Here is a 55,557-nt window from a genome sequence, read left to right as displayed (position 1 = left end):
CCAAAGGCTTGATGCGCTGGGTGCTGACCACCAACCACAAGGACATTGGCACGCTGTACCTGTGGTTTGCATTCTCCATGTTCCTGCTCGGCGGCTCGTTCGCGATGGTGATTCGTGCCGAGCTGTTCCAGCCGGGGCTGCAAATCGTCCAGCCGGAATTCTTCAACCAGATGACCACCATGCACGGCTTGGTAATGGTCTTCGGTGCGGTGATGCCGGCCTTCGTCGGCCTCGCCAACTGGATGATCCCGCTGATGATTGGCGCGCCGGACATGGCCTTGCCGCGGATGAACAACTTCAGCTTCTGGCTGTTGCCGGCAGCGTTCCTGCTGCTGGTATCGACCCTGTTCACCTCCGGCGGCGGGCCGAACTTCGGCTGGACCTTCTATGCACCGCTGTCGACGACCTATGCGCCGGAAAGCGTGACCTTCTTCATCTTCGCCATTCACTTGATGGGGATCAGTTCGATCATGGGGGCGATCAACGTGATCGCCACCATCCTCAACCTGCGCGCCCCCGGCATGACGTTGATGAAAATGCCGTTGTTCGTCTGGACCTGGCTGATCACCGCGTTCCTGCTGATCGCGGTGATGCCGGTACTGGCGGGCTGCGTGACCATGATGCTGATGGACATCCACTTCGGCACCAGCTTCTTCAGTGCCGCCGGTGGCGGTGACCCGGTGCTGTTCCAGCATGTGTTCTGGTTCTTCGGCCACCCCGAGGTGTACATCATGATCCTGCCGGCGTTCGGTGCCGTCAGCTCGATCATTCCGGCCTTTTCGCGCAAGCCATTGTTCGGCTACACGTCGATGGTCTACGCCACGGCGAGTATCGCGTTCCTGTCGTTCATCGTCTGGGCGCACCACATGTTCGTGGTCGGCATTCCGCTGGTGGGCGAGCTGTTCTTCATGTACGCCACGCTGCTGATCGCGGTGCCAACGGGCGTGAAGGTGTTCAACTGGGCCAGCACCATGTGGCAAGGCTCGCTGACCTTCGAGACGCCGATGCTGTTCGCCGTGGCGTTCGTGATCCTGTTCTCCATCGGCGGGTTCTCCGGGTTGATGCTGGCCATCGCCCCGGCGGATTTCCAGTACCAGGACACCTACTTCGTGGTCGCGCACTTCCACTATGTACTGGTGCCGGGGGCGATCTTCGGGATCTTCGCCTCGGCCTACTACTGGCTGCCGAAATGGACCGGCCACATGTACGACGAAACCCTCGGCAAGCTGCATTTCTGGCTGTCGTTCATTGGCATGAACATGGCCTTCTTCCCGATGCACTTCGTGGGACTGGCGGGCATGCCGCGGCGAATTCCGGATTACAACCTGCAATTCGCCGATTTCAACATGGTGTCGTCGATTGGCGCATTCATGTTCGGCTCCACGCAGATCTTCTTCCTGTTCATCGTGATCAAGACCATTCGCGGTGGTCCGCCAGCACCGGCCAAACCGTGGGACGGGGCTGAAGGCCTGGAGTGGAGTATTCCGTCGCCGGCGCCGTATCACACCTTCACCACGCCGCCGGAAGTGAAATGAACACCTGCCCTTCTGTGGGAGCGAGCTTGCTCGCGATAGGGCCAAATCGGTGTGTCAGACACACCGCTATCGCGAGCAAGCTCGCTCCCACAGGGATTGGTGTGGAGGTTTGCAATCATGGCTGACTCGATTTCGTTGAAGAAACTGGTCACCCGCCTGTTGCTGGTGGTGGTAGCGATGTTTGTGTTCGGGTTTGCGCTGGTGCCGATCTACGACGTGATGTGCAAGGCCTTCGGCATAAATGGCAAGACCGCCGGGCAGTACGAGGGTGAGCAGACGGTCGACACCTCGCGGCAGGTGCGCGTGCAGTTTCTTTCAACCAATTCCGCCGACATGCCCTGGGATTTCTATCCCAAGGGTGAGGAATTGACGGCCAACCCTGGGGCAGTGAACGAGATGATCTTCATTGCGCATAACCCCACCGACCGCCCTATGAGCGCCCAGGCAGTGCCGAGCATCGCGCCCAGCGCGGCGGCGGCGTACTTCCACAAGACCGAATGTTTCTGCTTTACCCAGCAAGTGCTGCAGCCCGGTCAACGGATCGAGATGCCGGTACGTTTCATCGTTGACCGTGACATGCCCAAGGATGTGAAGCACCTGACGCTGTCTTACACGCTGTTCGATATCACCGCCCGACATCCACCGGTAGCTGTAAACACTGGCGGCTGAGCGTGCCCGATAAGGAGAACAATAAATGGCAACTCATGAACATTATTACGTTCCCGCCCAGAGCAAATGGCCGATCATCGCCACGCTCGGCATGGTCACCACCGTGTACGGCCTGGCTACCTGGTTCAACGATCTGAAAGCGGCGCGCCCGGAATCCCACGGGCCGCTGATCTTTTTCGTCGGCGGGCTGCTGCTGGCCTACATGCTGTTCGGCTGGTTCGGCACTGTGATCAAGGAAAGTCGCGGCGGTTTGTACAGCCCGCAAATGGATCGCTCGTTCCGCTGGGGCATGAGCTGGTTCATTTTCTCGGAGGTGATGTTCTTCATCGCCTTCTTCGGTGCACTGTTTTATGTGCGTAACATTTCCGGCCCGGCCCTCGGCGGTGACGGCGCAAAAGGTATCGCGCACATGCTGTGGCCGAACTTCCAGTTCACCTGGCCGCTGCTGAACAACCCCGATTCGAAACTGTTCCCGCCACCCAAGGAGGTCATCAGCCCCTGGGGTCTGCCGCTGCTCAACACCGTGTTGCTGGTGAGCTCCAGCGTGACTGTGACCATCGCCCACCATGCCTTGAAAAAGGGCCATCGCGGCGCACTGAAATTGTGGTTGGCGATCACCGTGTTGCTGGGCTGCGGGTTCCTCACTTTCCAGGCTGAAGAGTACATGCACGCCTACCGCGAACTGGGCCTGACCCTGGGTTCGGGCATCTACGGCGCGACGTTCTTCATGCTCACCGGGTTCCACGGTGCCCACGTGACCATCGGCACCATCATCCTGTTCGTAATGCTGATGCGGATCATGCGCGGGCACTTCGACGGTGATCACCAGTTCGGCTTCGAAGCTGCGAGCTGGTACTGGCACTTCGTGGATGTGGTGTGGATCGGACTGTTCGTTTTCGTCTATGTGCTCTAAAGCAGCTTGTAGGAGCGAGCTTGCTCGCGAAGGTGTGTCAGACACTTTGATTTCGACTGATACACCTTCGCGAGCAAGCTCGCTCCTACAGTTACCACGGGGCGTGCGACACCAACTGGCCGCTGAAAAAGCCCCAGGTGATCAAACCGAGGGTAATGGCGGCCAAGGTCACACGAACACTCAAGGCAATGACGAGGCGGTTTGAGCGGCTGTCGTCCTTGACCAGAAAAAACAGGCCGCTGAACAGGCTGACAACCGTGGCAATCAGCATCAGGACGATGGCTGCTTTGAGCATGGTGAGACTCCGGGGGGACAAGCGATGCTCTTAAGTATAGCTATCGCGATGACCGACTTTCTGGCGATGCCATGAAGCGCTTTCGGCCGGGAATCGTGCCAACGCTGATGGTGGCGCTGTTGCTGCCGCTGCTGGTGTCCCTGGGGTTCTGGCAATTGAGCCGGGGCGCGGAGAAAAGCGCGCTACTGCAAACCTACGCCGAACGCCGCGCCGCCGAGCCGATGGCCAGCTCCGAGCTGCAACATACTCAGGACCCGGCCTTCCGCCGGGTTCGCCTGCATGGCGAGTTCGATGCCGCCCACAGCCTGTTGCTGGACAACAGTCAACGCAACGGCAAGGTTGGCGTCGAGCTGTTGCAACCGTTTCACGATCAGGCCACCGGGCTTTGGCTGCTGGTCAATCGCGGCTGGTTGCCCTGGCCGGACCGCCGCACACCACCGCAATTCAAGACGCCTGCCGAAGCAGTCAGCCTCGACGCGTGGGTCTACGTCTCCCCCGGTGCGACGTTCCAATTGCACGCAGATCCCACAACGTTGACATGGCCGAAGCTGATTACGGCCGTTGAGCCAACCAGGCTCTGGACGGCACTGAACCGCGAAGGCTTTGCCTACGAACTACGCGCCGAAACCGGCCCCGTCACCTATCAAGCCGACTGGCCGGTGGTCGCCACGGGCCCGGAAAAACACATCGCTTATGCCGTGCAGTGGTTCGCCATGGCGATTGCCCTGTTCGGTCTTTATCTCTATCTCGGCTGGCACAACGCAAAGGAGAAACACCATGGGAGCGGCCATGAATCCACCCAGCATGTCTGAGGCGAAACCGTCGGTGAACCGGCGCAAGGGCCGCTTGCAACTGCTGCTGATACTTTTCGGGGTAATCGGTCCGATGATCCTCGCCACCGGCATGTACAAGCTGAATTTCTGGGTGCCCGAGGGCCGCATTTATCACGGCGAACTGATCGGCAACGGCCAGACCCGCGCCGATATTGGCGTGCCGGCGCAGGACGATCGCTGGCAGATGCTGGTGACGGCGCCCAAGGATTGCGCGGTGGACTGCCAGCAACTGGTGTATCTGGCGCGGCAGATCCAGATCGGCCTCGGTCGCGATGCGTCCCGCGCCAGCCATGCATTGGCCGCCGCGCAGACGCTGAACAGCGATTACGAGACTAAACTTCAACGCGAGTACCCGCAGTTGCAACGCTATTCACTGGACTTGCCGACCTACACTAAAGGCGCTCAGACCAATGACGCGCCGCACCTTTGGATCATCGACCCTCATGGCAATCTGGTGCTGCGCTACGACCCGTCGGTGAAGGGCAAGGACCTGCTCAACGACCTGCGTCACCTGCTGAAACTGTCGAACATCGGATAAGGGCATCGTCATGGCCAAACCTGGATTTCGCCTCGCGCTGTTTGCCACCTTGCTGGCACTGATTGTGGTGTTGCTCGGCGCCTACACCCGCCTGACCCACGCCGGCCTCGGCTGCCCGGACTGGCCTGGCTGTTACGGCTTCATCAGCGTGCCGAAAAGCGAAGTCCAGCTGGCCCATGCCGAATTGCATTTCCCGGACGCCCCGGTCGAGGCCCACAAGGGCTGGAACGAGATGATCCACCGCTACTTCGCCGGTACGTTGGGGATGTTGATCGCGGTGTTGGCCGGTCGTGCGTGGGTGCATCGCCGCCATCCGGGGCAACCGGTGAAGCTGCCGTTGTTCCTGCTGGCGGTGGTCCTTGGCCAAGCCGCGTTCGGCATGTGGACGGTAACGCTCAAGCTCTGGCCGCAGGTGGTCACCGGGCATTTGCTTGGCGGCTTCGCGACCTTGAGCCTGTTGTTTCTGCTGACCTTGCGCCTGTCCGGCGTACTGCCAGCGCTGACCGTGCCACGACGCTTGCAGTACTGGGCGACTGCGGGGCTGCTGCTGGTGATCGGGCAAATCGCCCTCGGTGGCTGGGTCAGTTCCAACTACGCCGCCGTGGCCTGCATCGACTTTCCGACCTGTCACGGCCAGTGGATGCCGCCCGCCGACTTCGCCAATGGTTTTCACCTGACCCAACACATCGGCCCGAATTACCTCGGCGGGCAACTGGACAGCGACGCCCGCACGGCCATTCATCTGACCCATCGCATCGGCGCGTTGCTGGTCACCCTGGTATTGCTCGGTCTGGCCTGGCAATTGAAGGTGGTCGGCATGACGCGCCTGGCAGGCCTGGTGCTGATCGCCCTTGGCGCACAAATCACTTTGGGCATCAGCAACGTGCTGTTTCATCTGCCGCTGCCGGTGGCCGTCGCACATAACGCGGGCGGCGCGGCGCTGTTGTTGACCATGGTGCTGGTTAATTATCACGCCCGAACCAGTCTGGTCCGGGTCAAGCAAGCGCGCTGGCACTTCAGCCCGCGTAAACACTCAGCCGGGCCCATAACAATAAAAGGAGAGATGCCATGGCGATTCTGATCGGCGAACGTCCCAGTCAGGCGATCTGGCGTGACTACCTGGAACTGACCAAACCCAAAGTCGTGGTGCTGATGCTCATCACTTCACTGGTGGGGATGTTCCTCGCAACCCGCGCCGGGGTGCCGTGGACGGTGCTGATCTTCGGCAATCTGGGCATCGCCCTGTGTGCCGGTGGCGCGGCGGCGGTCAATCATGTGGTGGACCGGCGCATCGACGCGATCATGGCGCGCACCCACAAACGGCCGCTCGCCGAAGGCCGGGTTTCGCCGACCGCCGCGTTGACGTTCGCGCTGGTATTGGCCGCCCTCGGGCAAGCCATGCTGCTGGCGTTTACCAACCCGCTGACCGCGTGGCTGACCCTCGCCTCGTTGCTCGGCTATGCGGTGATCTACACCGGATTCCTCAAGCGCGCGACTCCGCAGAACATCGTCATCGGTGGTCTGGCCGGTGCCGCGCCGCCATTGCTCGGCTGGACCGCTGCCACCGGTCACGTCAGCGCCGAGCCGCTGCTGCTGGTGCTGATCATCTTCGCCTGGACCCCGCCACACTTCTGGGCGCTGGCGATCCATCGCAAGGAGGAATATGCCAAGGCCGACATCCCGATGCTGCCGGTCACCCATGGCGAGCACTACACCAAGGTTCATATCCTGCTTTATACCTTCGCGTTGCTCGCCGTCAGCCTGATGCCTTATGTGATCCACATGAGCGGCACGCTCTACCTGGTCTGCGCGCTCGGGCTGGGCGCGCGGTTTCTGCATTGGGCCGTGGTGCTGTACCGTGGCACTCGGCCGCACGCGGCGATCAACACGTTCAAGTACTCTATTTACTACTTGTTCCTGCTGTTTATCGCCCTGCTCGTAGACCACTACTTACTGTTGAACCTATGACTCGAACCCAGAAAACCGTCTTCATACTCGTCGCCCTGATCGCGCTGATCCTGGGCCTGACCGTCAACAAGGTACTGTCCGGGAAAAACCAGGGCGATCCGACGGCGCTGATCGACGCCGGCATCATTTTGCTGCCGCAGAGCCGTAATCTGCCGGACGTGACGATGACCAATCAGGACGGCCAGCCGATCACGATCAATGAGTTGAAGGGCAAGTGGAGCCTGCTGTTCTTCGGCTACACCTTCTGCCCGGACATCTGCCCGACCACCCTCGCCCAACTGCGACAGATCAAAAGCGAGTTGCCGCCAGAGGCCGTGGATAAACTGCAAATCGTGCTGGTCAGCATCGACCCCAATCGCGATACACCCAAGCAGCTCAAGCAGTACCTGGGCTACTTCGACCCGCAGTTCATCGGCCTGACCCCGGCGTCGACCGAAGAGCTGCAAAAGGTCGCCAACGCGGTGAGCATTCCGTACATTCCGGCGGACACCAGCAAGCCGAACTACACCGTTGACCACAGCGGCAACCTCGCGGTGATCGGGCCGGATGGCACCCAGCGCGGGTTTATTCGGGCGCCGTTGAATAATGCGAAGCTGGTGGCGCAGTTGCCGGTGATGCTCAAACGCAACTAAAGACACCGCTAAACCTGTGGGAGCGAGCTTGCTCGCGATGAGGCCGTAACATTCAACATCTACATTGACTGATACACCGCCATCGCGAGCAAGCTCGCTCCCACAGGGGGACGATGTTTCTGGCACAAAAAAGGGGCGCATTCGATGCGCCCCTTTTTTGTTGCTTTCAGTCGGTCAGAACGCCGGCACCACCGCGCCTTTGTACTTCTCGAGGATGAAGGCTTTCACTTCCGGGCTGTGCAGGGCAGTAACCAGTTTCTTCATCGCTTCGCTGTCCTTGTCGTCCGAACGGGCAACCAGGATGTTCACGTACGGCGAGTCGCTGCCTTCGATCACCAGCGCATCTTTGGCCGGATCGAGCTTGGCTTCCAGCGCGTAGTTGGTGTTGATCAGCGCCAGGTCGACCTGGGTCAGCACGCGCGGGATGGTCGCGGCTTCCAGCTCACGGATTTTCAGGTCCTTGGTGTTCTCGGTGATGTCCTTCACGGTCGACAGGATGTTGTTCGAATCCTTCAACTTGATCAGGCCGGCCTTGGCCATCAGCAACAGTGCGCGGCCGCCGTTGGTGGCATCGTTCGGGATGACCACGTTGGCACCGCCAGGCAGCTCGGCGAGGGTCTTGTACTTGCTGGAGTAAGCGCCCAGGGGTTCCAGATGCACGCCAGCCACGGAAACCAGGTGGGTACCCTTGGCCTTGTTGAACTCATCCAGGTACGGCTGGTGCTGGAAGAAGTTGGCGTCCAGGCGCTTTTCCGCGACCTGTACGTTCGGCTGGATGTAGTCGGTGAAGACTTTGACCTTCAGGTCCACACCTTCTTTGGCCAGGGCTGGCTTCACGAATTCGAGGATCTCGGCGTGTGGCACCGGGGTGGCCGCGACGGTCAGGGTTTCAGCGTGGGCAGAGAACGCGGCAACGGCCGCGAAGGCCACGAGTAGTTTTTTCATTCAGCTAACTCCTTGTGCGGCGCCTACTTGCGGCGCCTGCCAGCGAATGGCCGGCTCATGTCTTATTTACGGGAGAAATGCACAACCAGTTTGTCGCCAACGGTTTGCAGTACCTGGACCAGTACCAGCAGCAACACCACTGTCACCACCATCACATCGGTCTGGAAACGCTGGTAACCGAAGCGGATCGCCAGGTCACCCAGACCACCGGCGCCCACGACACCGGCCATCGCCGTGTAGGACACCAGTGTAATGGCTGTCACCGTAATCGCCGCGAAGATGCCCGGACGAGCCTCCGGCAGCAAGGCATTGGTGATGATCTGCCGTGTGGTTGCACCCATGGCCTGGGTCGCTTCGATGATGCCGCGATCCACTTCACGCAGGGCGGTTTCCACCAGACGGGCGAAGAACGGCGTGGCACCCACCACCAGCGGCGGGATCGCCCCCGCGACACCGAGGGATGTGCCGGTGATCAACACGGTGAACGGAATCATCACGATCAACAGGATGATGAACGGCAGCGAACGCAGAATGTTCACCACCAGCGACAACATCGCGTAGACGCCTTTGGCTTCCAGCAACTGGCGCGGGCTGCACAAGAACAGCAGCACGCCCAGCGGCAAGCCGAGCAGCACGGTGAACAACAGCGAACCGCCAAGCATCAGCAAGGTGTCGCCAGTGGCCAGCCAGATTTCGAACCAGTCGATATTGGCGAAGAAACTTGTCAGGGCTTCCATTAGCGCAGCACCTCCATGTGAACGTCGGCTGCGGTGAAGCGGGCGAACGCTGCTTCCATGTCACCGCCAGTGACGGCCAGGGTCAGTTGCCCGTAAGGGATGTCTTTGATGCGGTCGATGCGACCGGCCAGGATGCTGTAGTCCACACCGGTTTCCCGGGCGACGGTGCCCAGCAACGGCGCGTAGGTCGCTTCGCCCTGGAAGGTCAGGCGCACGATGCGCCCCGGCACGTGAGCGAAGTCGTCACGCTGTTCGTTTTCGTCGATCTGCTCGTCTTCCTGCACGAAGCGCTTGGTGGTCGGGTGCTTCGGATGCAGGAACACCTCGGCCACCGAGCCTTGCTCGACGATCACGCCGGCGTCCATCACCGCGACCTGGTCGCAGACCCGGCGGATCACGTCCATCTCGTGGGTGATCAACACGATGGTCAGTTTCAGCTCGCGGTTGATCTCGGCCAGCAATTGCAACACAGATGCCGTGGTTTGCGGGTCGAGGGCGCTGGTGGCTTCATCGCACAGCAAAATTTTCGGCTTGGTCGCCAGGGCGCGGGCAATGCCGACACGCTGCTTCTGCCCGCCGGACAATTGCGCCGGGTACTTTTTCGCGTGGTCGGACAAGCCGACCCGTGCCAGCAACTCGGCCACGCGGGAGTCGATCTCGCTGCGCGACAGCTCGCCGGCCAGGGTCAGTGGCAGCGCGACGTTGTCGGCGACGGTCTTGGAGGCCAGCAGGTTGAAGTGCTGGAAAATCATCCCGACCTGCTGACGGAAACGTCGCAGGCCGTTGGCGTCGAGAGCGGTGACTTCTTCACCGTCGACGGTGATCTTGCCGCCACTGGCGTTTTCCAGGCGATTGATCAGACGCAGCAGGGTACTTTTTCCTGCACCGGAATGACCGATCAAGCCAAAAACCTGCCCGTTCTCAATCGTCAGACTGGTCGGATGCAGGGCGGGGATTTCCTTACCGGCGACGCGGTAGGTTTTGTGGACGTTTTGAAACTCGATCACGTAGCGAACCTTGTGGGGCGCGTTAGAAAAGGATCAGCGGTTAGCCGGGCGCGCATTTTAGCCTGTCCGTATAGAGGTTCTTAGCATTTATTTCGCATTTGTCCTGTCATTTGGCAATAACGCGATCAAAGGTCAGAAAAAAGGAATGGCTAAATTTGGGGGCGGGAGGCGAAGGCCAAGGCGATTCAGGTCTGAGAGCTTTACTGCCAGACAGGACGCCTTCGCGGGCAAGCCCGCTCCCACAGGGTTCCGGGTTGGTCACTTACTTGGCGGCTAACTCGGACATTGTGGGAGCGGGCTTGCTCCGGGCGGCGTTCCGACGATGCCTTTAAGATTTGCGAGGCGTCAGGACCATCTGCGCCGGAACACTGCGCAAAATCTGCCGCTCCAGCTTCAGATCAAACTCAGGATCGAGCTTGTTCACCCGTTTGGTCAGCAAATTAGCCAGCCAAGGGTAATCGTTGGTGCGCGGCGCCTGAATGCTCACGTCGCACTGAAAGTTCACCACATCGGCGGCGATCGCATCCAGTTGGCGGCGCAGTTTGCCCATGTCGTTGATGTTCAGCGCGACTGTGGTGCTTTCAGCCGTCAGATCGATCACCTTGGCTTTGGGCTTGGCTTCGGCAGCCTTGAGGGCGGCTTCGGCCTTTTCCAGCTCGGCCTTGCGCGCCTCGGCAATCGAGCCGTTGACTCCGCCGGTCAATGCCGGAGCCTTGGGCATCAAGGCGCGGGCACGGCTCAGGGCGGTCGCGGCGGCATCCACGTCACCCTTTTGCAGCACGATCTGGCTGCGGCGCAGGTAGGCTTCGGCCAGTTGCCGCTGGTATTGCTCAAGGGACGCATCGTTGGGCGATTCGGCCTGCAAGGCTGCCAACTGGTCTTCGGCAGTGGCCAGTTCATCGCTGGCGATGTGTTGTTCCAGCTGTACGATGGCCGCGGCCCGTGCATCGGCGGCCTCGGTGGCCGCCGGTGGCGTGCTTTGGCAGGCGCCCAGCAGCAAAGAAAATGCGACAAGGAGCAGATAACGGGAGGCGAACGACTTCATTCCTGCGACTCTCTATTTGCGCAAAAAACGAGCAAGTCTACACCCCTCGACGGGGCAGAACAAAACTCAGCAGAAACAGCACGGCGGCCGTGACTACAATTGACGGGCCGGCCGGGGTGTCCTTGAACCAGGACAGCGCCAGCCCGCCACACACGGCGAGTATGCCCAGCAAGCTCGCGCCCAGTGCCATCTGTTCCGGCGAGCGGGCGTGACGTTGTGCCGCAGCGGCCGGGATGATCAGCAATGAAGTGATCAGCAATACGCCGACGATTTTCATCGCCACGGCAATCACCACGGCGATCAACAGCATCAGCGCCAGGCGCAATCCCGCCACGGGCAAACCTTCGACCCTGGCCAGTTCTTCATGCACGGTGATCGCCAGCAATGGGCGCCACAACGCAACCAGCAAGACCAGTACCGCAGCGCTACCGCCCAGGATCCAGGCCAGATCGGTCGGACTGATCGCCAGCAGGTCGCCGAACAGATAGGCCATCAGGTCGATCCGCACTTCGTGCATGAAGCTTAGTACCACCAGGCCCAGGGAGAGCGTGCTGGGTGCAAGAATTCCCAGAAGTGTGTCAGATGCCAGTGGCTGGCGTTGTTGCAAAGTCACCAGCAACACCGCCAACAGCAAGCAGCCAACGGTCACGGCAACGGTCGGGCTGACATCCAGCAGGAAGCCCAGGGCCACGCCGAGCAATGCGGCGTGGGACAGGGTGTCGCCGAAATAGGCCATGCGCCGCCAGACCACGAAAGACCCCAACGGGCCTGCGACGACGGCCAGGGCCAAGCCTGCAAGCAGGGCGTAGAGCAGAAAATCAGCCATGCTTGCAGCTATCTCCGTGTACATGGGGTTGGCCCGACGCGGGCGCCTTGACCACCGAGCCATGCAGGTCGTGGGCGTGGTCGTGATGGTGGTGATAAATCGCCAGGCTTTGTGCGTTCTTTCCGAACAGCTCGACGAAAGCCGGATCGCCGCTGACCTGCTCGGGATGGCCGGAACAGCAGACGTGACGATTGAGGCAAACCACCTGATCCGTGGTGCTCATCACCAGATGCAAATCGTGGGAGACCATCAGCACGCCACAACCGTGACGGTCACGCAGGCGGGTGATCAGGCTGTACAGCTCAGCCTGGCCGGCCACGTCGACACCCTGTACCGGTTCGTCGAGTACCAGCAGTTCCGGTTCGCGCAACAAGGCCCGGGCCAGCAACACGCGTTGCATTTCTCCACCGGAAACGCTTTGCACCGGGCTGTCGATTACCTGTTCGGCACCGACTTCCTTGAGTGCCGCCAAGGCCATCGCCCGGTCCACGCCCGGCACCAGGCGCAAGAAGCGCAGGACCGACAGCGGGAGGGTCGGATCGACGTGAAGTTTTTGCGGCATGTAACCAACCCGCAGTTTCGGCTTGCGCCAGACGCTGCCGCTGTCCGGTTTCAACAGGCCGAGCACGGCGCGCACCAGTGTGGTTTTGCCGGCGCCGTTGGGGCCGATCAGGGTCACGATCTGCCCCGGCTCGACGCTCAGCTCGATGTTGTCCAGCACCGGTTGCCCGGCGAACGTGACCGCAACCTGCTCAAGACGAATCAGCGCGTTGCTCATCAAGCCCCCTGGCAACCCGAGCAGAGACCGATCACTTCGACGGTCTGGCCTTCGACGATAAACCCGACATCCCTGGCACTGGCGATGATCGCGTCGCTGATGGATTTTTGCTCAAGTTCGATCGCGGCGTGGCACACGCGGCAGATCAGGAACTGACCCTGGTGAGCATGTTCCGGGTGATTGCAGCCGATGAAGGCGTTGAGCGAGGAAATCCGATGGACCAGGCCGTTTTCCAGCAGGAAATCCAGCGCGCGATACACCGTCGGCGGCGCGGCGCGGCGGCCGTCCTGCTCGCTGAGGACCGCGAGAATGTCGTAGGCGCCCAGGGGCTTGTGGCTTTGCCACACCAGTTCCAGCACCCGCCGGCGCAATGCGGTCAGGCGCAGGCCTTGACGTGCGCACAGGGCATCGGCCTCGGACAAAGCGCTGTGAACGCAATGTGAGTGGTCGTGGGGACGGCTGGCGATCGGTGTTTTTAGCATGAGCGGCGACGAGTTTTGTGAGAGACGTTATTATGTTACCCGTTCTCGCCTCTTCGAGTGGTCATCGTGTCCCGACTTTTTTCTATCTTTGTCGCATTTATCGCAAGTTTTCTGCTGATCGGTTCGGCGCAGGCCGAGGTCAAGGTCCTTACCAGCATCAAGCCTCTGCAGTTGATCGCCGCAGCGGTGCAGGACGGTGTGGCGATTCCTGAAGTTTTGCTGCCACCGGGTGCCTCGCCGCATAACTATGCGTTGCGCCCTTCCGACGTACGCAAGGTGCAATCGGTGGACCTGCTGTACTGGATCGGCCCGGACATGGAAGGTTTCCTGCCACGCGTGCTCAATGGTCGTACGCTGCCCAGCGTCGCCGTGCAGGATTTGCCAGGTATGAAACTGCGCCGCTTTGCCGAAGATAGCCACTCCCACGCCGAAGAAGCCGACGAACATGACCACGATCACCGTCCTGGCAGCCTGGATGCGCACCTGTGGTTGTCGCCGGTTAACGCCCGGGTCATCGCCACGAAAATGGCCGCTGACCTGAGTGCCGCCGATCCGGACAATGCCGCACGCTATCAAAGCAATCTGAAAGCCTTCGACGAGCGCCTCGATGCGTTGGATGCGCGCCTGAAGAAACGCCTGGCCGATGTTCAGGGCAAACCCTACTTCGTGTTCCACGAAGCTTTCGACTACTTCGAAGATGCCTACGGCCTCAAGCACGTGGGGGTGTTCAGCGTCGCGGCCGAAGTGCAGCCCGGTGCCCAGCATGTCGCGGCGATGCGCGCGCGTTTGCAGGAAGTCGGCAAGACCTGCGTGTTTAGCGAACCTCCGCTGCGTCCGCGCCTGGCGGAAACCCTGGTGGCGGGTTTGCCGGTGAAGCTGGCTGAACTGGATGCGCTGGGCGGGTACACGCCGGCGACTGCCCAAGGCTATGAGCAGGTGCTGGAGAAATTGGGGAATGATCTGGCGGGGTGCCTGGAGTCGTTGTAACCGACACCAAACCCTGTGGGAGCAAGCTCGCTCCCACAGGTCAAAGCCTTTAAAGGGCGAAAGGCAACGGCGTATTGACCGTCTGCCGCTGCGCCAGGCGCAACTGGAACTCCATCGGATCGTGAATCAGCACATCCTGCCCGGCGAAAGCCTGCGCCGCGATCAAGCGTGACAACCAGAACCGTACGCAAGCCACCCGCAGCATGGTCGGCCATAACTCGGCTTCGGCAGCGGTGAACGGTCGCAAGGCCGCGTAAGCGCCCAGCAAGGCCCGCGCTCGCGGTCCATCGATCACGCCATCGTCGTCCGAGCACCAGTCGTTCAAGGCAATCGCCACGTCGTAGAGCATCGGCCCGGAGCAGGCGTTGTAGAAATCGATCAGCCCGGTCAGGTGCGTGCCTTCGAACATCGCGTTGTCGCGGAACAGGTCGGCGTGAATGTTCGCCCGCGGCAGTGCCAGGATTTTTTCTTTCTGCCGGGTGATTTCTTCCAGTGCCCGCTGCAGCAGGTCTTTCTGCTCGGCACCGAGGTGCGACAAAAACTGCGTACCCTCTTCCAGCATCCAGTCCAGACCGCGATCGGTTTTGCGCATGATCATGTTGGCCTGGGTCGCCAGGTGCAGATGGCCGAGCAACCCACCGACCTGCGCGCAATGTTGCGCGTTGGCTTGCTTGATGTGCTTGCCGGCCAGGCGCGGTTGCAGTAACGCAGGTTTGCCCGCCAGTTCGCGCAAGGCCACGCCGTCGGTGGTGCGCAGGGCGTAAGGCACCGGCAGGTCGGCGCCGTGCAGCACGTCGAGCAACTCGATGAAGAACGGCATTTCCTGAACCGGACCGCGCTCGACCAGGGTCAGGACAAATTCGCCCTGCTCCAGGCTGATAAAGAAATTGGTGTTTTCGCTACCGGCGGCAATCCCCTGGAAATCAAGCAGGCGGCCGAGGCCATAAGGGGCGAGAAAAGCTTCCAGCTCGGGCCGAGCCAGGGGGGTGAACACAGACATGTTTAAACTGCCAGTACGGGCGCTGCTGTTGAGCCAGCGCCGATTAAAGTTAAGGACGACTTACCACTTAAAAATTTCCCACGCCGGAATCAGCATATCCGGGTAATCAGAGCGGATGAAGTTACCTTCTGATCCGTCGGCGCGTACCAGGAAATACGGCTTGCCGCCTTTGGGCGTGACTTTGATCGCATACAGAAAGCCGTTTTGGCGGTATTCCTGGATGAGCTTGTCCCCTTCCGTGCGGATCGTGACATCTGGCTCCGGTGTCGGCGCATCGTCCGCCGCCATGACGGCCAATGGGGCGATTGCAAACAAGCCAGCCAGCAACAGGCGATTTGGTGTGCGCATGATAACCTTGTCCCTTTGTCGTCAACGGTCCCGCTATTCTAGCGCCGGACCCGCCGAAAAGGTTGATCCTGCTCATGAGCCAAGCCCCCCTCGTCCTGGTGGACGGTTCTTCTTACCTGTACCGCGCCTTTCACGCGCTGCCGCCGCTGACCACGTCCAAAGGCCTGCCGACCGGCGCGGTCAAGGGCGTATTGAACATGCTCAAGAGCCTGCGCAAGCAGTATCCGGACAGTCCGTTCGCCGTGGTGTTCGACGCCAAGGGTGGGACTTTTCGCGATGACATGTACGCCGAATACAAGGCCAACCGTCCGAGCATGCCTGACGACATGCGCGTGCAGATCGAGCCGCTGCACCAGAGCGTGATCGCCCTGGGCTTCCCGCTGCTATGCGTCGAAGGCGTCGAGGCCGATGACGTGATCGGTACCCTGGCCCGCAGCAGCGCGGCGGCGGACCGTCCGGTGATCATCTCCACCGGTGACAAGGACATGGCGCAACTGGTCGACGGCCACATTACCTTGGTCAACACCATGACCGGTAGCAGCATGGACGTGGAGGGCGTGAAGGAGAAATTCGGCGTCGCTCCCGAACAGATCATCGATTATCTGGCGCTCATGGGCGATTCTTCCGACAACATTCCGGGCGTTCCGGGTATCGGCCCGAAGACGGCTTCAGGCCTGCTGGTCGGTGTGAACGGCGGCCTGACCGAGCTCTATGCAAAGCTCGACATCGTGCCGACCCTGCCAATTCGCGGCGCAAAGACCCTGCCGGCCAAGCTCGAAGAGCACAAGGAGATGGCCTTCCTTTCGTATCAACTGGCGACCATCAAGGTTGACGTGCCGCTGGATATTGGCCTCGACGACTTGCAAATGGGTGCGGAAGATCCGGCGAAACTCTACGAGTTGTACAGCCTGCTGGAGTTCAAGAGCTGGCTGAACGACCTTGATCGCGACGCCAAACGCCTGGAGCTGAGCGCTGCCGCCGAGCCTGCGCCGGCCGCCGATCTGTTCAGCGAACCAGAGGCCGAAGCACCGGCCGCCCCTGCTGAAGCCGCCTATGAAACCATCCTCGATCAGGCGCGGTTCAATGCCTGGCTGGAAAAACTGAACAACGCCAAGCTGTTTGCCTTCGACACCGAAACCACCGGCATCGACGCGCAGCAGGCACAACTGGTGGGCCTGTCGTTCGCGGTTCAGGCTAACGAAGCGGCCTACATCCCGTTGACCCATTCCTACATCGGCGTGCCGCAGCAGCTGGATCGTGACACGGTCCTGCGCGCGCTCAAGCCGATTCTGGAAGACCCGAACAAGCTCAAGGTCGGCCAGCACGCCAAGTTCGACATGAACATCCTGGCCAACTGCGCCGTCGGCGGTGATCAGGACAACGGCATCACCGTGCGCGGCATCGCCTTCGACACCATGCTTGAGTCCTACGTGCTCAATTCCACGGCCACGCGCCATGACATGGACAGCCTCGCGCAGAAGTATCTGGACCACACCACGGTGAGCTTCCAGGACATCGCCGGCAAAGGCGTGAAACAGCTGACGTTCGATCAGATCGCCCTGGAGCAGGCCGGGCCTTACGCCGCCGAAGATGCGGATATCACCTTGCGTCTGCACCAGACCCTGTTTGAAAAGCTCTCGGCCATTCCGAGCTTGGCCAGCGTACTGACTGACATTGAAATTCCGTTGGTGCCGGTGCTGGCGCGTATCGAGCGCCAAGGCGCATTCGTCGACGCCGCCTTGCTGGGCGTGCAAAGCATCGAACTGGGCGACAAGATGGTGGCGCTGGAGCGTGAGGCCTTCGAGATTGCCGGCGAGGAATTCAACCTCGGCTCGCCCAAGCAACTTGGCGTGATCCTTTACGAGAAGCTCGGCCTGCCGGTATTGAAGAAAACCGCTAAGGGCCAGCCATCCACCGCCGAAGAAGTGCTGGCCAAACTGGCTGAAGACGACTATCGGTTGCCGAAAGTGCTCATGGAATACCGTTCCATGAGCAAGCTGAAAAGCACCTACACCGACCGTCTGCCGGAGCAGATCAACCCGCGTACCGGGCGGATCCATACCTCGTATCACCAGGCGGTAGCGTCCACCGGGCGGCTGTCCTCCAGCGATCCGAACCTGCAGAACATTCCGGTGCGCACCGCCGAAGGGCGTCGCATCCGCCAGGCCTTCGTGGCCCCGACTGGTTACAAGCTGCTGGCGGCGGACTACTCGCAGATCGAGTTACGGATCATGGCGCATCTGTCCCGGGATGAAGGGCTGATGAACGCCTTCCGCCACAATCTGGACGTACACACCGCGACCGCCGCCGAAGTGTTCAAGGTCGAACTGGCCGACGTGACCTCCGACCAGCGCCGTAGCGCCAAGGCGATCAACTTCGGCCTGATCTACGGCATGGGTGCGCAGAAGCTCGGCAAGGACATCGGCGTCGACACCAAGACCGCCAAGGCCTACATCGATACCTACTTCGCCCGATACCCCGGCGTTCGCCAGTACATGGACCGCACGCGCGCCCAGGCCGCCGAGCAAGGTTATGTCGAGACGTTCTTCGGCCGTCGCCTGTACCTGCCGGATATCAATTCCAACAAGCCGCAAGAACGTGCCGCCGCCGAACGCACGGCAATCAACGCCCCGATGCAAGGCACCGCTGCGGACATCATCAAGAAAGCCATGGTCGCGGTGGATAACTGGCTGACCGCGTCTGGCCTTGACGCCAAAGTCATTTTGCAGGTGCACGATGAACTGGTGCTTGAGGTGCGAGAAGATCTGGTCGACCAGGTTCGCGATGAAATTCGCGTGCACATGAGCGAAGCCGCGAAACTGGATGTGCCGTTGCTGGTCGAAGTGGGTGTTGGAAATAACTGGGATGAGGCTCACTGAGCCTTCCTGTAGGAGCGAGCTTGCTCCTACAGAAAAATGTCGTGTTCTGCTGCGGCATAGTGCCGCGGCAGAAGGGCGCAAATCGCTTGGTCCGGAAAATTATCAGAGTTATTCCAAAGCCATTTGAAAAAAATCTGAACTAATCTTGTGAACCACCACTCAGAGTTACTGAATGGCTGGTGAAGCCCTTCGATGCTCCTATGTTGTGTTAAGTGTTGGCAGATATCTGGACCCCGCCCTAGCGGTCTAGAGCTTGAACCCMGGAACTTCCTCMTCCCCATAGAAGTCCGGGGTTTTTTTTGCCCGCAGAAAACTGCCTGGGGGACGTCCCAGGCAGTTTTCGTGGCTTACTGGGCTTCTACCTCGGCACCCTTGTCCGCCAGCTCCATCCAGCCTGCCAGCACTGTGTAGGCGTCTTCCAGGCCCATACGTTTTGGGGCCGAGAACAGCTGAATTGTCACGAGATCGCCCCAGCCCTTGCGGATTTCCGCCTGTACCTTGAGCAGCGTGTTCTTGGCCGCGCCATAGGTCAGCTTGTCCGCTTTGGTCAGCAGAATGTGCATCGGCATGCCGGCAGCCACGGCCCAGTCGAGCATCAGCAGGTCGAAATCGGTCATCGGATGGCGGATGTCCATCATCAGGATCAGACCTTTCAAACTCTCGCGCCCACCCAGATAAGCCTCCAGGTGACGCTGCCAGTGTTGCTTGAGCGGGATCGGTACTTTTGCATAACCGTAGCCCGGCAGGTCGACCAGACGGCGTTCATCGTCTAGCTTGAAGAAGTTCAACAGCTGTGTGCGCCCCGGGGTTTTCGAGGTGCGCGCCAGGCTGGCATGAGTCAGGGTGTTCAAGGCACTCGACTTGCCGGCGTTGGAACGCCCGGCGAAGGCGACTTCGAAGCCCTCGTCATCCGGACATTGGTCGACTTTGGCGGCGCTGAGCATGAAGGTGGACTGTTGGCACAGACCGAGGATGGGATTCTTGAGTTGCATGGGATTTCCGATGTGGGCGGCGCCAGGAATGGGCGCGGCAAGCAGTGTCGCTTCCGTTTCAGTGACGCCAGTATATAATGCCGCAGATTTTGTGTGCGCTTTGTCCCAGCGTAGGATGAAGTTCACGAGAGCGACAGACCTTGATTGCGCACTAGAACGCAGCTCGCTCTCAACCCTGAAAAGGTCGTTTTATGACGAAATGGCTGCTAGCTGCCGGTGTCTTGATGCCGCTTTACAGCGCTCAGGCTACACAGGATCCGGAAGCTGTGTACAACCGTGTTTGTGGTGCCTGTCATTCCGGCCAACTCCCCATGGCGCCGAAAAAAGGCGATCAGGAAGCTTGGACGCCGAGGTTGGCGAAAGGTATGGAGACGCTGGTGCAACACGTGACCCAGGGTTTCAAGGCGATGCCGCCGCGTGGTTTGTGCATGGACTGCAGTGCCGAGGATTACCAAGCCATCATCCTTTGGATGAGCGAGTAAGCCCGGTCCATAACTCTTAACCCTTAGCCGTAGTTGGATTAGCTGATGAAGAAATTGATCGTGAGTCTGCTGTTGACCGTGGGCATCTCCGGCATGGCCCATGCTGCAGGTGAGGCAGTAAAACCTGGTGACAAAGCAGCTGGCCAGGCAAAAGCCGCCGTATGTGGCGCCTGCCACGGTCCGGATGGCAACAGCATGGCGCCAAATTTTCCGAAACTGGCGGGTCAGGGTGAACGCTACCTGAACAAGCAATTGCTCGACATCAAGTCGGGCAAGCGCACCGTACTGGAAATGACCGGCCTGCTGACCAACCTGAGCGATCAGGACCTGGCGGACATCGCCGCCTACTTCGCCAGCCAGAAAGGCAGCGTCGGTGCCGCCGACGAGAAGCTGGTCAAGCGCGGCGAGAATTTGTTCCGTGGCGGTGACATGGCCAAGGGCCTGCCAGCCTGCACCGGCTGCCACTCGCCAAATGGCGCAGGTAACGCGGCTGCCGGTTTCCCGCACCTGGGTGGCCAGCACGCTCAATACGTCGCCAAGCAACTGACCGACTTCCGCAAGGAAGACGGTGGCCGCACCAACGATGGCGATGCCAAAACCATGCAGACCATCGCCAAGCGGCTGAGCGACGAAGACATCGCCGCGGTCTCCAGCTACATTCAAGGCCTGCACTAAGGCCGGCGGTTCTGGCGTTGAACGGGGTGCTTATCGCCTGCAATGTTAACGCTCGATTAATCCGTTGCAACGAGTATAAAAAGGGTGGCTTTGGCCGCCCTTTTTTGTGGCCGCTGCCGTTACACTACAGAACTCAAGCCCGCCAGGATCTGTCTGAAAACAAGTCGCGCGAGGCGATAAAATTTGTCCAGGAGTAAAGCATGCGTAATCTGATCATCAGCGCCGTTTTTGCCGCTGCCAGCCTGTTCGGCATGTCTGCCCAGGCCGCTGAAGCCCCTGCCGCACCTTATGTCGAACTGAGCAATCCGGTTCCGGTCGCCGTGCCTGGCAAGATMGAAGTGGTTGAGCTGTTCTGGTACGGCTGCCCGCATTGCTACGCCTTCGAGCCGGTGATCAATCCTTGGGTCGAGAAGCTGCCTACGGACGTGAACTTCGTGCGCATCCCAGCCATGTTCGGTGGCGCGTGGGATGCTCACGGCCAGATGTTCCTGACCCTTGAAGCCATGGGTGTCGAGCACAACGTTCACGCCGCGGTATTCAACGCGATTCAGAAAGAACACAAGAAACTGATCGACAAGGATGACATGGCCGACTTCCTCGCTACCCAAGGCGTGGACAAGGACAAGTTCATCGCGACGTTCGACTCTTTCGCTATCAAGGGTCAGATCGTCAAGGCTCGTGAACTGGCCAAGAAGTATGAAATCTCCGGCGTTCCAACCATGATCGTCAACGGCAAGTACCGCTTTGACGTGGGCTCCGCCGGCGGTGCCGAACAGGCCCTGCAACTGGCCGACAAACTGATCGACAAAGAGCGAGCGGCTAACAAGGCTGCCGCCAACTAAGGGCAGTCACTGCCATGCGCCGATGGGGTACTGAACGCATCGTTGGCCTGCATGATCCGCGGGTCAACGAGCATCATCTGGAGTCCACGGGCCTGCCCGCAGACAGTCGTCTGCGCTTGCTCAGTTTCAATATCCAGGTCGGCATCAGTACCGAGCGCTATCGGCATTACCTGACCCGGGGCTGGCAACATCTGTTGCCGCACACCGGGCGTGCCGACAATCTGCAGAAAATCGGCAATCTGCTGGGCGACTTCGATCTGGTCGCCTTGCAGGAAGCCGATGGCGGCAGCCTGCGATCAGGCTACGTCAATCAAGTCGAACACCTGGCCCAGCTCGGCGCCTTTCCCTACTGGTATCAACAACTCAACCGCAATCTCGGTCGCCTGGCCCAGCACAGCAATGGCGTGCTCAGCCGATTGCGCCCGTGGGCTATTGAAGATCATCCGTTGCCGGGGCCAAAGGGGCGCGGAGCCATTCTGGTAAGGTTCGGCGAAGGCCCGGAAGCGCTGGTAGTGGTCATGATGCACCTGGCATTGGGCGCCCGGGCGCGCAGCCTGCAACTGGCCTACATCCGCGAGTTGATTGGCGAATACAAACACCAGGTACTGATGGGCGACATGAACACCCATGCCAGTGACCTTCTGCAAAACTCCGCGTTGCGTGACCTCGGTCTGCTTGCGCCGCAACTGGAAGCGACGTTTCCCAGCTGGCGCCCACAGCGCTGCCTGGACCATATCCTGCTGAGCCCGAGCCTGACCCTGGAAAAGGTCGAGGTGTTGGCACAGCCCATTTCCGATCACCTGCCGGTCGCGGTAGAGATTCGTCTGCCGGGTTCGCTCACGGCCGATGCATTGCCCGCGTTGAGTCCTGCCCTTCGCGGATCCCATGAATGAGCGACGAAGCACAGCGCTGGAAAGAGAAATACCTCAAAAGCATCGAACAACAGGAAAAGCTCGAACGTCGCTGGGACGCGCGGCTCGACTTGCTGCGCCGTGGGTTGGTGCGCAGTACCCTGGCGGCGGAAGGGACTGACCGCGCCGTTGACCAATGCATGAAGGAAATGCGTGAGGTCGTGCGCACCGATGACATGGACGCCGGCCTGGCCGCCCTGATTCCACGCCTGGAAAAAGCCGTGCTCGACTCCGAGCAGCGTCGGGAAACCCGGATCAACCAGACCAGTGCCGCCCTGACTGCACTGGTCACTCAACTGCAAACATTGCCGCTGCCACGGGATGTGAGCCGGCCACTCAAGAGTTTCGCCAGGCAACTGGATGCGCGGGTCAGTCAGGCGCGTGAGATACCGTTGTTGCTCAGCGAGCTGAGTGGTTTGCAAGGCAAGGCCTTGAACCAACTGGAGACCCCGACGGAGCACGGTCGGCCAGGCTTGCTGCAGCGGTTGTTCGGCGGTCGTGAAGCGGAGGAGATGGTGGCCACAACGGCTACTTCTCCTGTCCAGGCCTCAGCCTCGCAGTCGGTAGCAGCGCCGGCTGCCCCTGTAGCTGAGAACCCTGCGGCGATTATCGAGTCGGCCCCGGTCGTGGTAGAGCCGGCAATCTGCGAGGTACGCGCTGCTGAGCGAGCTGAAGACGCCTGCGCGCCGACCGAGCCAGCCGTGGCTGCGCCTGCTCAGGCAGTCGTGGCTTTTGCACCTCCGGTTGCGGAGCCTGAAACAGCCAGTGCAGCTGTGGCAGAAATCGAATCGGCCGAGCAACCGACCCCGGAAACCGTCGCGGCGTCTCCTGAGTGGGAAACAAACCCTGACGAGCTGACCGCGCAAGCATCGCCAGATAACGTGCCCTTACCTCCGACTCCGACTCCGACAGTGGATGTGGCCGTCGTCGATCAGGCGCCATCCGAACACGACATTCTCTACGCGCTCCCGGACTCCCCCGAGCCCTCCTACAGCTCGGTGGCCAGTCACATCGAAGACACGCTGCTGGGGCTGCTCGACGACCTGACATTGCCCGAACGTCATCGCCCACAAGCCGAATCCATGCGCGATCGTCTGAAAAACGGTCTGAACTGGTACGAACTGCTGCCGATCCTCGACGATTTCGCCACATTGATGCTGGCCATTACCGACAGCGGCCAGCATGAGTTCGAAGCCTATCTGCAACGACTGAACGAGCGCCTCGAATCGTTCCAGAGCAACTTGCAGGCCGCCACCGCAGGACACGCCGACAATCGGTCGGCCGCGCGGCAGATGGACACGCAGATCCGCGAACAGGTCGATGGCTTGCAAAGCAGCATGCAGGAAGCCGCGGACCTGGAAGATCTCAAGCACGTCCTGGAAAACCATCTCGAAGGCTTGCTGGGCACCATGGACCAGCACCAGAAACAGCGCGATGAGCGCGAGCAAGAGGTCGGCGCGCGCCTGCACAGCCTGGCCGAGCGGGTCGCCCATATGGAGCAGGAGGCCCAGGGTTACCGCGAGCACCTTGAAGAGCAACGTCAGAAGGCATTGGTCGACCCGTTGACCGGGCTGCCCAACCGCGCGGCCTGGAGCGAGCGCCTGGATCATGAAGTCAAACAATGGCAGCAACATGGCAACACGCTGCTGCTGGCCATGCTCGACCTCGATCATTTCAAGCGCATCAACGATAACTACGGGCACCTGGCCGGTGACAAAGTGCTGAAAATCATCGCCAGCGTGTTGCGCAAGCGTCTGCGCGGGACGGATTTCATCGCCCGGTTTGGCGGCGAAGAGTTTGTGCTGTTGATGCCAGCCACGGTGCCGGCGGCGGGACTGAAGTTGCTGGAAAACTTGCGTGCCTCCATTGAGGCCTGTCCGTTCCACTTCAAGGGAGAGCCGGTGACCATCACCGTGTCTATCGGAATGACGGCGTTCAGGCCGGGTGAGCACGGCGATCAAGCGCTTAAAAGAGCCGATCAGGCACTGTATCGCGCAAAAAATGCAGGCCGCAACCGGGTGGAACCGGGCTGAGTATCATTTGTTCCATTTTGTTTAATTCGATGCGATTGCCGTCAGTCCGCAAGGCATTACGTTACACTGTTGCATTACTGTCTTGTGTGTACTGCATTTCGCCATGAAATATTTTGCTCTGATCGTGTCACTGATTCTGCTGGCCGGCTGTACCAGCGGTCCCCGTTATGACACTAGCCACCCATCGGCCAATTACGATAGCCGCGTGCAATTTGTGGTGGTGCATTACACCAATGCCTCGCTGGAGCGTTCGTTGCAATTGCTGACCCACGGTGAAGTCAGCAGCCATTACCTGATCGGCGACGACAAGGGCGCCACCATCTATAAGCTGATGGATGAAAATGTGCGGGCCTGGCACGCCGGGGAGAGCGAGTGGAATGGCCGGACCTGGCTGAATTCCAGTTCCATCGGTATCGAAATCGTCAATCCAGGGTTCAAGGACACCCCGACTGGACGCGTGTGGTATCCCTACACCGAGGATCAGGTCCAGTCGTTGATCGTGTTGCTCAAGGACATCAGCAAGCGTCATGGCATAAGGCCGCGCGACATCGTTGGCCATAGCGATATTGCACCGTTTCGCAAGCTGGACCCGGGGCCGCTGTTCCCCTGGAAGCGTCTGGCCGCCGAAGGCTTGGGCATTTGGCCGAACGAACAGTCGGTGGCGCGCCAGCAAATGCAGTTCGCCGAACAGTTGCCGAGCATCAGCTGGTTTCAGGCGCAATTGGCCCACCTGGGTTATGCCTCGCCACAAACCGGCGAGCTCGATGTCGCGACACGACATGTGATAGCGGCATTCCAGATGCATTTTCGCCCGGCGCGCTTCGATGGCACTCCGGATGCGCAAACTGCAGCGCTTCTTTTGGTGTTGAATCAGACAAAATAATGACGCCCGCCCGACGGTCCGGGCGTTTTCCCAATCAGCAGCTATAACTCATTGGTAATCCATCGGATATTCCACAATGACTGCTGCTCGAGAGACCTTCCGTAGTTGGTTCCATCGCCCCTGGTTCCTGGGGCTGATGTCTACTGCCCTGAGCGCAACGTTATTGATGGCCGGCAGCCTGTTCGTCGCCATACACCAGGTCGAGCAAAACGAAAGCGAAGAAATGAATGCCCAAGGTGAACGCTTTCTCGCCCGCCTGGAACAGCTCTTCGGGCAACTGCGTGAAAGCCTTGACGATCTTGAAGCGCAACCGTTGCGCGGTTGCGATGCTGAAATGATCGCAACCCTGCAACAGGTTTCGTTCAATTATCGCTTCGTCTACGAAGCCGCCTACATGGACTCCTCGCGAATCTGCTCCAATCGCCCTCGCCAGGAAGGGCTGTCGCTGAGTCGGTCACCAGACATCAAAGGCCCGACTTACAGCTATTGGCTCAACACCACCACCGAACCCGATGAAAACCGCGCCGCACTGATGCTCGGGCGCGGGAATTTCCGGGTCGCGACCTCTCGCGGGCATTTGACCGATATGGTCGACCTGTCGCCGGGCAGCAGCCTGCTGGTAGTCCTGGACCATGGCGCCCGGGCGATTCCGGTGCTGGGCGCTTCTCAGATCTGGCCGCCGGCCGAGGCCTGGCCACCGAGAAACCGTGATGCTTTGCAGATCACCCAGACACGCCTGATTTACCGCATGCCCACCGACAACCCGGAGTATCAATTGGTGTTGATCAGCCCGCGCAGCGGCATGCATATCCCGACGGTCTGGTGGTGGTTGCTGCCGGCCAGCATCGTGCTGGGCACGTGCGTTGGGTTCCTGGTGTTTCTGCTGGTGCGCCAGCGGCAGTCGCTGGACGCCGAACTGGCCGGCGCGATTCGCCGTGGCGAGTTGCAGGTGCTGTATCAACCGATCTTCGACCTCGATAGCCGCAACTGTGTCGGGGCTGAAGCGCTGCTGCGCTGGCGCAGACCGGACGGCACCCTGACCAGTCCCGACCTGTTCATTCCGATGGCGGAGAACACCGGGCAAATTCGCCAGATGACGGACTTCGTCCTGCAACGCCTGCTCGAGCAGCTCGGACAGTTGCTGCGTGCCAATCCGCAACTGTACATCTCGGTCAATCTCGCGGCGTGTGACGTGATGGTTCCGCGGATCGGCCAGGTGATGGCGCGGCTGCTGACCCTGCACCGCGTCGCTGCGCGGCAAATTGCCTTTGAGGTCACCGAGCGCGGGCTGGTCGATGTGGTGGTAGCCCGGGAAAACCTGCAATCGCTGAGGGATGTCGGGCACCAGGTGTTGATCGATGACTTTGGTACCGGCTATTGCAGTCTCGCTTATTTGCAAACCCTGCCGGTGGATTGCCTGAAAATCGACAAGGCGTTCATTGATGCGTTGGGTCATGACGCCGCCAGCAGCGGTGTGGCCCCGCACATCATTCACATGGCCCAGTCGCTGCACCTGAAGGTGATTGCCGAAGGCATTGAACATGAGGCCCAGGCGGAGTTCCTGAGCAGTGAAGGCGTGAAGTTCGGCCAGGGCTGGCTGTTCGCCCGCGCGCTAAGCGCAGTGCAGTTCATTGAACTGATTACCCGGGGGCGGCGTCTGGCCGGCCGGCGCCTGGATGACGAAGCGTGACGGTGACCTAAACGGTCAGTGCCATGTAGAACTGAGTACCCTGCCCCGGCCGTGAATAGACGCCCATCCGCCCGCCATGCAATTGCACGATTTCCTTGCACAGTGCCAGGCCGAGCCCGGCCCCGCCCTTCTTGCGTCCAACCTGCACGAACGGCTCGAAGATCCGCCCCTGCTGACCGTAGGCAATGCCTTCGCCATTGTCCTCGACACTGATAATGACCCGGTCGCCATGGCGCCGGGCCTGCAAGCGTATCCGCCCGCCGGATCCGGTGTGACGCAAGGCGTTGTCGAGCAGGTTGTCGAGTACCCGGTCCAGTTGTGGCTGGTCGGCCTGCAACCGCGGTAATGGCCCCTGCACTTCCACCAGCAGATTGATTTCCTTCTCTTGGGCCGATGTGGCAAAGCGTGCCTGAGCCTGTTCCAGCAAAGCCTCGATGGAACACGGTGCCAGGCTGAGTTTCTGCAAGCCGTTCTGGTAGCGGGAGAAGTTCAGCAGGTCATTGATCAACTGCATCAGCCGCTGCATCTCTTCATTCACGGTATCGAGCAGGTCGGCTTCCCGGGAATCCGGGGCAAAGTGTGCGCGCTCACGGAACAATCCGAATGCCATGTGCATGCCGGTGACCGGTGTGCGTAATTCATGGGAGGCGCGCAATACAAATTCGCTGCGCACCCGTTCGAAGGCCCGCTGCTCCGTGACGTCATGCAGCACCATCACGGCACCGAGAATATGGCCCTGGGTATGGCTGACCGGGGTCAGGCTATAGGTCAGCAGTCGCGACTCGCCGTCGACTTCGATACTCAGGTCTTCCGGCGCCCGTTCCAGCGTGCCGCCGCGCAGCACCAGATGCAGCTGCTCATCGAGTTCGGGGCGCTCCAGCGCCGCACCCAACCCTTGACCCAGGCGATCGGACTCCCAGCCCAATTGGCGCTGGGCCACGGGATTAAGGTGTTCCAGATGGCCCTGACGGTCGATCATCAGCAGTCCGTCGTCGATGCTGTCGAGTACGGCCTGCAAACGCTGCTGCCCGGCCAGCAGTTCATCAACGTTGGTGGCCTGATGTTCACGCAGCGCTTGGGCCATGATCCCGAAACGCCGGGTCAGCTGGTTCATCTCCACCGCCGAAGAGATCGGCAGGGTGACATCGAAATTGCCTTGGCCGATATTGTCCGCCGCCTTGGCCAATGCCTCGATGGGCTCCCCGAAGCGCCGGGCGATGGCTTGCGCGGTCACGAAGCCGATGATCAGCACCGCCAGCCCCACCAGGCCAAGCAACCCGGCAATCAGCAGTGCCCGCTCTCGGGCCCTGCGCTCGGTATCGTTAATGTTATCCAGTGCGCGCTTGTGCTCGGCGATCAGGCCATTGCGCAGGGCGTTGAATTTTTCCGTCAGGTTGTCGTGGCTGCTGAGCACATTCGACGGGTCCGGGGACGTTTCATAAGCCTGGATAAAGCGCTCGTAGTCGGCCTTGGCTTTTCTGAAGCCGTACTCGCTTCCAGTCTCCGCCGGTTCCTGGGCGATGCCTTCCTCCAGCAGTTCGAAGTAATGCTGCTTCGAGGCGGCGAAAGCAGCGGAGTCAGGTTTCTCGCTGAGGATGATGATCAGTTGATCACCCAGGGTCTGACGCAGCTTGAGCCCCAGGTCCAGAGTGACGAAGTTGTTGCGGATGAGCACTTCCTGGCTGCCGGCCATCTGCATCACGCTGACCAGCCCGAGCAAGAGCCCAAGCAACGCGACGGTGATCAGTGCGGAGATGCTCAGGAAAAGCCGGGTCCGCAATTTCATCGCCAGTTTCATCGGTTATTGCTCACAAGTTGTACTGCTTGCGTTTGCGGTACAGCGTCGAGGCGTCGATGCCCAGGATTTTGGCCGCTTGATCCAGCGTGTCGGCGGTGGCAAGGACCGCGCCGATGTGGGCCTTTTCCAGCTCATCAAGGCTCAGTGCCGCGCCGATGCGCGGTGCATTGTTGACCGGGATTTCGGCCATGCCCAGATGACTGATCTCGACCCGCTCCTGCGGACAGATGATGCTCGCCCGCTCGATCACGTTGCGCAGCTCACGGATGTTGCCGGGCCAGCGATAGCTCAGCAGCGCTTCCCGGGCCTCGTCGCTGAAGGCGCGCGCGGGACGGGCGTATTCCTTGACGAAGCGCGCCAGGAAACGATCGGCGAGGTTGAGAATATCTTCGCGGCGTTCGCGTAGTGGCGGCAGGTGCAAGGTAATGACATTCAGGCGATAGAGCAGGTCTTCACGGAAACGACCGTCGCGGGCCATGTCCTCAAGGTTGCGGTTGGTGGCCGCAAGGATGCGCACATCGGCGCGGCGGGTCACCGGATCACCGACGCGCTCATATTCCTTGTCCTGAATAAAACGCAGCAACTTCGGCTGCAATGTCAGAGGAAAGTCGCCGATCTCGTCGAGAAACAGCGTCCCGCCGTCAGCCTGGTTGACTCGGCCCAAGGTGCTTTCGCTGGCACCGGTGAAAGCGCCGCGACTGTGGCCGAAGAGTTCGCTTTCCATGAGGTCGGCGGTCAGCGACGGGCAGTTGATCGTGACGCAGGATTTCTTCGCGCGTTTGCTCCAGCCGTGAATGGCTTGGGACAGTTCGCCCTTGCCGGTACCGGATTCACCAAGAATCAGAATATTGGCATCGGTCGTGGCAACCTGGCGGGCGGTTTCGAGTATCACTTTCATGGCCGGGCTGTGGGAGTCCAGACCATCCATGGGCTTGCGCACTTCACCTTCCAGGGCTTCCAGTCGCGCCGACAATTGCCGCACTTCCAGTTGCTTGGCGGTTGCCAGCCGCAATTGATCCGGGCTGCACGGTTTGACCAGATAGTCGGCGGCACCGGCCTGAATTGCATCCACCGCCGTGTCGACGGCTGAGTGCGCGGTGACAATCACCACCCGCATCCAGGGTGCCTGGATACGCATCTGGGCCAGCACATCGAGGCCGTTGTCTTCACCCAGACGCAAATCGAGGAAGCACAGGTCGAAGACCTGTCGCTGCAACAAGGCTTCTGCCTGCGCGGCACTGGTAGCGGTGGCCACGCTGTAGCCTTCGTCTTCGAGGCAGTAACGGAAAGTACGCAGGATGGCGGACTCATCATCCACTAGCAGAATGCGGCCTTGATGCTCAGTGGCTGATTCCATTTTCCTACGCTCCTTAATGAATGATCTTGGTTTGGTCCTGGAGAAATCGGGCAAGTTGCATGATTGATTCTGAGCCATTCCCGTCATGGCAGGGTAGCTTTCATACCATGTATCGGTTAGCCGGCTGATTTTGTGGGTCTTGAATAGGTGCCCGGCTTCTGACAACGGCCAGTGTGTATTTTTGACAGCCGCGCCTTCCTCTCAATTCAAAAAATTTACCTCTTCCCTCAAACGAATCGTGCAATACGCACGGCCGTACGAGAGGCATCGTGCAGGATGCGTGCGAAGTGATTTCTCTGTAGATCATAAGATATTGATATTGAAGGAAATTAATTCAAATCAAGGCTGGCATGCAGGCTGCAATTGTCTGGTTGACCAGGGCATTCAAAAACAAACGCCCGCTATCGAATACCGACCCGATCGGTAGGAGCTTCAGGATGAACCGTCAACGTGCCGCCCACCTGTACCTCTCGCCTGTGCATATCCAGCAAGGGGTGTTTGCTGTTCTGGCGCTGTTGATCACCCTGATCGGCGGCCAGCAGTTTCTGTGCAGGGAGCAGAGCCAGCAGCCGGAAGCTCCACACCTGTCGATTCAGCATCCGACCCAAACCCATTTCAGTGCTGTCAGCAGCGGTCAGGCCGATAGCACCCCGATGCGCATGATGGATGTCGACCAGGCCGGGCCTGTGGGTGAGATGCGTCATCAAGAGCGTTGGGTGTTCTAGGCAAAACTTCCGCCGCACCCCATGCGCCGGGAAACGCAGCACCTCTAAACAGAAACGTAAGGAGAATCACCATGTTGAGCTGGGCAATCACATTTCTGATCATCGCCATCATCGCCGCCGTACTAGGCTTCGGTGGTATCGCGGGCACCGCCACGGGTATCGCCAAGATTCTGTTCGTCGTATTCCTGGTGATGTTCGTTGCCTCCTTTTTCTTTGGCCGTCGCGGTCGAGGCTGATATGAGAGGGTTGTTGAATACACTGGCAGCCGCCCTGCAGGGCGGTAGTGCCAGACATGCCGGTTAGCGTTTCCCTGACAAGCTTGATCACCGTATGCAGGACTTGTTGATCGGACATTTGAATTTGTACACGAAGGAGGCAACAGCGCCTCTTTCCACCTGCGCCACCTGAGGAAGGCCGGCGCATGACCAAGGGGTCGGGACGTTCTGCCTGTTTCAGGGGCGGAGTGACCTACGGGTACAGGGAGTACCTGCGCAAGGGCCGGGTCTGGAAAAGCTGCTGCGCAAGTTCGCCGGACCGTCATGGCTCGACGGGCTTGCGAAGGGCTTGATCACGCAACACATTGAAATAGAGCGCTCGTCCCGGTTTCATCACTGTTATCGCTTCCTCGTCCTTGTTACGTCGGAAATTACTTTTCCCGGCGTTTCAGCAGCGACCGTATATCGAGAAAAATCACCTTTCTTTGGCCGCGATTTTTCGCTTCGTTCGGCGGGATTTTGCTGGAAAATCAACGCTCGGCCACTGCTCAAAAAACATTCAATCTGCTCTGTGATGGCCGGTTCACGGCACTTATGCCTGCCGAAATGTCGTATTCGAACCGGTTGGGACGCGAGTTTCACTAAAAAAACCTCATGCCGATTCGGCATGGGGTAGGCGTTTACGGCATTAGACGGCGCTCCCTTGCATCGGAATAGTTGCGCCTTTTTTCGCCTGCCAGAGAGCCGTAAACACGCGGTCCGGGGCACCTTATACGGGGGGCAGATGCACTAGACTTTTTCGCCATAAGCGTTCCAGTTCGTGCATCTCCCTGAGTCAAACAACAAGTAAGGGTAAAGATATGAAGAAGGCAAAGCTTAGCCTCGCCTGGCAGATCCTCATCGGTCTGGTATTGGGGATTGCAATCGGTGCGCTGCTCAACCATTTCAGTGCCGAAAAAGCCTGGTGGATCAGCAACGTCCTGCAACCGGCAGGCGATATCTTTATCCGTCTGATCAAGATGATCGTGATTCCGATCGTCATTTCCTCCCTGATCGTCGGTATTGCAGGCGTCGGTGACGCCAAGAAGCTGGGGCGCATCGGCTTCAAGACCATCATCTACTTCGAGATCGTCACCACCATCGCTATCGTGGTCGGTCTGCTGCTGGCCAACCTGTTCCATCCGGGTGCCGGCATCGACATGAGCACCCTGGGCACTGTGGACATTTCCAAGTACCAGGCCACGGCGGCCGAGGTTCAGCATGAACACGCGTTCATCGAAACCATCCTCAACCTGATCCCGTCGAACATCTTTGCAGCCATGGTTCGCGGCGAAATGCTGCCGATCATCTTCTTCTCTGTATTGTTCGGTCTCGGTTTGTCGAGCCTGCAGGCGGACCTGCGCGAACCGCTGGTGAAGATGTTTCAGGGCGTATCGGAAAGCATGTTCAAGGTCACTCACATGATCATGAACTACGCCCCGATCGGCGTGTTCGCACTGATTGCGGTGACCGTTGCCAACTTCGGCTTCGCCTCGCTGATACCGCTGGCCAAACTGGTGATCCTGGTTTACTTCGCCATCGCCTTTTTCGCTTTCGTGATCCTGGGCCTGATCGCTCGCCTGTTCGGGTTCTCGGTGATCAAGCTGATGCGCATCTTCAAGGATGAGCTGGTACTGGCCTACTCCACCGCCAGCTCCGAAACCGTGCTGCCACGCGTGATCGAGAAAATGGAAGCCTACGGCGCGCCGAAAGCCATTTGCAGCTTCGTTGTGCCGACCGGTTACTCGTTCAACCTCGACGGTTCGACCCTGTACCAAAGCATCGCGGCGATCTTCATTGCCCAGCTGTATGGCATCGACCTGTCGATCAGCCAGCAACTGTTGCTGGTGCTGACCTTGATGGTCACCTCCAAAGGTATCGCTGGGGTTCCGGGCGTGTCCTTCGTGGTACTGCTGGCCACACTCGGCAGCGTCGGTATTCCACTGGAAGGCCTGGCGTTCATCGCCGGTGTCGACCGCGTCATGGACATGGCCCGTACCGCACTGAACGTGATCGGCAACGCCCTGGCGGTTCTGGTTATCGCTCGTTGGGAAGGCATGTACGACGACGCCAAGGGCCAGCGCTACTGGAACTCCCTGCCGCACTGGCGCAGCAAGGAAAAACTGCCGGCGGGTGAAATTTCCAAGGGCTGATGCAATACCCCTTGTGGGAGCGGGCCTGCTCGCGATGACGGATTGACCGTCACCGTTGATGTCGACTGATACACCGCTATCGCGAGCAGGCTCGCTCCCACAATGGTCTGCGACAGCAGAACTAACAAACCCCGGAGAAATCCGGGGTTTGTCGTTTCTGGCCACCCCGCTATCATTCGCGCATCTTTTGGGGGATTTGACTGATGCTCAATGGCCTGTGGCTTGGCTTCTTCATCGTGGCAGCCGTCTCGGCGCTGGCTCAGTGGCTGATTGGCGGCAACGCCGGGATATTCGCGGCGATGGTGGAAAGCATTTTCGCCATGGCCAAGTTGTCGGTCGAGGTCATGGTGCTGCTGTTTGGCACCCTCACTCTCTGGCTGGGCTTTTTGCGCATTGCCGAGAAAGCCGGGATCGTCGAATGGCTGGCCAAGGCCCTGGGGCCACTGTTTTTGCGCCTGATGCCTGAGGTCCCGCCTGGTCATCCGGCCATCGGCCTGATCACCCTGAACTTCGCCGCCAATGGGCTGGGCCTGGACAACGCCGCCACACCGATCGGCCTCAAGGCCATGAAAGCGCTGCAAGAGCTCAATCCCAGCGATACCGTCGCCAGCAACGCACAGATACTGTTCCTGGTGCTCAACGCTTCCTCGCTGACCCTGCTGCCGGTGACGATCTTCATGTATCGCGCCCAGCAAGGCGCGCCTGACCCGACGCTGGTGTTCCTGCCGATCCTGCTGGCGACCAGTTGCTCGACCATTGTTGGCTTCCTGTCAGTGGCGTTCATGCAGCGCCTGCGCATCTGGGACCCCGTGGTGCTGGCCTACCTCATCCCTGGCTCCCTTGCCCTCGGCGGTTTCATGGCGTTGCTGGCGACCCTTTCGGCTACCGCGCTGGCTGGCCTGTCGTCGATCCTCGGCAACCTGACGCTGTTTGGCCTGATCATGCTGTTTTTGCTGATCGGCGCGCTGCGCAAAGTGAAGGTCTACGAGGCCTTCGWCGAAGGCGCCAAAGAGGGTTTCGACGTCGCCAAGAACTTGCTGCCCTACCTGGTGGCAATGCTCTGCGCGGTAGGTGTTCTGCGGGCATCCGGGGCGCTGGACTTCGGTCTGGACGGGATTCGTCAYCTGGTGGCGTGGGCCGGTTGGGACACGCGTTTCGTCGATGCGCTGCCGACGGCGATGGTCAAACCTTTCTCGGGTAGCGCCGCCCGGGCGATGCTGATTGAAACCATGAAGACCTCGGGCGTGGACAGCTTCCCGGCGCTGGTGGCGGCAACGATCCAGGGCAGTACCGAGACGACCTTCTATGTACTGGCGGTGTACTTTGGCGCCGTGGGTATCCAGCGCGCACGACATGCAGTCGGTTGTGCATTGCTGGCGGAGCTTGCCGGGGTGTTGGGTGCGATCGGGGTTTGTTACTGGTTCTTTGGTTGATCGGCCCCGCCAGCCAACACCTTCAACGCTGCCTTGCGCTCGCCCGTCGGCAAGGCACCGAGCTTCTCCACGGCAGCATAGAACTTGAGCCAATCGCCATCCACCTGATGGAACAACGCGGCAAATGCCGGTACCCATTGATCGTACAAACCAAACGGCAATAGCCGGGCATTGTTCATGGGGGCATAGATCCAGGCGTCGTAGCGTTTGTCTGCGGCCCACTGACTGTCGCGCAATTGCCGGTACTCGCTGCGCAAGCGCTCGAACTCGGCAGCCTTGCGCTGGCGCATTTGTTCGGTTGGCAACGACAAGGTGTAGAGCTTTTCCAGCCGGGTGCGGGTCTTGAGCACCAACTCAGTGAACTGGTCGCGCCGACGCACCTGCGCATCGTTATCCGGTGGCAGGTGGCGGTAGGTGCGCCATTGGCGAGTACCTTCCTGCTCGACGAAGGTGGCAAAGGATTCATTGAACTCCGTGTCGTCCTTTATATAGAAACGCTGATGGGCCAGCTCGTGAAAGATCAGCGTGGCCAGTCGCTCATCCCCCCAACCCATCATCGAACTGATGATCGGGTCGTTGAACCAGCCGAGTGTCGAATAGGCCTCGACGCCGCCAATTGACACGTCCATACCCTGCAAGCGTTGCAATGCCGCTTCGCCGCGGGCTGCACTCTGGCTGTAGTAACCGCGATAGGCCACGCAGCCGGCGACGGGGAAGCAGTGACTTACGGGCTTGAGGGAAAATTCCAGCGTGACGAAGACATTCCAGACGACGAATGGACGGCCAATGTCAGCGTACAGGCGGTAACTCTGGTTATCCGGCAGGTGCAATTGCTGGCTGGCAAACGTTCGGGCCTTTTGCGATTGCTCCAGGTGTGAGCGCAGTTTTTGATCGCGCGCCGGGTCGGCAATCACGCTGGAAACCGGCTCTCTTGCCCGTAGCAACTGCAGTTGGCCGCTGGCCAATTGGCTGTAATAGCTGGCGCTGGTGCAACCGTTGAGCAACAAAAACAACACGCCCGGAAACAAAACGCGAAAAACGCGATCAAGTAACCCAAGGCTAGGAAGCGGCCTGATCACAATAATTCTTCCTTGGAGAGTCTTTCCACAAGACTATCCCGCCTGACTGGAGCTCCGCTATGCGCATGTTGATACTGACAGGAGGCCTGCTGATGCTGGCCGGCTGTGCTTTTTTCGGACTACCCCGCCCTGATCCTGCGCAAGCCTGGATCGACCTGGAGTCGAAGCAAGCAGATACGAAGCTGCAAGCGCTGGAGGTCGATGACAAGGCCACCGACGATAAACGCTATTTCCAGGTCCAGCCCGGTAGCCATGAGCTGACTGTCCGCTACCAATTCTCGGTCCAGCCCACCAACATCGGCCCTGACGCCGAGCCGTTGTGGCGCGATTGCCAGTTGAACGTGAAATTCAACGACTTCAATGCGGGCGAGCGTTATCAGCTACAGGCGGGGAACATCGGCTTTCGGCCTTGGGCGAAACTCTACGATCAACAGCGCAAAGTGGTTGGCCAAGGCACGCCAGCGGGCTGTCAACACACCTGATCGGCGTTATGCTGAATGTATAGCCCCTTGGGACATTCATCATGTACAGGTTGATGCTGTTACTCGCCGTCAGTGTTGTTGCTGGTTGTCAGACCCCGATGCCGGCGGCTAATCCAAAGATGGCCTGGGTCGATTTTTCCACGCCCTTCCCTAACGATAAATTGCTGATGGCCGAGCGTCTGGATAAACAGCGCTTGGCCGACGGGCGTTATTTTGAGGTTATGCCCGGCAGCCATGAACTGATCGTCCGCTTCGACTTCGAAGTACCTGGTGGCGGGGGCTTGAACATGATGGGTGGCCCTTCTGAACGCATATGTTACTTGACCATCAACTTCGATCATTTCGAAGCCGGCCAACGTTATGTGCTTGAAGGCCGCTCGATTGCCTTCATTCCTGAAGCCAGGCTATACAACGCCAATCGGGAGATCGTTGCAGAAGATCGGGAGTCTTACTGCTTGATGTGACATGTCAGCGGTCGTTCTTCTGGTAGATGATTTTCCTGGTGCCGTTTTCGCATGAGCCAACGACCATGTTCTGGTCGTGTACCTCGTCGTTGGTGACGATTTCAAGCGTGTAGGCGGTGACGCCACTGGCCTGGATCTTGGCTTCGATCTCGGCCTTGAGTTCTTCGCAGGGTTTCGGCGCTGCGAGGGCCGAAGTGGCCAGTGCGCAACAGATAATCACCAGGGCAAAACGTTTCATGGTTGAAGCTCCTTTGAGGCAGCACCACAGTCATGGGGTTTCGCTGCTGTCATTTATTCGACCACAGTTTTAGCGGGCAAGTCTGTCACGACGCAAAAAAGATCGCAGCCTTGGGCAATCTGCCGAGTGATCCCGGTGGTTGCCCAAGGCTGCGATCTTTCGTTTCAACGAAAATCCAGCCGACCAATGTTGCCTCCAGGCTGATTTCGCCTTGAGGATCAACTTCACCTCGTCCGATCAATCAGCTTTTTTCGCGGGATTTTTTACCGGGCTATTGAAACTCGGGTATATGCCCACATTGCATGAAACACGCTTTTGGATTCGGCAGGTTTTCGTTCGCAAGATCGAACCTGCGCCCTCAATTGGAGAAGCAGGTTTATGAAACGACTGTCCGATATCAAGTTCTCGACCCTCGATCTGGTGCCGGTGCGCGAGAACGGCAGCGCGGCCCAGTCGCTGCGCAATTCGCTGGACCTGGCGCAACACGTCGAGAAGTTCGGTTACAACCGCTTCTGGGTGGCTGAGCACCACAACATGGATGGCATCGCCAGTTCCGCGACTTCGGTGCTGCTCGGCTACCTGGCCGGTGGCACGTCGACCATTCGTGTCGGCTCGGGTGGGGTGATGTTGCCTAACCACGCACCGTTGGTGATTGCCGAGCAGTTCGGCACCCTGGAAAGTCTTTATCCGGGCCGGATCGATCTGGGCCTGGGGCGTGCCCCGGGCTCCGACCAGATGACCGCACGTGCGTTGCGCCGTGAACGCTCCGGCAGCGCCGACGACTTCCCGGAAGATGTGGCGGAACTGGTGCGCTACCTGGGGCCACGCACTCCGGACCAACGCATCATCGCCATGCCGGGAACCGGGACCAATGTGCCGGTCTGGTTGTTGGGGTCGAGCCTGTTCAGCGCACAGTTGGCAGGTGAACGTGGTTTGCCCTACGCCTTCGCATCGCATTTCGCACCGCGCTACATGCATGAAGCGATTCGGGTCTATCGCAATCACTTCAAACCGTCAGCCGTTCTGGACAAACCTTACGTAATGCTCGGCGTGCCATTGGTGGCAGCCGATACCGACGAGCAGGCCGATTACCTGGCCACTTCGGTGTTCCAGCGGATTCTCGCCCTGATGCGTGGGCAAAGCCTGGTGCAACGTCCGCCGGTGAAGACCATGGACGGCCTGTGGCTGCCCCATGAGAAAGAGGCCGTGCACGATTTCCTTGGGCTGGCCATGATCGGCAGCCCGCAGAAAATCCGCGCCAAACTCGAGGTCCTGATCGAACAGACCCAGGCCGACGAGCTGATTTTCACCTGTGACCTGTACGAGCATTCGGATCGTGTGCATTCCTACGAGCTGCTGGCACAGGTCATGCGAGGCTGATACTCAAACGGCAGGCATGAAAAAGCCGGCGCCAGGGCGTCGGCTTTTTAGTTCAGGCGAGGATCGGCCTACTTTTTGTAGACGATCACTTTGGCGCCCTTTTCGCATTTGCCAACAACTTTTCCGCCGGCAGCGGTACCTTTTTCGACGATCTCCAGCGAATAACCGGAAACGCCCTTGGCATCAAGTTTCGCTGCGATTTCGGCTTTCAGCTCTTCGCATGGCTTGCCATCACCCGCCAATGCGGTCCCCGCAAGGCTCAACAAACCTACCGCCAACATAAACTTCTTCATCGGTTGCATTCCCTGGTCGGATCATAGGGGTAACCAGCCGTCAGCCGGACGCGCTCATGGAGCGCTTTGCCATTCCCTATGGCATTCGGCCGGCGTGCAAGTTCAGAAGACTAGCCCAAAGTCAGCTGCTGGCAATGCGGAATCCGACTTTCAAGGTCACCTGAAAGTGCGCAGCCTTACCGTCCCTGATGTGCCCACGGGTCTCGGTCACTTCAAACCATTCCATGTACTTGATGCTTTTGCTGGCTTCGGCCAGCGCGTTGTTGATCGCATCTTCGATGCTGCTGGTGGACGAGCCGACCAGCTCGACTTTCTTGTAGGTGTGATGGTCAGACATGGCGTTCTCCTCGGCGTGTGAATTACAGCCTAGCAGTGATTTTTCCTATTTCTTCTGTTGGCCGTTCTCAGAGTGAAGTTCAGATTTTCTGCACTTTCTCGAACCCCTGAAGTCCCAACCAACACACGCCACTCATCACCAATGCAGGAGAGCCACCATGGCCAGCACCTCGTTACGCAAAGCCTCATTGCAAAGCATGGAAGCCGAGATCGAGAGTCTGCTCAAGTCTTTGGAAAACCTGAAGGACGACGCCTCGGACGAGTCGCGTAAAACCCTCAAGACCCTGAAAAGCAACGCCGAGAATGCCTTGAAGCACTCGCGCCATCTGCTGGCCGACGCCTATGAAGAGGTCAAGGTCAAAACCCGCGAAACCGGGATTGCCACCCGGGACTACGCTCAGGAACACCCCTGGACAGCAGCCGGTGTCGCCGTGGGCGCATTGGGCCTGCTGGCCRCTTATCTGTTGTGCAAGCGTGATTAATCCGCTCGACGCAGCTCGTTCCTGAGCCACTGCGCCAGTTGCCGGGCGCGCCCGTCCGCGGCGCGCTTGGGTAGCCACAACGCCAGTTGTGCCGGGGTTTCACTGAAGCCCCATGGCGCAACCAGGCGGCCGGCCTTCAAGTCCTCCGTCACCAAGGGCTCGGGGGCAATCGCCACGCCCAGACCCGCGACGGCGGCTTCCAGCAAGTAATACAAATGTTCAAATCCCTGACCGTACTTCAACGCCCTGGCGTCGAGGCCGCGTGGTTGCGCCCAGCTCGGCCAGGCTTGCGGGCGTGAGGTGGTGTGCAGCAAGGGTTCGCTCAGCAGTGCTGTGGCCGGCGCTTCCTTGAGCCGTTCATAGCCGGTGAACCGCGGGCTCATGACCGGACCGATGCGTTCGCTGGCCAGCTCAAAAACCTGCATGTCCGCCGGCCAGGGGGGCTCGGCAAAGACCAGCAAGGCATCCAGCCCCGGTCTTCGCGGATCGAGATCGCCTTCTCCGGCCGACAGGTGCAGGCGCAAGTCCGGCAGGTCGGCATTGAGCCTCCCCAGCCGCGGGATAAACCAGCGCGCCAGCAGGCTTCCCGAGCAACCGAGCACGAAGGGGGCATCGGCTGTGCTTTGTGTGAGTTCGGCGCAAACGCTGCGCAGGCGTTCGAAGGCTTCGCTGCTGGCGTCACGCAGACGCAACCCGGCATCTGTGAGTTTCAGGCCGCGACCGTCCTTGATGAACAGGCTTACGCCGAGGTGTTCTTCAAGCACCTTGAGTTGCCGGCTGACCGCACCGTGGGTGACGTGCAGATGTTCGGCCGCCTGGCTGACGCTGTTCAGGCGGGCAGTGGCTTCAAAGGCGCGAAGCGCGTTCAGCGGAGGAAGGCCATGGCTCATGGAATCTGTGAGTTTTCCTGACAGGTTGTGGCGATCTTATCGGTTTTCAGGCCGGGGCGTCAGGGGTAGAGTGAAGCCCACTATCTCTTTATGCATCACTTCACGCATTCAACTGGAGCGCCCCATGACCCAGACTAATCTGCGCAACGGCCCTGATGCCAACGGCCTGTTTGGCGCGTTCGGCGGCCGCTACGTTGCCGAAACCCTGATGCCGTTGATCCTCGACCTGGCCCGCGAATATGAGTTGGCCAAGGAAGATCCTGCATTCAAGGAAGAACTGGCCTACTTCCAGCGCGACTATGTCGGACGTCCAAGCCCACTGTACTTTGCCGAGCGTCTGACCGAGTTCTGTGGCGGTGCGAAGATCTACCTCAAGCGTGAAGAGCTGAACCACACCGGCGCGCATAAGATCAACAACTGCATTGGCCAGATCCTGCTGGCGCGGCGCATGGGCAAGAAGCGCATCATCGCCGAGACCGGCGCCGGCATGCACGGTGTGGCCACGGCCACCGTCGCTGCACGCTTCGGTCTGGATTGCGTGATCTACATGGGCACCACTGACATCGAGCGTCAGCAGGCCAACGTGTTCCGCATGAAGCTGCTGGGCGCCGAGGTGATCCCGGTGGTGGCCGGCACCGGCACGCTGAAGGATGCGATGAACGAAGCCCTGCGTGACTGGGTGACCAACGTTGACAACACCTTCTACCTGATCGGCACCGTGGCCGGTCCGCACCCTTACCCGGCGATGGTCCGCGACTTCCAGGCCGTGATCGGCAAGGAAACCCGCGAGCAACTGCAAGCCCAGGAAGGTCGCCTGCCGGACAGCCTGGTGGCGTGCATTGGCGGTGGTTCCAACGCCATGGGCCTGTTCCACCCGTTCCTCGACGACAAGAGCGTCGAGATCATCGGCGTTGAAGCCGCCGGTTACGGCATCGAGACCGGCAAGCACGCGGCCAGCCTGAATGGCGGCGTTCCTGGCGTCCTGCACGGCAACCGCACCTTCCTGCTGCAGGATGACGATGGCCAGATCATCGATGCCCACTCGATCTCTGCCGGCCTCGACTACCCGGGCATCGGTCCGGAACACGCCTGGTTGCACGACATCGGCCGCGTTCAATACACCTCGGTGACCGACGACGAAGCCCTCGCCGCGTTTCACCAGTGCTGCCGCCTGGAAGGGATCATCCCTGCCCTGGAAAGCGCCCATGCCCTGGCCGAAGTGTTCAAGCGCGCACCGACCCTGCCAAAAGATCACCTGATGGTGGTCAACCTGTCCGGCCGTGGCGACAAAGACATGCAGACCGTGATGCACCACATGGAACACTCTCAACAAGAGCAATCGAAGCAGGAGAAACACTGATGAGCCGCCTGCAAACGCGTTTTGCCGAACTCAAGGAACAGAACCGCGCCGCCCTGGTGACCTTCGTGACCGCTGGCGACCCGAGCTACGACACCTCCCTGGCGATCCTCAAAGGCTTGCCGGCGGCCGGTGCTGACGTGATCGAGCTGGGCATGCCCTTCACCGACCCGATGGCTGACGGCCCGGCCATCCAGCTCGCCAACATCCGTGCGTTGGGTGCCAGGCAGAATCTGGCGAAAACCCTGCAAATGGTTCGCGAGTTCCGCCAGGACAACAACGAAACGCCGCTGGTGCTGATGGGGTACTTCAACCCGATCCACATGTACGGTGTACCGCGCTTCATTGCCGAAGCCAAAGAGGCCGGCGTTGACGGCCTGATCGTGGTCGACCTGCCGCCGGAGCATAACGGCGAGCTGTGCGACCCGGCGCAGGCCGCGGGCCTGGACTTCATTCGCCTGACCACGCCGACCACCGACGATGTGCGCCTGCCGACTGTTCTCAACGGCAGCTCCGGTTTCGTCTACTACGTGTCGGTGGCCGGTGTGACCGGCGCCGGTGCCGCCACGCTGGAACACGTCGAAGAAGCGGTCGCCCGTCTGCGCCGCCATACCGACCTGCCGATCAGCGTCGGTTTCGGTATCCGGACTCCGGAACAGGCGGCGTCCATCGCGCGTCTGGCTGATGGTGTGGTGGTGGGCTCGGCGCTGATCGACCAGATCGCCAATGCGGCAACTGCGGACCAGGCCGTCGACGGCGTATTGAGCCTTTGCTCGGCACTGGCGGACGGCGTGCGTAAAGCCCGCGTCAGTTGAGCTGAACACTGACCCCCTGTAGGAGCGAGCTTGCTCGCGATGGCGGTGTATCAGTCAACAAGGATGTTGAAACTGATGGCCTTTTCGCGAGCAAGCTCGCTCCTGCAAGTTACGGATCAAGGCAACTCTATCCCGCCTGATGCCTTGTGCAGTTTGCGCAAGTGCTCACCAATCTGCTTCACGTTGGCCTCGTTGGCGGCCATTTCGGCGGCACGGTCAGGTTCAAGCAACGCTCTCACTTCCTTGTCCAGATCCCCGGACAGCGCCAGGAGCTGCTTCTGGCGCTGGCTGCTTTCTGACTCCAGATGTTCCCACTCGCTTGGTTGCGGTAAGCCATAACCGTTGGTGCCCAGCAACTCAGCCGGACGACTGAGGAAGCCACTGTTGGCAAGAATGTCCTTGAGTGTCGCGTTGGCCTTGTCCATCCCGCCATTCTTCAGCTCTCGGGCGCCCAGATAGCGTTGCTTCACTTCATCCTGGGCCAATAGCAACTGCCGACGGAAACTCGCTTGCTCCAGCAGAAGCAACGCCGCACTGGTGCGCAAATCGGCTTGTTCAAACCATTGCCGCCGCTCATCGGCTTTCAAGTCGAGCCAGTCTTCGACGGTTTCCTGTTTGACCGGCAAGTGCTTTTTCAGTACTTCGAACATGGCCTGATAGCGATCGCGGAAAGAATCGAAACGATAACCCAGACGCAAGGCTTCTCGCGGATCGTCCAGCACACTGGTGTCCGCCAGTCCGCGGCCCTTGAGCACCTCCAGCAAACCGTTGGGCATGATGTTGTCGAGTCCCACCAGTTGCGGGTTGTTGGTGCCGCCGCGCAGCAGTTTCAGTTCTTCCACCGCGCAGTTGTTCGACAGGAAGAAGTAGTTGCCGTCGTAGCTCCAGTGCATCTCGGCGGCACGTCCAACCACGTCTTCAATCTCTCTGCGCGACAGGTTCAGGGGCACGGAGGCCAGGCTGCGCAGTTCGGTCTTGGTGTATTCGTCGATGACTTGGGACAGCGGCAGGATAAACAGCCGCGACGGGTATTTACCGACCAGGCCATCCCAGCTCGACAGCTGCACGTCACCGACGAAGGCGCGGTACGACAGCACCAGATGCTGGTCCAGGTCCAGTCGACAATCCGGTCCGCGTGGCCGGCCCGGTGCGCAGATCACCAGGCGCAACATGCTGTGGCCCCAGCGGCTGAACAAGTTCTGGTTAGCCTCGGCCAGCAGATAGTCAACGGCGTAGACCCGTTCCGGATCGACCTGGCCCAAAGGTGTCTTGGCGAAGTCGTTGCCGGCATTGAGGAAGGCGAAGGTTTTGCTGCAACTGTCTTTGGCGGCGGGCGCCCAGCCGAAATGTTCCTCGTAGTAGCGATACAGCGCGGGACGGCGGCAGGCGTAGGTGGGATCAAGGAGGAAATACTCCATGTTGACCGCGACGAATTCCTTTGGACTGCTGGTCTCGTAGATGTCCGGACTGCGGGCAATCTGGCGGTTGTGCTGTTCGCGTTCGCCGCGACGGCCGACGTATTGCTGCCAACCGGCGAGGTCGAGCAGGCGCGGATCGTCACTGAGGGTAAAACGCCGGCCGGACTGGCCCCGACATTGGTCGGGAATGCCAACCAGCCCTGAGCTGTTGTTGCGCTGGGTGCAGCGCTGAATCAGCTTGCGTTCGGCATCCGGCCACAGGCGCGAGCGATCGTAGATGTGAGTCAGCTCGTGCAGCACCGTGGCCAGCATTTCCTGGCGCACGGTGCCATGGGGGCGATGGGTTTTCCTGGTCGCAGCGCTGCCATCGGTGAGGCCGGCCAGCAGGTTGCGGTTCAGATCAAGCTCGGACACCAGTGACGCCTGGCCATAGGCGTTGCTTGGCATGTCATCGGTCCAGACGACGTCGATGCGTCGATCGAGTTGCTCGATAAAGCGTGGCGGCAGTGCCTGCATGGCTTCATCGAGCAACGTCTGGCTGGCTTGCTGTTGTGCGGGAGTCAGACCTTCGGTCTTGAGCTGTAACTGAAGGCCTGCGTGGGCCGTGTTGCCCAGCAGCAACAGGACCCCGGCCAGCAGCCAGACGCCTGGACGCTTCACAGTGCGAGGATGGCTTCAGCGAGATCCTGGTCACTGGCGTCACGGGCTTCCGGCACGCGGGTGCGCAGCAAGTCGAAAGCGGATTCCAGGTGAGCGCCCCGGATGTCGCCATTGCTGGCAACGAAACTGGCGGCATCGTCCTGGGCTTCGCGCACGATCTTCGAATCGCGGATGGACGTGGTGGTATCGGAAGTGAAATCGAGGGTGCGCTGGGTAGCACGGATCAGCATGTTACTGGTGGCAACCAGAGTATGTGCCTGGGCCACGTCGGCCAACAGCAGCAGGCCTAAGGTGGCAGCAATCAGCGGGTTACGCATGGAACGACTCCAGAAAAACAGGGATAACTATTGGACGAGAATTGCTTGTGCCAGTTCAAGGTCGCTGGCATGAAGTTTTGCCTGGGTTCGGCGCAGATACCGCAAGGCCGACTCCAGTCGTGCACCTCTCAGTTGGCCGTCACTGGCGATGAATGCCGCAGCGTCATCCTGGGCGGCGAGCAGCAGTTTATGGTCGAAGGGGGCGCAGGTCACCAAACTTGTGGCGTAACCGCTGGCGACGATGCCTTGGGTGGACAGGTTGAAGGCGTCATAAGCGTGGGCTGATGCGCAGTAACCAAGGGTAAGAAAGACTGTAGCTATCAAGAGGCTGGAAGGAAAACGCATGAGACTCGAAAGTTGAAAGTGAGTCCAAAGGCTAGCGCAAGGCCCGCTCTAGAGCCAGCGCCGAAACATTGGGACACGTCGGACGTGCCCCATGTCTGTGCAGTCGTTTAGATGGTCAGGATTGCTTGCGCCAGTTGTGCATCGGTGGCACTCAACTGTGGCGCCTGGTGGCGAATGTGGTCGAGTGCGCTTTCCAGTTTTACGCCGCGGATGGAACCTTCGCTGGCGACAAAGCTGGCAGCGTCGTCACGGGCCGCAAGAACGATCTTGTCATCCTTGAACGACGAAGAGACGACGTCGGTGGTCGCATCGGATGTGGCTTTGAGTGCATTGACAACAGCATCCGTGGTCACGATGAAACTGCTGGCTTGTGCACTGGCAGCCACGGCAAACAGGGCCGCAGCGCTAAGCAGGCGAAGACGGGACATAGGTAACTCCTTTGGGTAAACCAGTTGAAAAATGGCGCAGTGTCTGCAAGGTCAGACGCCAGGCGCTTGGCGCTCGCCACGTTCTGAATTGATATTAGGCCTGAGTGTGTCGGTTCGAATAGCCCGTCATGCAAACAGGCAGTCAGCGCCAGAACGGTTTATCCAATTCATTGATGCGGTCGGCGTGGCTGATGCCAAGGTCTGATAGCTGACGATCATCGAGTTGAGTCAGTAAACGTCGTGTTCTCGCCCTTTCCAAGCTAGCGAAGAGCCCTGTCAGCAGATCTCTGACCCAGTGCAAGCAAGGTCTCGATTGAACTGAGGGGGTGGAAACATCCTGTAAAGAATTCATGGCGCGGTCCCTGTCCTGATAAGTAGAGGGCTCCATGCTGACACCGGGCGAATGTCCACTACAGACACACTGCGGCAATATTGTACTCGTTCAGTTTGTGGTTTTTGTAAACTGTACTGGTTCTCAGGATTCTCGACTGTAAGACCAGGTTTGATCGGCCAAAACGACAAAACCCGTCGTGGTTTCCCACGACGGGTTTTGTTTTTTCAATTCGGGTTGCTGGCGGTGGACCTTCAGGTCAGAGCCAGCGACGCTAACTTAGCGCCAGAACGGCTTGCTCAGCTCTTCGTAGCGTTGTGCTTCGCTAATCCCGGCGTCAGCCAGCAGACGCGAATCCAGGCGAGCCAGTTGATGGCGGCTGGAGATGCGGCGCTGCCACAACATCAGGTTGGCGATAACGCGCAAAGGCAGGGAAGCCTGGTTTTTTGCAGCGGTGTCTTCAAAGAACAGATCGGAACTGAGTGTACGTTCCATGGTGGTCATCCTTCCGCTTGTGGCGGGATTAGGTAGTGGTTTAACTGGTGCCCATGATCCTCTTGTTTGCCTAGTCTCTGTAGATACAGTTCACCTGTATTGTGAGAGCTCAGTTAACTGTTTATAGGTGGTGTACTGGTCTAAATTGAGGCAACTGTACCTATGCGCACTGTAGTGGTGCATTTTTGATGTTTTGATCCAGTAAGGTAGGAGTTTTCGGTAGGAAATGACCGGTACAGCAGTACAGTTTTTTTCATATTGCGAGAGGGCAAGCGCAAGCTGACGAAACTGTGTTTGCGTCAGCTGCTATCTGTACCAATTACTTCTTCAGCATTTGCCCGGTTTCTTCCAGGTTTATGTGCCAGCTGAGGGCGTCACGCAGGATGTGCGGGGTGTGCCCGCCGATGGCGCATGCGGCGGTGAAGTAATCATTCAGCGCCTGGCGGTAATCCGCATGCACGCACTTGTCGATGATGACCCGGGCACGCTCCCGGGGCGCGAGGCCTCGCAAGTCCGCCAGGCCTACTTCGGTCACGAGGATGTCGACATCATGTTCGGTATGGTCAACGTGGCTGACCATCGGCACCACGCTGGAGATTGCACCGCCCTTGGCAATCGACTTGGTCACGAATACGGACAGGTGCGCATTGCGCGCAAAGTCGCCGGAGCCACCGATGCCGTTCATCATCCGCGTGCCGCAGACGTGAGTGGAGTTGACGTTGCCGTAGATGTCGAACTCCAGCGCCGTGTTGATGCCGATGATGCCAAGGCGACGCACGACTTCAGGGTGGTTGGAAATCTCCTGCGGGCGCAGAACCAGTTTGTCCTTGTAGCGCTCCAGGTTGCCGAAGACGTCGGCATTGCGCCGGCTCGACAGGGTGATCGAACTGCCCGAGGCAAAACTCAGCTTGCCTGCGTCGATCAGGTCGAAGGTCGAGTCCTGAAGTACTTCGGAATACATCGTCAGGTCTTCGAACGGCGAGTCGATCAGTCCACACATCACCGAGTTGGCAATGGTGCCAATACCGGCCTGTAGCGGGCCGAGCTTGTTGGTCATGCGTCCTGCGGCCACTTCCTGCTTGAAGAAGTCGATCAGGTGGTCGGCAATGGCTTGGGTCTCAGCGTCTGGCGCCAGCACCGTGGAGGGTGAGTCAGCCTGATTGGTGACCACAATGGCGACGATTTTTTCCGCTGGAATCGGGATGGCGGTGCTGCCAATGCGGTCGTCGACCTTGACCAGTGGAATCGGGGTGCGGGTCGGACGATAGGTCGGGATATAGATGTCGTGCAGACCTTCGAGGTTCGGGTTGTGCGCCATGTTGATCTCGACGATCACATGCTTGGCGAAAATTGCGAAGCTGGCCGAGTTGCCTACCGAGGTGGTTGGCACGATATGCCCTTGCTCGGTGATTGCTACCGCTTCAATCACGGCAATGTCCGGCAGTTTCAATTGCTGGTTGCGCAATTGCTCCACGGTTTCCGACAAGTGCTGGTCGATGAACATGACCTCGCCGGCGTTGATCGCCTTGCGCAGGGTGCTGTCGACCTGGAATGGCATGCGTCGCGACAACACACCGGCTTCTGTCAACTGCTTGTCCAGGTCGTTGCCCAGGCTCGCGCCGGTCATCAGGCTGATCTTCAGCGGCGTGACCTTGGCACGCTCGGCCAGCGCCTGGGGGACGGCCTTGGCTTCGCCGGCGCGAGTGAAGCCACTCATACCGACGGTCATGCCGTCCTCAATCAGAGCGGCAGCGTCGGCGGCACTCATCACTTTGTCCAACAACGAAGGCAGGCGAATACGGTCACGGTACATGGATTGTTATCTCGGGTAACAGGTAGCAGGACGTGCAGTCTAGTGAATTGCGTCGGCTTCTGTCCCGCTACCAAGGTCGCAATCGAGGTGTCTATTCCGGGCCTTTGAAGCAAAACACCGTTACCGGATCGGTAATAAAAGAATAGTTCGTCCGACGTTTTGCGCAAACAAAAACGCCCCGACGAGTCGGGGCGTTCTGTGTGTCGCAGAAGGTTAGTCGACGGCTTTGACCATGTCTTCGATGACTTTCTTCGCGTCGCCGAACACCATCATGGTTTTGTCCAGGTAGAACAGTTCGTTGTCCAGGCCGGCATAGCCGCTGGCCATCGAGCGCTTGTTGACGATGATGGTTTTGGCCTTGAACGCTTCGAGGATCGGCATGCCGGCAATCGGCGATTTCGGATCGTTCTTCGCGGCCGGGTTGACCACGTCGTTGGCACCCAGCACCAGCACCACGTCGGCCTGACCGAACTCGGAGTTGATATCGTCCATCTCGAACACTTGGTCGTAAGGCACTTCGGCCTCGGCCAGCAACACGTTCATGTGGCCGGGCATGCGACCGGCAACCGGGTGGATCGCATACTTCACGGTCACGCCGCGATGGGTCAGCTTCTCGGTCAGTTCCTTCAGCGCATGCTGGGCCCGTGCGACCGCCAGGCCATAGCCCGGAACGATGATCACGGTGTCGGCGTTGGTCAGCAGGAAGGTCGCGTCGTCAGCCGAGCCGGATTTCACCGGACGGGCTTCTTTCGAACCCGCCGGGCCGGCCGCATCCGCCGTATTGCCGAAACCACCGAGCAGTACATTAAAGAAGGAACGGTTCATCGCCTTGCACATGATGTACGAGAGGATCGCACCGCTTGAGCCTACCAGCGAACCCGCGATGATCAGCATCGAGTTGTTCAGCGAGAAGCCGATACCTGCCGCCGCCCAGCCGGAATAACTGTTGAGCATCGACACCACCACCGGCATGTCGGCGCCACCGATCGGGATGATGATCAGCACACCGAGCACGAAGGCCAGCGCCAGCATCACGCCGAAAGCGGTGTAGTCACCGGTGAGCATGAAGGTCACGCCCAGGGCCAGTGTGGCCAGGCCCAGCAGCAGGTTCAGCTTGTGCTGACCGCCAAACTGTACCGGTGCACCCTGGAACAGGCGGAACTTGTACTTGCCGGCCAGCTTGCCAAAGGCAATGACAGAGCCGGAGAAGGTGATGGCACCAATGGCTGCACCGAGGAACAGTTCCAGGCGATTACCGGCCGGGATCGCGTCACCGAGTTGCTGGACGATGCCCAGCGACTGCGGCTCGACCACGGCAGCCACAGCGATGAACACCGCAGCCAGGCCGATCATGCTGTGCATGAAGGCGACCAGTTCGGGCATCTTGGTCATTTCAACGCGTTTGGCCATGATCGAACCGGCGGTGCCGCCGATCAGCAGGCCGACGATCACGTAGACGATACCGTCGTGGGCAAGTTCGGCACCCAGCTTGTAGATCAGGCCGACTGTGGTGAGGATCGCCAGGCCCATGCCGAGCATGCCGAACAGGTTGCCGCGACGCGACGTGGTGGGATGCGAGAGACCCTTGAGCGCCTGGATGAAGCAGACCGAGGCGATCAAATACAGGGAAGTAACCAGGTTCATGCTCATGCTTGCTGCACCTCAGCCTTGACTGCTTCGGCCTTGGCTGCCGGAGCTTTTGCTGGAGCCGCTTTTTTCTTGAACATTTCCAGCATGCGCCGGGTTACCAGGAAGCCACCAAACACGTTGACGGCGGCCAGGGCCACCGCCATGGTGCCCATGGTCTTGCCCAGCGGGGTCACGGTGAGGGCGGCAGCGAGCATGGCGCCGACGATCACGATGGCCGAGATGGCGTTGGTCACGGCCATCAGTGGCGTGTGTAGGGCAGGTGTGACGTTCCAGACCACGTGGTAGCCGACATAGATAGCCAGCACGAAGATGATCAGGTTGTAGATACCGTGAGAGATCAGCATGTCTTCCATTGTTTTTATCCTCAGCCGTTCTTGCGCACGATCTGGCCGTCGCGGCACATCAGGCACGCGGCGACGATATCGTCTTCAAGGTTGATCACCAGTTGTCCTTCTTTATCGAACAACAGTTTCATGAAGTCCAGCAGGTTGCGTGCGTACAGTGCCGAGGCATCGGCTCCAACCGCGGCAGCCAGGTTGGTCGGGCCGACAATGGTCACGCCATTCTCGACGACCACTTGGTCTGCCACGGTCAGCGGGCAGTTGCCGCCCTGGGCTGCCGCGAGGTCGATGACCACCGAACCGGGTTTCATCTGCGCCACGGTTTCCGCGCTCAACAACGTCGGTGCCTTGCGGCCCGGAATCAGCGCGGTGGTGATGACGATGTCAGCCTGTTTGGCGCGCTCGTGCACGGCCACGGCCTGACGTTGCATCCAGCTGGCCGGCATTGGCCGGGCGTAGCCACCGACACCGACGGCGCATTCACGCTCTTCATCGGTCTCGTAAGGCACGTCGACGAATTTGGCGCCGAGGGATTCGATCTGCTCTTTTACCGCAGGGCGCACGTCAGACGCTTCGATCACTGCGCCCAGACGTTTCGCCGTAGCGATGGCCTGCAAACCGGCCACACCTGCACCGAGAATCAGCACGCGCGCCGCCTTCACAGTGCCCGCAGCAGTCATCAGCATCGGCATGAAGCGCGGATAGTAGTGCGCGGCCAGCAACACGGATTTATAACCGGCGATGTTGGCTTGCGAGGACAGTACATCCAGGCTTTGGGCGCGGGATGTGCGAGGCGCAGCCTCCAGGGCAAATGCGGTAATGCCGCACTCGGCCAGCTTGGCGATGGTTTCGTTGCTGAACGGGTTGAGCATCCCCACCACAACGGTGCCGCTTTTAATCAGCGTCAGTTCGCTGTCGCTGGGAGCGACCACCTTCAAAATCAGCTCTGCACCAAACGCGTCATTGGCGCTGCCAATGGTCGCGCCTGCCGCTGCATAGGCACTGTCGACAACGCTGGCATTAACGCCGGCGCCGCTTTGTACAGTGACCTTATGACCCTGGCTGATCAGCTTCTTGATGGTTTCAGGGGTTGCAGCAACCCGTGTTTCACCGGTCTGGGTTTCGAGAGGAACACCAATGTGCACGTCAAATCTCCTGCGTGATCTTATTGAGTAAACCCATGCACTACGGATGGTGCGGCTGGGGCGGCCGATCAGCACGATCCCGCCAAATCAGGGCGGGGCGCGGCATTTTGCAGGCGAACTTTGTGCCCTTCAAGGGATTATGACGGGTGACGGAAAATTAACTACAAGTCACCCCGTGACCGAATGTCGCAACCAACTGGCTCAATCCCTTGCAGACCGTGCTTTTCAAGGATTCTGGCCGAAATTCAGGAAATTACACATCGGCCGTATGAATGATGCGGCATCGCTTCGAAATAGTGGCGCAAAGCCGCGTGGTCAGCCGCTTGTGGGACGTTTGTACGACTTCTCGATACAGTTTGCTGCTATGCGACAAATACGTATATCTGTAGGGCTTTACGGTTGCTGACTACGGGGTCAAGTAATGTTAGAGAGCCTTTATCCCTCTAGGCTGTAGCTGTGTGCCTGATTTACCAGCCAGTCACGAAATGCCCTCAAAGACGCAGATTCGACCTTTCGCTCAGGAATCATCAGGTAATAAGCCTTGATGCTCGACAGTGCTTGCGGGTTGGCGATCACCAGGCGTTTTTCTTTCAGCTCTCTTTGAATCAGGAACGGCGGAATCAGTGCAATGCCCATGTCGTGCATAGCCGCTTGGGCGAGCATGGAGAATAGCTCGTAGCGAGGACCTGTCATGTCTCGCGGGACATTCAGATGTTGGGAGTCGAACCATTGGCGCCAGGCATAGGGGCGGGTGGTTTGTTGCAGAAGAGGCAAGTCGGCGATTTCGCCGGGCGCCAGACTGGTCTTTTTTTCGAGCAGGTTGGGGCTGCAAACGGGCATCGGATTTTCACCCATCAGCCTGTGGGACTCTGTACCCGACCAATCCGCGTCACCGAAGTAGATGGCGGCATCAAAATCAGTGTCGGCGAACAGGAACGGCCGCGTGCGGTTGGTCAGGTTGACCGTCACTTCCGGGTGCTTTTGCTGGAAGTCCTTGAGTCGCGGCAGCAGCCATTGGGTGCCGAAGGTCGGAACGACGGCCAGTTCGATCACGTTGGCGCCCTGTTGGCCCATCACGGACAGGGTATCGCGCTCAACCGCGTCAAGCTGAGTGGCCACTCGACGGCTGTAGGAGAGACCGGCTTCCGTCAGCTTGACCCCGCGCCGCGAGCGTCGGAACAGTTCCACACTGAGGAACTCCTCCAGGCTGGCGATCTGTCGGCAAATCGCCCCTTGAGTCAGCGAAAGTTCCTGGGCTGCCTTGGTGAAGCTCTCGTGGCGCGCCGCAGCCTCAAAGCTGATCAGGGCGGTGGTGCTGGGTATCTTTCTGCGCATGTACGTCAACCTCACTAATACATCGCATAAAGGCTCTTTTGCGACGTTTCGGAGTGAGAAATTAGCACAACAGTATGCGAAATCCTCGTTTGCCGTAACGCCGAACCCGGCCTAGCATCAGTCCACGTTATTTGACCCGATTCGAGAGGACACACTCATGGGCGGTAAAGCTAGCTTCAACTGGATCGATCCCCTGCTGCTGGATCAACAGCTCACTGAAGAAGAACGCATGATTCGCGACACGGCTGCGCAATTCGCTCAGCAAAGCCTGGCGCCGCGCATTCTCGAAGCTTTCCGTCATGAGAAGACCGACCCGGCGATCTTCCGCGAAATGGGCGAAGTCGGCCTGTTGGGCGCAACCATCCCCGAGCARTACGGCGGCMSKGGCCTGAACTAYGTCAGCTAYGGCCTGATCGCCCGTGAAGTCGAGCGCATCGACTCCGGCTATCGCTCGATGATGAGCGTGCAGTCCTCTCTGGTGATGGTGCCGATCAATGAATTCGGTACTGAAGCGCAGAAGCAGAAGTACCTGCCGAAACTGGCTTCGGGCGAGTGGATCGGCTGCTTCGGCCTGACCGAGCCTAACCACGGTTCCGATCCTGGCGCGATGATCACTCGTGCACGCAAAGTAGAGGGCGGCTACAGTCTCACGGGCAGCAAGATGTGGATCACCAACAGCCCGATCGCCGATGTGTTCGTGGTCTGGGGCAAGGACGATGCCGGCGACATCCGCGGCTTCGTTCTGGAGAAAGGCTGGAAAGGCCTGAGCGCTCCGGCGATTCACGGCAAGGTGGGCCTGCGGGCATCGATCACCGGTGAAATCGTGATGGACAACGTGTTCGTTCCGGAAGAAAACATTTTCCCGGATGTCCGTGGCCTGAAAGGTCCTTTCACGTGCCTCAACTCGGCACGTTACGGCATCTCCTGGGGCGCGTTGGGTGCTGCCGAGTTTTGCTGGCACACCGCTCGCCAGTACACCCTGGATCGTCAGCAGTTTGGCCGCCCGCTGGCCGCCACTCAGTTGATCCAGAAAAAACTGGCCGACATGCAGACTGAAATCACCATGGCGCTGCAAGGCTGCCTGCGTCTGGGTCGTATGAAGGATGAAGGCACTGCGGCGGTCGAAATCACTTCGATGATGAAGCGCAACTCTTGCGGCAAGTCCCTGGACATCGCGCGCATGGCTCGCGATATGTTGGGCGGCAATGGTATTTCCGATGAGTTCGGTGTTGCTCGCCACCTGGTCAACCTGGAAGTGGTGAACACCTACGAAGGTACCCATGACGTCCATGCTCTGATCCTTGGTCGTGCGCAAACCGGCATCCAGGCGTTCTATTAATAGGAGAACGTCGATGGGCGCGCTTTCGCATCTACGGGTACTGGATTTATCGCGGGTGCTGGCCGGGCCTTGGGCCGGGCAGATCCTTGCCGACCTTGGCGCCGAAGTGATCAAGGTCGAGCGCCCGGGTAACGGCGATGACACGCGCGCCTGGGGGCCGCCGTTCCTTAAAGACGCTTATGGGGAAAACACCAGCGAGGCGGCCTATTACTTGTCGGCCAATCGCAACAAGCAATCGGTCACCATCGACTTCACGCGCCCTGAAGGGCAGAAGCTGGTGCGTGAGTTGGCGGCCAAGTCGGACATCCTGATCGAGAACTTCAAGGTTGGCGGTTTGGCGGCTTATGGCCTGGACTATGAATCATTGAAGGCGATCAATCCGGATCTGATCTATTGCTCGATCACCGGCTTCGGCCAGACCGGCCCTTACGCCAAGCGTGCGGGTTATGACTTCATGATCCAGGGGCTGGGCGGTCTCATGAGCCTGACGGGGCGACCTGAAGGGGAAGAAGGCGCGGGGCCGGTGAAGGTCGGCGTAGCGCTGACAGATATCCTGACCGGGCTGTATTCGACTGTCGCGATCCTGGCTGCGCTTGCGCATCGGGATCACGACGGTGGCGGTCAGCATATCGACATGGCGCTACTGGACGTACAGGTGGCTTGCCTGGCTAACCAGGCAATGAACTACCTGACGACAGGCAATGCGCCTAAACGCTTGGGTAATGCTCACCCGAACATCGTGCCTTATCAGGATTTTCCTACGGCGGATGGCGATTTCATCCTTACCGTCGGGAACGATGGGCAGTTCCGCAAGTTCGCGGAAGTGGCCGGGCAGCCGCAATGGGCGGACGATCCGCGTTTTGCTACCAACAAGCTGCGGGTGGCAAACAGGGCTGTACTGATTCCGCTGATCCGCCAGGCTACGGTATTCAAGACTACCGCTGAGTGGGTGGCGCAGCTCGAACAGGCTGGCGTGCCATGCGGGCCTATCAATGACGTGGCGCAGATGTTTGCCGATCCTCAGGTGAAGGCGCGCGGGTTGGCTATCGAGCTGCCGCATGCGCTGGCTGGTATGGTGCCTCAGGTGGCGAGCCCGATTCGACTCTCGGAGACGCCAGTGGAGTACCGTTTTGCACCTCCTTTGCTGGGTGAGCACACGCTGGAGGTTCTGCAGCGGGTGTTGGGCCTGGATGCCGGGGCGGTGACTGCATTCAAGGCTTCGGGCGTTCTCTGACGGGTCTCCTCTATATAGAAGGGCGTTTGGGCTCTTCTATATAGGCTTCCTTCGGGTCGRTTGGGTGCTTTCTGCAAGTTATTGATACAAAACCAAAATCAGTGCTTGACGGCAGATTCTGGAGGCCTATAATTCGCCCCACTTCCGGCGCAGTCGAAACGGAAAACTCCTTGGTAAACAAAGAGTTACGCAGTTTTCGGCAGTGGTTGCTTCAGGTCATCGAAGCGCAAAGGAAGTTGAAAAAG

58 protein-coding genes (1 of these 58 only partly in view) are annotated in these 55,557 nt (G+C 59.6%); 29 read left to right on the top strand and 29 right to left on the bottom strand.

Features of this window, described 5'->3' with window-relative positions:
• The 3 genes from ctaD to AB4Z35_RS18995 all read left to right on the top strand — a co-directional run.
• Positions 1–1,535, top strand: partial view of a cytochrome c oxidase subunit I gene (gene ctaD / locus AB4Z35_RS19005; protein WP_442098639.1) — the 3' portion only. Its footprint begins 58 nt before the window's first position; 1,535 of the gene's 1,593 nt are visible here — the last part of the coding sequence; its start codon lies off the left edge, out of view; the stop codon is at positions 1,533–1,535.
• A gap of 117 nt (positions 1,536–1,652) precedes the next feature.
• Positions 1,653–2,204, top strand: a complete 552-nt coding sequence (locus tag AB4Z35_RS19000; RefSeq protein ID WP_008002230.1) for a cytochrome c oxidase assembly protein — start codon at positions 1,653–1,655, stop codon at positions 2,202–2,204.
• A 25-nt stretch (positions 2,205–2,229) separates the two neighbouring features.
• Positions 2,230–3,117, top strand: coding sequence for a cytochrome c oxidase subunit 3 (locus tag AB4Z35_RS18995; protein WP_008002228.1), 888 nt, complete (start codon positions 2,230–2,232; stop codon positions 3,115–3,117).
• Positions 3,118–3,208: 91 nt separating this feature from the next.
• Here the strand turns inward: AB4Z35_RS18995 and AB4Z35_RS18990 are convergent, their stop codons facing one another.
• Positions 3,209–3,412: a twin transmembrane helix small protein gene (locus tag AB4Z35_RS18990; RefSeq protein ID WP_007969817.1), complete on the bottom strand. Its 204-nt coding sequence runs from the start codon at positions 3,410–3,412 to the stop codon at positions 3,209–3,211.
• A 71-nt stretch (positions 3,413–3,483) separates the two neighbouring features.
• On the opposite strand from AB4Z35_RS18990, the gene AB4Z35_RS18985 reads away from it, so the two are divergent.
• Genes AB4Z35_RS18985 through AB4Z35_RS18965 form a run of 5 tightly spaced genes read left to right on the top strand, consistent with a single transcriptional unit; the run spans position 3,484 to position 7,383 of the window.
• The gene (locus AB4Z35_RS18985; protein WP_442098637.1) at positions 3,484–4,224 is read left to right on the top strand and encodes an SURF1 family protein; all 741 of its coding nucleotides are present in this window, start codon (positions 3,484–3,486) and stop codon (positions 4,222–4,224) included.
• Positions 4,190–4,783, top strand: a complete 594-nt coding sequence (locus tag AB4Z35_RS18980) for a hypothetical protein (RefSeq protein WP_442098636.1) — start codon at positions 4,190–4,192, stop codon at positions 4,781–4,783. The genes AB4Z35_RS18985 and AB4Z35_RS18980 overlap by 35 nt, the downstream gene beginning before the upstream one ends.
• A gap of 10 nt (positions 4,784–4,793) precedes the next feature.
• Complete coding sequence (locus AB4Z35_RS18975; RefSeq protein WP_442098635.1) at positions 4,794–5,864, top strand: COX15/CtaA family protein; 1,071 nt, start codon at positions 4,794–4,796, stop codon at positions 5,862–5,864.
• Positions 5,852–6,751: a heme o synthase gene (cyoE, locus tag AB4Z35_RS18970; RefSeq protein ID WP_008002219.1), complete on the top strand. Its 900-nt coding sequence runs from the start codon at positions 5,852–5,854 to the stop codon at positions 6,749–6,751. The genes AB4Z35_RS18975 and cyoE overlap by 13 nt, the downstream gene beginning before the upstream one ends.
• The gene (locus AB4Z35_RS18965; protein ID WP_008002216.1) at positions 6,748–7,383 is read left to right on the top strand and encodes an SCO family protein; all 636 of its coding nucleotides are present in this window, start codon (positions 6,748–6,750) and stop codon (positions 7,381–7,383) included. The genes cyoE and AB4Z35_RS18965 overlap by 4 nt, the downstream gene beginning before the upstream one ends.
• A 174-nt stretch (positions 7,384–7,557) precedes the next feature.
• Here AB4Z35_RS18965 and AB4Z35_RS18960 read toward each other — a convergent pair whose 3' ends face one another.
• From AB4Z35_RS18960 to zur, 7 genes are all read right to left on the bottom strand, one after another.
• Positions 7,558–8,328, bottom strand: a complete 771-nt coding sequence (locus AB4Z35_RS18960) for a MetQ/NlpA family ABC transporter substrate-binding protein (protein ID WP_116262472.1) — start codon at positions 8,326–8,328, stop codon at positions 7,558–7,560.
• A 62-nt stretch (positions 8,329–8,390) separates the two neighbouring features.
• Positions 8,391–9,065 (bottom strand): methionine ABC transporter permease, encoded by a 675-nt coding sequence (locus AB4Z35_RS18955; protein ID WP_008002212.1) that lies wholly within the window; start codon positions 9,063–9,065, stop codon positions 8,391–8,393.
• Positions 9,065–10,072 (bottom strand): methionine ABC transporter ATP-binding protein, encoded by a 1,008-nt coding sequence (locus AB4Z35_RS18950; RefSeq protein WP_442098634.1) that lies wholly within the window; start codon positions 10,070–10,072, stop codon positions 9,065–9,067. Before AB4Z35_RS18950 ends, AB4Z35_RS18955 begins: the two co-directional genes overlap by 1 nt.
• A gap of 328 nt (positions 10,073–10,400) precedes the next feature.
• Positions 10,401–11,117, bottom strand: a complete 717-nt coding sequence (locus AB4Z35_RS18945; RefSeq protein ID WP_442098633.1) for a PA5502 family lipoprotein — start codon at positions 11,115–11,117, stop codon at positions 10,401–10,403.
• Positions 11,118–11,154: 37 nt separating this feature from the next.
• Positions 11,155–11,943, bottom strand: a complete 789-nt coding sequence (znuB, locus tag AB4Z35_RS18940) for a zinc ABC transporter permease subunit ZnuB (RefSeq protein WP_204932720.1) — start codon at positions 11,941–11,943, stop codon at positions 11,155–11,157.
• The gene (znuC, locus tag AB4Z35_RS18935) at positions 11,936–12,721 is read right to left on the bottom strand and encodes a zinc ABC transporter ATP-binding protein ZnuC (protein WP_007989407.1); all 786 of its coding nucleotides are present in this window, start codon (positions 12,719–12,721) and stop codon (positions 11,936–11,938) included. The genes znuB and znuC overlap by 8 nt, the downstream gene beginning before the upstream one ends.
• The gene (gene zur, locus AB4Z35_RS18930; protein WP_007989409.1) at positions 12,721–13,203 is read right to left on the bottom strand and encodes a zinc uptake transcriptional repressor Zur; all 483 of its coding nucleotides are present in this window, start codon (positions 13,201–13,203) and stop codon (positions 12,721–12,723) included. Before zur ends, znuC begins: the two co-directional genes overlap by 1 nt.
• Positions 13,204–13,269: 66 nt before the next feature.
• Here zur and znuA point away from each other — a divergent pair, with 66 nt between their 5' ends.
• Positions 13,270–14,190: a zinc ABC transporter substrate-binding protein ZnuA gene (znuA, locus tag AB4Z35_RS18925; protein ID WP_008002198.1), complete on the top strand. Its 921-nt coding sequence runs from the start codon at positions 13,270–13,272 to the stop codon at positions 14,188–14,190.
• Positions 14,191–14,239: 49 nt separating this feature from the next.
• On the opposite strand, the gene AB4Z35_RS18920 is transcribed toward znuA, so the two are convergent.
• Both AB4Z35_RS18920 and AB4Z35_RS18915 read right to left on the bottom strand, forming a co-directional pair.
• Positions 14,240–15,190, bottom strand: a complete 951-nt coding sequence (locus AB4Z35_RS18920) for a homoserine kinase (protein ID WP_442098631.1) — start codon at positions 15,188–15,190, stop codon at positions 14,240–14,242.
• Between the two features lie 60 nt (positions 15,191–15,250).
• Positions 15,251–15,538: a DUF2782 domain-containing protein gene (locus AB4Z35_RS18915; RefSeq protein WP_007989414.1), complete on the bottom strand. Its 288-nt coding sequence runs from the start codon at positions 15,536–15,538 to the stop codon at positions 15,251–15,253.
• A 74-nt stretch (positions 15,539–15,612) separates the two neighbouring features.
• Between AB4Z35_RS18915 and polA the strand changes: the two genes are divergently transcribed.
• Entirely contained in the window at positions 15,613–18,417 is a 2,805-nt protein-coding gene (polA, locus tag AB4Z35_RS18910; protein WP_442098629.1) for a DNA polymerase I, read from the top strand.
• A gap of 347 nt (positions 18,418–18,764) precedes the next feature.
• Here the strand turns inward: polA and yihA are convergent, their stop codons facing one another.
• Positions 18,765–19,409, bottom strand: coding sequence for a ribosome biogenesis GTP-binding protein YihA/YsxC (yihA, locus tag AB4Z35_RS18905; protein WP_008002192.1), 645 nt, complete (start codon positions 19,407–19,409; stop codon positions 18,765–18,767).
• 191 nt (positions 19,410–19,600) lie between these two features.
• Between yihA and AB4Z35_RS18900 the strand changes: the two genes are divergently transcribed.
• The 7 genes from AB4Z35_RS18900 to AB4Z35_RS18870 all read left to right on the top strand — a co-directional run bounded on the left by AB4Z35_RS18900 (position 19,601) and on the right by AB4Z35_RS18870 (position 26,925).
• Positions 19,601–19,891 (top strand): c-type cytochrome, encoded by a 291-nt coding sequence (locus tag AB4Z35_RS18900; RefSeq protein WP_008002190.1) that lies wholly within the window; start codon positions 19,601–19,603, stop codon positions 19,889–19,891.
• A gap of 45 nt (positions 19,892–19,936) precedes the next feature.
• The gene (locus AB4Z35_RS18895) at positions 19,937–20,566 is read left to right on the top strand and encodes a c-type cytochrome (protein ID WP_442098628.1); all 630 of its coding nucleotides are present in this window, start codon (positions 19,937–19,939) and stop codon (positions 20,564–20,566) included.
• Positions 20,567–20,766: 200 nt separating this feature from the next.
• A complete protein-coding gene (locus tag AB4Z35_RS18890) occupies positions 20,767–21,408 on the top strand; it encodes a thiol:disulfide interchange protein DsbA/DsbL (protein ID WP_442098627.1) in 642 nt (213 codons plus the stop codon).
• 14 nt (positions 21,409–21,422) lie between these two features.
• The gene (locus AB4Z35_RS18885) at positions 21,423–22,301 is read left to right on the top strand and encodes an endonuclease/exonuclease/phosphatase family protein (RefSeq protein WP_442098626.1); all 879 of its coding nucleotides are present in this window, start codon (positions 21,423–21,425) and stop codon (positions 22,299–22,301) included.
• Entirely contained in the window at positions 22,298–24,352 is a 2,055-nt protein-coding gene (locus tag AB4Z35_RS18880; RefSeq protein ID WP_442098625.1) for a diguanylate cyclase, read from the top strand. The genes AB4Z35_RS18885 and AB4Z35_RS18880 overlap by 4 nt, the downstream gene beginning before the upstream one ends.
• A gap of 103 nt (positions 24,353–24,455) precedes the next feature.
• Positions 24,456–25,235: an N-acetylmuramoyl-L-alanine amidase gene (locus tag AB4Z35_RS18875; RefSeq protein WP_442098624.1), complete on the top strand. Its 780-nt coding sequence runs from the start codon at positions 24,456–24,458 to the stop codon at positions 25,233–25,235.
• 76 nt (positions 25,236–25,311) lie between these two features.
• Positions 25,312–26,925, top strand: coding sequence for an EAL domain-containing protein (locus AB4Z35_RS18870; RefSeq protein WP_442098622.1), 1,614 nt, complete (start codon positions 25,312–25,314; stop codon positions 26,923–26,925).
• 7 nt (positions 26,926–26,932) lie between these two features.
• Here AB4Z35_RS18870 and AB4Z35_RS18865 read toward each other — a convergent pair whose 3' ends face one another.
• Positions 26,933–28,723, bottom strand: a complete 1,791-nt coding sequence (locus AB4Z35_RS18865; protein ID WP_442098620.1) for a KinB sensor domain-containing domain — start codon at positions 28,721–28,723, stop codon at positions 26,933–26,935.
• 10 nt (positions 28,724–28,733) lie between these two features.
• The gene (algB, locus tag AB4Z35_RS18860; protein ID WP_442098618.1) at positions 28,734–30,080 is read right to left on the bottom strand and encodes a sigma-54-dependent response regulator transcription factor AlgB; all 1,347 of its coding nucleotides are present in this window, start codon (positions 30,078–30,080) and stop codon (positions 28,734–28,736) included.
• Between the two features lie 437 nt (positions 30,081–30,517).
• Here algB and AB4Z35_RS18855 point away from each other — a divergent pair, with 437 nt between their 5' ends.
• The 4 genes from AB4Z35_RS18855 (at position 30,518) to AB4Z35_RS18840 (ending at position 34,645) form a co-directional block, all read left to right on the top strand.
• Positions 30,518–30,805: a hypothetical protein gene (locus AB4Z35_RS18855; RefSeq protein ID WP_442098617.1), complete on the top strand. Its 288-nt coding sequence runs from the start codon at positions 30,518–30,520 to the stop codon at positions 30,803–30,805.
• A gap of 71 nt (positions 30,806–30,876) precedes the next feature.
• Positions 30,877–31,041 (top strand): DUF1328 domain-containing protein, encoded by a 165-nt coding sequence (locus tag AB4Z35_RS18850; RefSeq protein ID WP_008002172.1) that lies wholly within the window; start codon positions 30,877–30,879, stop codon positions 31,039–31,041.
• A gap of 839 nt (positions 31,042–31,880) precedes the next feature.
• The gene (gene gltP / locus AB4Z35_RS18845; RefSeq protein WP_116262487.1) at positions 31,881–33,212 is read left to right on the top strand and encodes a glutamate/aspartate:proton symporter GltP; all 1,332 of its coding nucleotides are present in this window, start codon (positions 31,881–31,883) and stop codon (positions 33,210–33,212) included.
• A 203-nt stretch (positions 33,213–33,415) separates the two neighbouring features.
• A complete protein-coding gene (locus tag AB4Z35_RS18840; protein ID WP_442098616.1) occupies positions 33,416–34,645 on the top strand; it encodes a nucleoside recognition domain-containing protein in 1,230 nt (409 codons plus the stop codon).
• On the opposite strand, the gene AB4Z35_RS18835 is transcribed toward AB4Z35_RS18840, so the two are convergent.
• Positions 34,627–35,724 (bottom strand): aminopeptidase, encoded by a 1,098-nt coding sequence (locus AB4Z35_RS18835; protein WP_442098615.1) that lies wholly within the window; start codon positions 35,722–35,724, stop codon positions 34,627–34,629. The two genes, AB4Z35_RS18840 and AB4Z35_RS18835, sit on opposite strands and share 19 nt — an antisense overlap.
• Before the next feature lie 59 nt (positions 35,725–35,783).
• Here AB4Z35_RS18835 and AB4Z35_RS18830 point away from each other — a divergent pair, with 59 nt between their 5' ends.
• Both AB4Z35_RS18830 and AB4Z35_RS18825 read left to right on the top strand, forming a co-directional pair.
• Complete coding sequence (locus AB4Z35_RS18830; RefSeq protein WP_442098613.1) at positions 35,784–36,206, top strand: PA0061/PA0062 family lipoprotein; 423 nt, start codon at positions 35,784–35,786, stop codon at positions 36,204–36,206.
• Positions 36,207–36,247: 41 nt separating this feature from the next.
• Positions 36,248–36,670, top strand: a complete 423-nt coding sequence (locus AB4Z35_RS18825; RefSeq protein ID WP_442098612.1) for a PA0061/PA0062 family lipoprotein — start codon at positions 36,248–36,250, stop codon at positions 36,668–36,670.
• Between the two features lie 4 nt (positions 36,671–36,674).
• Here the strand turns inward: AB4Z35_RS18825 and AB4Z35_RS18820 are convergent, their stop codons facing one another.
• Positions 36,675–36,908 carry a DUF1161 domain-containing protein gene (locus tag AB4Z35_RS18820; protein WP_442098610.1) on the bottom strand — a complete coding sequence of 78 codons (234 nt, stop codon included), beginning with the start codon at positions 36,906–36,908 and terminating at the stop codon, positions 36,675–36,677.
• A gap of 378 nt (positions 36,909–37,286) precedes the next feature.
• Here AB4Z35_RS18820 and AB4Z35_RS18815 point away from each other — a divergent pair, with 378 nt between their 5' ends.
• Complete coding sequence (locus AB4Z35_RS18815) at positions 37,287–38,288, top strand: LLM class flavin-dependent oxidoreductase (RefSeq protein ID WP_008002158.1); 1,002 nt, start codon at positions 37,287–37,289, stop codon at positions 38,286–38,288.
• 68 nt (positions 38,289–38,356) lie between these two features.
• On the opposite strand, the gene AB4Z35_RS18810 is transcribed toward AB4Z35_RS18815, so the two are convergent.
• Entirely contained in the window at positions 38,357–38,581 is a 225-nt protein-coding gene (locus AB4Z35_RS18810; RefSeq protein ID WP_442098609.1) for a DUF1161 domain-containing protein, read from the bottom strand.
• Positions 38,582–38,702: 121 nt separating this feature from the next.
• Positions 38,703–38,918 carry a dodecin gene (locus tag AB4Z35_RS18805; RefSeq protein WP_008002152.1) on the bottom strand — a complete coding sequence of 72 codons (216 nt, stop codon included), beginning with the start codon at positions 38,916–38,918 and terminating at the stop codon, positions 38,703–38,705.
• A 157-nt stretch (positions 38,919–39,075) separates the two neighbouring features.
• Here AB4Z35_RS18805 and AB4Z35_RS18800 point away from each other — a divergent pair, with 157 nt between their 5' ends.
• A complete protein-coding gene (locus tag AB4Z35_RS18800) occupies positions 39,076–39,399 on the top strand; it encodes a DUF883 family protein (protein ID WP_442098607.1) in 324 nt (107 codons plus the stop codon).
• On the opposite strand, the gene AB4Z35_RS18795 is transcribed toward AB4Z35_RS18800, so the two are convergent.
• Positions 39,396–40,289, bottom strand: coding sequence for a LysR family transcriptional regulator (locus tag AB4Z35_RS18795; protein WP_442098606.1), 894 nt, complete (start codon positions 40,287–40,289; stop codon positions 39,396–39,398). The genes AB4Z35_RS18800 and AB4Z35_RS18795 overlap by 4 nt on opposite strands.
• A gap of 124 nt (positions 40,290–40,413) precedes the next feature.
• Between AB4Z35_RS18795 and trpB the strand changes: the two genes are divergently transcribed.
• Complete coding sequence (gene trpB / locus AB4Z35_RS18790; protein ID WP_442098604.1) at positions 40,414–41,649, top strand: tryptophan synthase subunit beta; 1,236 nt, start codon at positions 40,414–40,416, stop codon at positions 41,647–41,649.
• Positions 41,649–42,461 (top strand): tryptophan synthase subunit alpha, encoded by an 813-nt coding sequence (gene trpA / locus AB4Z35_RS18785; protein ID WP_442098602.1) that lies wholly within the window; start codon positions 41,649–41,651, stop codon positions 42,459–42,461. The genes trpB and trpA overlap by 1 nt, the downstream gene beginning before the upstream one ends.
• A gap of 116 nt (positions 42,462–42,577) precedes the next feature.
• Here the strand turns inward: trpA and AB4Z35_RS18780 are convergent, their stop codons facing one another.
• The 11 genes from AB4Z35_RS18780 to AB4Z35_RS18730 all read right to left on the bottom strand — a co-directional run bounded on the left by AB4Z35_RS18780 (position 42,578) and on the right by AB4Z35_RS18730 (position 52,739).
• The gene (locus AB4Z35_RS18780; RefSeq protein ID WP_442098600.1) at positions 42,578–44,539 is read right to left on the bottom strand and encodes a DUF7844 domain-containing protein; all 1,962 of its coding nucleotides are present in this window, start codon (positions 44,537–44,539) and stop codon (positions 42,578–42,580) included.
• A complete protein-coding gene (locus tag AB4Z35_RS18775) occupies positions 44,536–44,856 on the bottom strand; it encodes a DUF2388 domain-containing protein (RefSeq protein ID WP_008002141.1) in 321 nt (106 codons plus the stop codon). Before AB4Z35_RS18775 ends, AB4Z35_RS18780 begins: the two co-directional genes overlap by 4 nt.
• Before the next feature lie 27 nt (positions 44,857–44,883).
• Positions 44,884–45,201 carry a DUF2388 domain-containing protein gene (locus AB4Z35_RS18770; RefSeq protein ID WP_442098599.1) on the bottom strand — a complete coding sequence of 106 codons (318 nt, stop codon included), beginning with the start codon at positions 45,199–45,201 and terminating at the stop codon, positions 44,884–44,886.
• Positions 45,202–45,308: 107 nt separating this feature from the next.
• Positions 45,309–45,629 (bottom strand): DUF2388 domain-containing protein, encoded by a 321-nt coding sequence (locus tag AB4Z35_RS18765; RefSeq protein ID WP_008002137.1) that lies wholly within the window; start codon positions 45,627–45,629, stop codon positions 45,309–45,311.
• A 142-nt stretch (positions 45,630–45,771) separates the two neighbouring features.
• On the bottom strand, positions 45,772–45,981 hold the full coding sequence (locus AB4Z35_RS18760; protein ID WP_442098598.1) for a DUF1127 domain-containing protein: 210 nt from the start codon (positions 45,979–45,981) through the stop codon (positions 45,772–45,774).
• Between the two features lie 258 nt (positions 45,982–46,239).
• The gene (locus AB4Z35_RS18755) at positions 46,240–46,455 is read right to left on the bottom strand and encodes a DUF1127 domain-containing protein (protein WP_008002135.1); all 216 of its coding nucleotides are present in this window, start codon (positions 46,453–46,455) and stop codon (positions 46,240–46,242) included.
• Between the two features lie 319 nt (positions 46,456–46,774).
• A complete protein-coding gene (locus AB4Z35_RS18750) occupies positions 46,775–48,268 on the bottom strand; it encodes an acetyl-CoA hydrolase/transferase family protein (protein ID WP_008002133.1) in 1,494 nt (497 codons plus the stop codon).
• Positions 48,269–48,481: 213 nt separating this feature from the next.
• On the bottom strand, positions 48,482–49,918 hold the full coding sequence (locus tag AB4Z35_RS18745) for an NAD(P)(+) transhydrogenase (Re/Si-specific) subunit beta (RefSeq protein WP_008002130.1): 1,437 nt from the start codon (positions 49,916–49,918) through the stop codon (positions 48,482–48,484).
• Positions 49,915–50,271: an NAD(P) transhydrogenase subunit alpha gene (locus AB4Z35_RS18740; protein WP_128604429.1), complete on the bottom strand. Its 357-nt coding sequence runs from the start codon at positions 50,269–50,271 to the stop codon at positions 49,915–49,917. Before AB4Z35_RS18740 ends, AB4Z35_RS18745 begins: the two co-directional genes overlap by 4 nt.
• Positions 50,272–50,282: 11 nt before the next feature.
• On the bottom strand, positions 50,283–51,404 hold the full coding sequence (locus AB4Z35_RS18735; protein WP_008002126.1) for a Re/Si-specific NAD(P)(+) transhydrogenase subunit alpha: 1,122 nt from the start codon (positions 51,402–51,404) through the stop codon (positions 50,283–50,285).
• A 435-nt stretch (positions 51,405–51,839) separates the two neighbouring features.
• The gene (locus tag AB4Z35_RS18730) at positions 51,840–52,739 is read right to left on the bottom strand and encodes a LysR family transcriptional regulator (RefSeq protein WP_442098596.1); all 900 of its coding nucleotides are present in this window, start codon (positions 52,737–52,739) and stop codon (positions 51,840–51,842) included.
• 157 nt (positions 52,740–52,896) lie between these two features.
• Between AB4Z35_RS18730 and AB4Z35_RS18725 the strand changes: the two genes are divergently transcribed.
• On the top strand, positions 52,897–54,078 hold the full coding sequence (locus AB4Z35_RS18725) for an acyl-CoA dehydrogenase (protein WP_442098594.1): 1,182 nt from the start codon (positions 52,897–52,899) through the stop codon (positions 54,076–54,078).
• Positions 54,079–54,091: 13 nt separating this feature from the next.
• On the top strand, positions 54,092–55,312 hold the full coding sequence (locus AB4Z35_RS18720) for a CaiB/BaiF CoA transferase family protein (protein WP_008002120.1): 1,221 nt from the start codon (positions 54,092–54,094) through the stop codon (positions 55,310–55,312).
• Positions 55,313–55,557: the final 245 nt, after the last annotated feature.

It is taken from the genome of Pseudomonas sp. KB_15 (assembly GCF_052114525.1).
Lineage (GTDB): Bacteria > Pseudomonadota > Gammaproteobacteria > Pseudomonadales > Pseudomonadaceae > Aquipseudomonas.
The sequence above is the reverse complement of the archived record's forward strand: the minus strand, read 5'-3'. Positions and strand labels throughout refer to the sequence as shown.

Coding starts and splice junctions, on each gene's coding strand:
- AB4Z35_RS19000 (WP_008002230.1), top strand. CDS start 1,653: ATGGCTGACTCGATTTCGTTGAAGAAACTGGTCACCCGCCTGTTGCTG.
- AB4Z35_RS18995 (WP_008002228.1), top strand. CDS start 2,230: ATGGCAACTCATGAACATTATTACGTTCCCGCCCAGAGCAAATGGCCG.
- AB4Z35_RS18990 (WP_007969817.1), bottom strand. CDS start 3,412: ATGCTCAAAGCAGCCATCGTCCTGATGCTGATTGCCACGGTTGTCAGC.
- AB4Z35_RS18985 (WP_442098637.1), top strand. CDS start 3,484: ATGAAGCGCTTTCGGCCGGGAATCGTGCCAACGCTGATGGTGGCGCTG.
- AB4Z35_RS18980 (WP_442098636.1), top strand. CDS start 4,190: ATGGGAGCGGCCATGAATCCACCCAGCATGTCTGAGGCGAAACCGTCG.
- AB4Z35_RS18975 (WP_442098635.1), top strand. CDS start 4,794: ATGGCCAAACCTGGATTTCGCCTCGCGCTGTTTGCCACCTTGCTGGCA.
- cyoE (WP_008002219.1), top strand. CDS start 5,852: ATGGCGATTCTGATCGGCGAACGTCCCAGTCAGGCGATCTGGCGTGAC.
- AB4Z35_RS18965 (WP_008002216.1), top strand. CDS start 6,748: ATGACTCGAACCCAGAAAACCGTCTTCATACTCGTCGCCCTGATCGCG.
- AB4Z35_RS18960 (WP_116262472.1), bottom strand. CDS start 8,328: ATGAAAAAACTACTCGTGGCCTTCGCGGCCGTTGCCGCGTTCTCTGCC.
- AB4Z35_RS18955 (WP_008002212.1), bottom strand. CDS start 9,065: ATGGAAGCCCTGACAAGTTTCTTCGCCAATATCGACTGGTTCGAAATC.
- AB4Z35_RS18945 (WP_442098633.1), bottom strand. CDS start 11,117: ATGAAGTCGTTCGCCTCCCGTTATCTGCTCCTTGTCGCATTTTCTTTG.
- znuB (WP_204932720.1), bottom strand. CDS start 11,943: ATGGCTGATTTTCTGCTCTACGCCCTGCTTGCAGGCTTGGCCCTGGCC.
- znuC (WP_007989407.1), bottom strand. CDS start 12,721: ATGAGCAACGCGCTGATTCGTCTTGAGCAGGTTGCGGTCACGTTCGCC.
- zur (WP_007989409.1), bottom strand. CDS start 13,203: ATGCTAAAAACACCGATCGCCAGCCGTCCCCACGACCACTCACATTGC.
- AB4Z35_RS18920 (WP_442098631.1), bottom strand. CDS start 15,190: ATGTCTGTGTTCACCCCCCTGGCTCGGCCCGAGCTGGAAGCTTTTCTC.
- AB4Z35_RS18915 (WP_007989414.1), bottom strand. CDS start 15,538: ATGCGCACACCAAATCGCCTGTTGCTGGCTGGCTTGTTTGCAATCGCC.
- polA (WP_442098629.1), top strand. CDS start 15,613: ATGAGCCAAGCCCCCCTCGTCCTGGTGGACGGTTCTTCTTACCTGTAC.
- yihA (WP_008002192.1), bottom strand. CDS start 19,409: ATGCAACTCAAGAATCCCATCCTCGGTCTGTGCCAACAGTCCACCTTC.
- AB4Z35_RS18900 (WP_008002190.1), top strand. CDS start 19,601: ATGACGAAATGGCTGCTAGCTGCCGGTGTCTTGATGCCGCTTTACAGC.
- AB4Z35_RS18895 (WP_442098628.1), top strand. CDS start 19,937: ATGAAGAAATTGATCGTGAGTCTGCTGTTGACCGTGGGCATCTCCGGC.
- AB4Z35_RS18885 (WP_442098626.1), top strand. CDS start 21,423: ATGCGCCGATGGGGTACTGAACGCATCGTTGGCCTGCATGATCCGCGG.
- AB4Z35_RS18880 (WP_442098625.1), top strand. CDS start 22,298: ATGAGCGACGAAGCACAGCGCTGGAAAGAGAAATACCTCAAAAGCATC.
- AB4Z35_RS18875 (WP_442098624.1), top strand. CDS start 24,456: ATGAAATATTTTGCTCTGATCGTGTCACTGATTCTGCTGGCCGGCTGT.
- AB4Z35_RS18870 (WP_442098622.1), top strand. CDS start 25,312: ATGACTGCTGCTCGAGAGACCTTCCGTAGTTGGTTCCATCGCCCCTGG.
- AB4Z35_RS18865 (WP_442098620.1), bottom strand. CDS start 28,723: ATGAAACTGGCGATGAAATTGCGGACCCGGCTTTTCCTGAGCATCTCC.
- algB (WP_442098618.1), bottom strand. CDS start 30,080: ATGGAATCAGCCACTGAGCATCAAGGCCGCATTCTGCTAGTGGATGAT.
- AB4Z35_RS18855 (WP_442098617.1), top strand. CDS start 30,518: ATGAACCGTCAACGTGCCGCCCACCTGTACCTCTCGCCTGTGCATATC.
- AB4Z35_RS18850 (WP_008002172.1), top strand. CDS start 30,877: ATGTTGAGCTGGGCAATCACATTTCTGATCATCGCCATCATCGCCGCC.
- gltP (WP_116262487.1), top strand. CDS start 31,881: ATGAAGAAGGCAAAGCTTAGCCTCGCCTGGCAGATCCTCATCGGTCTG.
- AB4Z35_RS18830 (WP_442098613.1), top strand. CDS start 35,784: ATGCGCATGTTGATACTGACAGGAGGCCTGCTGATGCTGGCCGGCTGT.
- AB4Z35_RS18825 (WP_442098612.1), top strand. CDS start 36,248: ATGTACAGGTTGATGCTGTTACTCGCCGTCAGTGTTGTTGCTGGTTGT.
- AB4Z35_RS18820 (WP_442098610.1), bottom strand. CDS start 36,908: ATGAAACGTTTTGCCCTGGTGATTATCTGTTGCGCACTGGCCACTTCG.
- AB4Z35_RS18815 (WP_008002158.1), top strand. CDS start 37,287: ATGAAACGACTGTCCGATATCAAGTTCTCGACCCTCGATCTGGTGCCG.
- AB4Z35_RS18810 (WP_442098609.1), bottom strand. CDS start 38,581: ATGAAGAAGTTTATGTTGGCGGTAGGTTTGTTGAGCCTTGCGGGGACC.
- AB4Z35_RS18805 (WP_008002152.1), bottom strand. CDS start 38,918: ATGTCTGACCATCACACCTACAAGAAAGTCGAGCTGGTCGGCTCGTCC.
- AB4Z35_RS18795 (WP_442098606.1), bottom strand. CDS start 40,289: ATGAGCCATGGCCTTCCTCCGCTGAACGCGCTTCGCGCCTTTGAAGCC.
- trpB (WP_442098604.1), top strand. CDS start 40,414: ATGACCCAGACTAATCTGCGCAACGGCCCTGATGCCAACGGCCTGTTT.
- trpA (WP_442098602.1), top strand. CDS start 41,649: ATGAGCCGCCTGCAAACGCGTTTTGCCGAACTCAAGGAACAGAACCGC.
- AB4Z35_RS18775 (WP_008002141.1), bottom strand. CDS start 44,856: ATGCGTAACCCGCTGATTGCTGCCACCTTAGGCCTGCTGCTGTTGGCC.
- AB4Z35_RS18770 (WP_442098599.1), bottom strand. CDS start 45,201: ATGCGTTTTCCTTCCAGCCTCTTGATAGCTACAGTCTTTCTTACCCTT.
- AB4Z35_RS18765 (WP_008002137.1), bottom strand. CDS start 45,629: ATGTCCCGTCTTCGCCTGCTTAGCGCTGCGGCCCTGTTTGCCGTGGCT.
- AB4Z35_RS18760 (WP_442098598.1), bottom strand. CDS start 45,981: ATGAATTCTTTACAGGATGTTTCCACCCCCTCAGTTCAATCGAGACCT.
- AB4Z35_RS18755 (WP_008002135.1), bottom strand. CDS start 46,455: ATGGAACGTACACTCAGTTCCGATCTGTTCTTTGAAGACACCGCTGCA.
- AB4Z35_RS18750 (WP_008002133.1), bottom strand. CDS start 48,268: ATGTACCGTGACCGTATTCGCCTGCCTTCGTTGTTGGACAAAGTGATG.
- AB4Z35_RS18745 (WP_008002130.1), bottom strand. CDS start 49,918: ATGAGCATGAACCTGGTTACTTCCCTGTATTTGATCGCCTCGGTCTGC.
- AB4Z35_RS18740 (WP_128604429.1), bottom strand. CDS start 50,271: ATGGAAGACATGCTGATCTCTCACGGTATCTACAACCTGATCATCTTC.
- AB4Z35_RS18730 (WP_442098596.1), bottom strand. CDS start 52,739: ATGCGCAGAAAGATACCCAGCACCACCGCCCTGATCAGCTTTGAGGCT.
- AB4Z35_RS18720 (WP_008002120.1), top strand. CDS start 54,092: ATGGGCGCGCTTTCGCATCTACGGGTACTGGATTTATCGCGGGTGCTG.